The following is a 57,671-nucleotide window of genomic DNA, read 5'->3' on the forward strand; positions in this document are numbered from 1 at the left end:
GGGGCCTTCTTGCGGACGACCTTCCGCTTCTTCTTCGGATCGTCACCCGCCTTCTTGACCGCCTTCTCGTTCTCGATGACGTGCTCCGGGGCCTGGGCCACGACGAAGCCCGCCGTGTCGAAGCCCGCCCGGCCCGCCCGCCCGGCGATCTGGTGGAACTCCCGCGCCCGCAGCGTCCGCACCCGGGTGCCGTCGTACTTGGTGAGCGCCGTGAACAGCACCGTGCGGATCGGTACGTTGACGCCGACGCCCAGCGTGTCCGTACCGCAGATCACCTTCAGCAGACCCGCCTGCGCCAGCTTCTCCACCAGCCTGCGGTACTTGGGGAGCATGCCCGCGTGGTGCACACCGATCCCGTGGCGCACGTACCGCGAGAGGTTCTGGCCGAACTTGGTGGTGAAGCGGAAGTTGCCGATGAGATCGGCGATCTTCTCCTTCTCCTCCTTGGTGCACATGTTGATGCTCATCAGCGACTGCGCCCGCTCCACCGCGGCCGCCTGCGTGAAGTGCACGATGTACACCGGCGACTGCCGGGTATCCAGCAGCTCCGTGAGCGTCTCGGTGATCGGCGTCAGCCGGTACTCGTAGCTCAGCGGGACCGGACGGGTCGCCGAGCGGACCACGGAGGTCGGGCGGCCGGTGCGCCGCGTCAGGTCCTCCTCGAACATCCGGACGTCGCCGAGCGTCGCCGACATCAGGACGAACTGCGCCTGCGGCAGCTCCAGGATCGGGATCTGCCACGCCCAGCCCCGGTCCTGCTCCGCGTAGAAGTGGAACTCGTCCATCACGACCTGGCCGATGTCCGCGTACTTCCCGTCCCGCAGCGCGATCGAGGCCAGCACCTCGGCGGTGCAGCAGATCACCGGGGCGTCGGCGTTGACCGAGGCGTCCCCGGTGAGCATGCCGACGTTCTCCGTACCGAACAGCTTGCACAGGTCGAAGAACTTCTCCGAGACCAGCGCCTTGATCGGCGCGGTGTAGAAGGTGACCTTGTCCTGGGCCAGCGCCGTGAAGTGCGCACCCGCCGCGACCAGGCTCTTCCCGGACCCGGTGGGCGTGGAAAGGATCACGTTGGCCCCGGACACCACCTCGATCAGCGCCTCCTCCTGAGCGGGGTAGAGGGTGATCCCCTGCGTCTCGGTCCAGGACGAGAAAGCCTCGAAGAGAGCGTCGGGATCGTCGGTCGGGGGCAGCTGATCGATAAGGGTCACACCCCCATCTTGCCTGTCTTCCACCCCGATGAGGGAACCGGACGACGGCCCGAAGATCACGGACGATACGCTTCCCTCTCAACTCGGCCACACCGCAACGGCGATGGCCGGAATCCCGCGCCCGGCCACCACCGGGCGCACTCGGCGACACCTACGGGGGCTCGGCAGTCATGATGGGACCGGCACACTCTCTGTCAGGGGCGGCGGCCTGGCTGGGGGTGGGTGCCGCGGCGGCGGCCACCGGCCACACCATGCCGTGGCCCGTCCTCGTCGTCGGGGCGCTGATCAGCGCGGGCGCCGCGCTCGCCCCCGACCTCGACCACAAGTCGGCGACCATCTCCCGCGCCTTCGGGCCCCTCTCGCGCGGGGTGTGCGAGATCGTCGACAAGCTCTCGCACGCCGTCTACAAGGCCACCAGGCTGCGGGGCGACTCCAACCGCAACGGCGGCCACCGCACCCTCACCCACACCTGGGTCTGGGCCGTCCTGATCGGAGCGGGCGCCTCCGCCGTCGCGTACACCGGCGGGCGCTGGGGGGTCCTCGCGATCCTCTTCATCCACCTGGTCCTCGCCGTCGAGGGGCTGCTCTGGCGGGCCGCCCGCGTCTCCAGCGACGTCCTGGTGTGGCTGCTCGGCGCGACGAGCGCCTGGATCCTGGCCGGCATCCTCGACAAGGCGGGCAACGGCGCCGACTGGCTGTTCACCGACCCCGGTCAGGAATACCTCTGGCTCGGGCTGCCGATCGTGCTCGGCGCCCTCGTCCACGACATCGGCGACGCGCTGACCGTCTCGGGCTGCCCGATCCTGTGGCCGATCCCGCTGGGCCGCAAGCGCTGGTACCCGATCGGCCCGCCCAAGGCCATGCGCTTCAAGGCCGGCAGCTGGGTGGAGATCAAGGTGCTGATGCCGGTCTTCATGATCCTCGGGGGCGTGGGCGCCGCGGCGGCGATGAACGTCATCTGAGCCGCCCGGGGGGCCGGCGCACCGGCCCCCCGGGGACCCGTCAGCCGTGCCAGGAGCGCCAGAGTGCCGCGTACGCCCCGTCCGCCGCCACCAGCTCGTCGTGGCTGCCCAGCTCCGTGATCCGGCCCTGCTCGACCACGGCGATCACGTCCGCGTCGTGCGCGGTGTGCAGGCGGTGCGCGATCGCCACCACCGTGCGGCCCTCCAGCACCCGGGCGAGCGACCGTTCCAGGTTGCGGGCCGCCCGGGGGTCCAGCAGCGACGTCGCCTCGTCCAGGACCAGCGTGTGCGGATCGGCCAGCACCAGCCGGGCCAGCGCGATCTGCTGGGCCTGCGCCGGGGTGATCACCAGACCCCCCGAACCGACCTCCGCGTCGAGCCCCTGCTCCAGCGCCCGCGCCCAGCCGTCGGCGTCGACCGCGGCGAGCGACGCCCACAGCTCCGCGTCCTCGGCGTCCGTACGGGCCAGCCGCAGGTTGTCCCGCAGCGAGCCGACGAACACATGGTGCTCCTGGTTGACCAGTGCCACGTGCGACCGCACCCGCTCCGTCGCCATCCGCGACAGCTCGGCCCCGCCGAGCGTGATGTCACCGGTCCGGGGCGCGTAGATCCCCGCCAGCAGCCGCCCCAGCGTCGACTTGCCCGCGCCCGACGGGCCGACCAGCGCCAGCCGCGTACCCGGCGCGACGTCCAGCGACACCCGGTGCAGCACGTCGACCCCGTCCACGTACCCGAAGCGCACCTCGTCAGCGCGCACGTGCCGGCCGTCCGGGGTGACCGCGGCGTCGCCCGCCTCCGGCTCGATCTCCCGGACGCCCACCAGCCGCGCCAGCGACACCTGGGCCACCTGCAACTCGTCGTACCAGCGCAGGATCAGCCCGATCGGGTCCACCATCATCTGTGCGAGCAGCGCACCCGTGGTGAGCTGCCCGACCGTCATCCACCCCTCGATGACGAACCAGCCACCCAGCAGCAGGACCGTGCCGAGGATCGTCGCGTACGTGATGTTGACGACCGGGAACAGCACGGTCCGCAGGAACAGCGTGTACCGCTCCCACGCCGTCCACTGCTTGACGCGCAGGTCCGACAGCGCGACCCGGCGCGCCCCCAGCCGGTGCGCCTCCACGGTCCGCCCCGCGTCCACGGTCTCCGCCAGGGCCGCGGCGACCGCCGCGTAACCGGCGGCCTCCGAGCGGTACGCCGCCGGACCCCGGCGGAAGTACCAGCGGCAGCCGATGAGCAGCACCGGCAGCGCCACGACCACCGCGAGGGCCAGCGGGGGAGCGGTGACGGTGAGGGCCGCGACCAGCAGGCCCACCCACACCACGCCGATCGTCAGCTGCGGGACGGCCTCGCGCATGGCGTTGGCCAGCCGGTCGATGTCCGTGGTGATCCGGGAGAGCAGATCGCCCGTACCGGCCCGTTCCAGCACGCCCGGAGGCAGCCGCACCGAGCGGACGAGGAAGTCCTCGCGGAGGTCGGCGAGCATCTCCTCGCCCAGCATGGCGCTGCGCAGCCGCATGATCCGGGTGGCCACCGTCTGCACCACGAGCGCGCACGCGAACACCGCGGCGGTGCGCTCCAGATGCAGGTCGCGGACCCCGTCGGACAGGTCCTCCACGAGCCCGCCCAGCAGATACGGGCCCACGATGGAGGAGACCACCGCGAACGTGTTGAGCAGGGTCACCACGAGGAACGGCTTGCGGTGGCGCCGCATCAGTTCCAGGACGTAGGCCCGTACGGTCGCGGGCCGGCCGACCGGCAGGGTGGCGGCGGTCTCGGGGGCCGCCGGGTCGTAGGCGGGGGGTAGGTGGGCCGGTGGGGCGACGCCGGTCATTGCCTGTCCTTTCATGCCCGTTCCTCGATTTCCTGGGGTGCGGCGGCGGGCTCACCGTGCTCCGGGGCCGCCGCGGGTTCCACTTCGTCATCGGTCTCGCGGGTCACGACGGCGCGGTAGCGCTCCTCGGTGCGCAGCAGCTCGCGGTGCGTGCCGACCGCCACCACCGTGCCGCCGTGCACCAGCGCCACCCGGTCGGCCAGGTCGAGCAGCAGGGGCGACGAGGAGAACACGACGGTCGTACGGTCCGTGCGCAGGTCCTTGACGCCCGCCGCGACACGGGCCTCGGTGTGCGAGTCGACCGCCGAGGTGGGCTCGTCCAGGACGAGCGTGTCCGGGTCGGTGAGCAGCGACCGGGCCAGGGCCAGCCGCTGGCGCTGGCCGCCGGACAGGGACCGGCCGCGTTCGGTGATCCGGGTGTCCAGCGGCTCGCAGTCCCGCTCGGGGGACGCCTGCGCCAGCGCGGCCAGTACGTCGTCGCACTGCGCGGCGGACAGCGCGGCCGCGGCCTCCACCTTCCCGGACGACGGCACGTCCAGCAGTTCGCGCAGGGTGCCCGAGAGCAGCACGGGGTCCTTGTCCTGGACGAGTACGGCGGTCCGTGCCGCGCCCGGTTCCAGTTCGTCCAGCGGCACCCCGCCCAGCAGGACGGAGGGCGGCTCGGGGGCGTCGGTGTCCGGTGCCTCGGGCTGGGCGTGTCCGCCGAGCCGTTCCGCCAGCCGGCCCGCCTCGTCGGGGTCGCCGCAGACGACCGCGGTGAACCGGCCCTGCGGGGCCAGCAGCCCGGTGACCGGGTCGTACAGGTCGCCGGACGGGACGGTGTCGACGGTGGCGGGGCGGGTGTTCCGGCTCAGCGACAGCACGCGTACGGCGCGCTGCGCGGAGGGACGGGAGAAGGAGTACGCCATGGCGATCTCCTCGAAGCTCCGCAGCGGGAACAGGGCCAGGGTCACCGTGCTGTACACCATCACCAGCTGGCCCACCTCGATCCTGCCGTCGCGGACCAGCGAGGCCCCGTGGACGACCAGGGCGAGCAGCAGGAGGCCGGGCAGCAGGACCTGGACCGCCGAGATCAGCGACCACATCCGGGCGCTGTGCACGGCGGCCTCGCGGACCTCCTGCGAGGCGCGCCGGTAGCGGTCCAGGAACAGGTCCTCGCCGCCGATGCCGCGCAGCACGCGCAGCCCGGCCACGGTGTCCGAGGCGAGTTCGGTGGCCCGGCCCCCCTTCTCACGCTGCACATCCGCCCGCCGGGTGGCACGCGGCAGCAACGGCAGGACGGACAGGGCGAGGAACGGCATGGCGATCGCCACGAGAACGCCCAGCGACGGCAGGTAGAGGACGAGTCCCACGCTGATGACGACGAGGATCGTGGCGGCTGCCAGGAAGCGCGAGAGCGCCTCGACGAACCATCCAATTTTTTCGACGTCACCGGTGGACACCGCCACCACTTCGCCCGCCGCGACCCGGCGCGTCAGCAGCGAGCCCAGCTCGGCGGTCTTGCGGGACAGCAGCTGCTGGATCCGGGCGGCGGCGGTGATCCAGTTGGTGACGGCGGCCCGGTGGATCATGGCGTCGCCCACCGCGGTCAGCACGCCCAGCAGCGCGGTCAGCGCACCGGCCAGCGCGAGCCTGCCGCCGGACCGGTCCACGACCGCCTGGACGGCGAGTCCCACGGTCAGCGGGTATCCCGCGACCGAGCACTGGTGCACCAGCCCCCAGAACAAGGACTTGAGCTGCCCGCGGATCTGATTGCGGCCCAGCCACAGCAGCAGGCGGGGGCCTGAACGGACATCGGGATCGCCGGGGTCCGAGTACGGAAGATCGCGAATGTGCATGACATCCCAAAGGATTGGAAACCGGGCCCGCGAGGCACCGCGAAAGCGCGTCGGGGCAGCACTGAGTCGCCTGCGGGATGCGCAGGCGGGGGAACCGGACCGCGCAAGCCTTGCCTGTCGCCGGGATCGCGGCAAACGGTTTTACGGGGCGCGGGTAAAGATTCGGCACGCTTTCGCCGGGGCCGCCCGGGGTGGACAACGGCGTACATCGCCAGGTGCGAGCATGGACGGATGCGTATAGCCGGTGCGGTTCGGATGGTGGCCTCGGCGGCCGCCTGCGGTGTCCTGCTCACGACCCTGACGTCCTGCGGTGACGGAGGGGACACCAAGAAGGGCGCCGCCGCCGAGCGGTCGGCCGCCGGGAAGGGCAGTACGAAGGCCCCCGTCAAGGATCTGAAGCGCATCCCCGACGTGGGCGACCGGCTCCAGTCGCAGATCCCGGCCGCATCCCGCCAGGTCGTCGCCGTCTACGGCCAGGGCAAGGACTCGGCGGACTCCACCGTCGTGCTCTACACCAAGTCCGGCTCCACCTGGGACAAGACCGCCTCCTGGAAGGGCCACAACGGCAAGAAGGGCTGGACGCCCGACCACCACGAGAACGACAACCGCAGCCCGGTCGGCGTCTACACCCTCAGCGACGCGGCCGGTGTCCTGGCCGACCCGGGCGCCCGCCTCCCGTACACGCAGACCGCCTCGATCCAGGCCCCGCACTACTGGGCCAAGTCGCACTGGCACGACTTCGACTACGTCATCGCCATCGACTACAACCGCGTCAAGGGCACCCCGCCCAACGACCCGACGCGCCCGCAGGGCCAGACCAAGGGCGGCAGCATCTGGCTGCACATGGACCACGGCAGCGGCACCTCGGCGTGCGTGAGCGTGTCCAAGGAGGCCATGGAGAAGCTGCTGCGCACCCTGGACCCGAAGCAGCACCCGGTCGTCGTCATGGGCGACCGGGCCAGCCTCCGCGCCTGACACGGCCTAGGCGGGGCCCGGGCGGGTCGCCCACTCCAGCTCCATCAGGGCGGAGTGGTACGAGCGGCCCGTCGCCCGGTCCATGCCGATCTCGCACATCCGGTTGGCCGAGAGGTACGCCTCGTAGTCCCGGGACCGCACCTCGGCTGCCTCCTTGGCGGTCGCGGACGCCGTCAGCTCCTGGTGCAGCATCCCGCGGTCGCCCGCGAAACCGCAGCACGCGGCGTCGTCGGGGATCACCGCTTCGTCCGCGCAGGCGTCGGCGACCGCGCGGAGCCGGTCCACATCGTCCAGGTGTTCCATGGAACAGGTCGGGTGGAGCACGGCCGAACGGGCCTTACGCTCCACCGTCAGCTCCGGCAGCAGCTCGTCCGCCGCCCAGACCAGGGAGTCGACCACGGTCAGCTCGCGGTGCAGCGCCCGGTTGTCCTCGGTGAGATACGGGACCACCTCATGGGCGATCCCCAGCGTGCACGAGGAGGCGTCGACCACCAGCGGCAGCTTCCCCCCGGCCGTCCAGCCCCAGGCCGCTTCCACGATCCGGTTGGCCATCACGGCGTTGCCGGAGTCGTAGCCCTTGGAGTGCCAGATGGTGGCGCAGCAGGTGCCGTTGACGTCGTCCGGGATCCAGACGGGCTTTCCCGCCCGGGCCGACACGGCCACCACGGCCTGCGGCAGCGACGGGCCGCGATGGCTGTCCGGGCTGCCGAAGATGCGGTTGACGCAGGCCGGGTAGTAGACCGCGCTCGCCCCCGCCCTGGAGGTGCGCGGCAGCTTGCGGGGCGCGGCACCGGGGATCTCCGGAAGCCACTCGGGGACCAGATCGGGGCTCACCGCCCGGCGGGCGAGCCGGGTGACCCCTTGCAGCAGGCGGTTGTCGATCCGGCTCGCGGCGGCGACCGCGAGCCGCGCCGCCGTCTCCGCCGTACGGAAGTGCTTGGCGGCGAGCGCGGAGATCCGCTCCTCGCGCGGGGAGTGCCGCTGGTGGCGGAAGTTCTTCATCATGGCGCCCGTGTCGATGCCGACGGGGCAGGCCAGCTTGCAGGTGGAGTCTCCGGCGCAGGTGTCCACGGCGTCGTAGCCGTAGGCGTCGACCAGGCTCGTCTCGACGGGCGAACCCTCGGGCTGGCGCATCATCTCGCGGCGCAGCACGATCCGCTGACGCGGTGAGGTCGTCAGGTCGTGGCTGGGGCAGGTCGGTTCGCAGAAGCCGCACTCGATGCAGGGGTCGGCGATGGCCTCGACCTTCGGGATGGTCTTCAGCCCGCGCAGATGGGCCTTCGGGTCGCGGTCGAGGACGATCCGCGGTGCCAGGACCCCGTCGGGGTCGATGACCTGCTTCGTACGCCACATCAGTTCGGTGGCCTGCGGGCCCCATTCCAGTTCGAGGAAGGGGGCGATGTTGCGGCCCGTCGCGTGCTCCGCCTTGAGCGATCCGTCGAACCGCTCCACCGTCAGCCGGCAGAAGTCCGCCATGAAGGCGGCGTACCGGTCGACGTCGGACGGCCGGGCCGCGTCGAACGCCAGCAGGAAGTGCAGGTTGCCGTGCGCGGCGTGACCGGCGACGGCGGCGTCGAAGCCGTGCTCCGCCTGGAGCGCGAGCAGCGCCTCGCAGGCGTCGGCCAACCGGGACGGCGGGACCGCGAAGTCCTCGGTGATCAGCGTCGTACCCGCGGGGCGGGAGCCGCCGACCGCGGTGACGAACGCCTTGCGGGCCTTCCAGTAGCCGGAGATGGTGCGGGCCTCCCGGGTGAACTCGTTGGTCACCGAGGTGACGGGCCGGACCAGCTCCAGTCCGCGCACCACATCGGCCGCCGCCCGCTCGTACGCCTCCTGGCCCGCCTCGTCCGGGGCCCGGAACTCCACCAGCAGCGCGGCGGTCTCCTTCGGCAGCCCGGCCCAGTCGGCGGGGACCCCCTGCACGCTGACCGAGGCGCGCAGGGTGTTTCCGTCCATCAGCTCGACGGCGATGGCCCCTGCCTCGTTGAACAGCGGGACCGCGGCGGCCGCGGCGGTCAGCGAGGGGAAGAACAGCAGCGCCGTGGAGATCCGGCGGTCGAGCGGCAGGGTGTCGAAGACGACCTCGGAGATGAAGCCGAAGGTCCCCTCGGAGCCGACCATGAGGCCGCGCAGGATCTCCACCGGGGTCGAGCCGTCGAGGAAGGCGTCCAGCCGGTAGCCGTTGGTGTTCTTGATCTCGTACTTGGCGCGGATACGGGCCGTGAGCGCCGCGTCCGCCTCGATCTCCGCCTTCAGCGCCAGCAGCCCTTCGCACAGCTGCGGTTCGGCCCGGGCCAGATCCTCGTCGGCCGCCGGGCCGGCGGTGTCCACGACGGTGCCGCTCGGCAGCACGAAGGTGAGCGAGGAGACGGTCCGGTACGAATTGCGGGTGGTGCCCGCGGTCATCCCCGAGGCGTTGTTGGCGACGACGCCGCCGATCGTGCACGCGATGGCGCTGGCCGGGTCCGGGCCCAGCAGCCTGCCGTACCGGACGAGGGCCGCGTTGGCCCGGACGACCGTCGTCCCCGGGCGGATACGCGCGCGGGCGCCGTCGTCCAGGACCTCGACGCCCGCCCAGTTCCGCCGGACGTCGACCAGGATGTCCTCGCCCTGGGCCTGGCCGTTGAGGCTGGTGCCGGCGGCGCGGAAGACCACGTTGCGGCCCCTGCCGTGCGCGTACGACAGGATCGCCGAGATGTCGTCCAGGTCCTCGGGGACGACGACCACCTGGGGCACGAAGCGGTACGGGCTGGCGTCCGAGGCGTACTTCACCAGGTCGGAGACCTTCCAGAGCACCTTCTCCGCGCCGAGCAGGTCGGTGAGCTCGGTGCGCAGTGTCTCCGGAGTGCCCTGCGCCTGCGCGTCGGGGACGCGGTCGTGGGAGGGCGGGCGCACCGCCGCGGGGCGCAGCGTGTCGGGGTCCGGCTCCAGCAGCGGCATGGTGGTTCTCCTCGGCGGTTCGTCGGTCCGACGGCTCGGTGCCGCGTCCCGTGACCGGTCAGCAGCGACGCTCCGGCATTCCGTTGACCAGGGCGGTCAGCAGGCCGCCGAGCACCTCGCGCTGGTCGGCGGTCAATGGAGCCAGGATCTCCTCTGCGGCCGCCCGGCGCGCGTCGCGCAGCGAGCGGAGCGTGGCGATGCCCTCGTCCGTGATCTCGATCCGGACCACCCTACGACTGTCCGGATCGGGGACGCGACGCACCCTCCCGCCGGCCTCCAGGGCGTCCACCAGCGTCGTCACGGCGCGCGGGACCACGTCGAGGCGCTGCGCGAGATCCGCCATCCGGGGCGGTCCGTCGTAGTGGGCGACGGTGCGCAGCAGCCGGAACTGCGCGGGCGTGATGCCGATCGGCTCCAGCTGGCGGCCCTGGATGCGCTGGAGCCTGCGCGTCAGGCGCAGCAGCTGTTCGGCGAGCATGCCGTCGGGGTCGGGGGAGTCCATGGGAAGAACGATACAGGACGTCGTTCATTGTGAGTAGGGGTAACAATGAGCTATGCTCTCATTCGGCTCGACTGTCACGGTCGCGATCCCCGCGCCCGGGCTGCCCCGCCCACCCTTGCCACACGCCCGACGAAGGAGCTCATGAAACCCGACGAACCCACGTGGACACCTCCGCCCAAGGACGCGGCCCAGCCGCCCGCCGAGGTGCGCCGCATCCTCCGCCTCTTCCGCCCGTACCGCGGCCGCCTCGCGGTGGTCGGCCTGCTCGTCGGCGCCTCGTCGCTGGTGTCGGTCGCCTCGCCGTTCCTGCTGCGCGAGATCCTGGACACCGCCCTCCCGCAGGGGCGGACCGGGCTGCTCACTCTGCTCGCCCTCGGCATGATCCTCACCGCCGTGATGAACAGCGTCTTCGGCGTGCTCCAGACCCTCATCTCCACCACCGTCGGCCAGCGCGTCATGCACGACCTGCGCACCGCCGTCTACACCCAGCTGCAGCGGATGCCGCTCGCCTTCTTCACCCGGACCCGCACGGGTGAGGTCCAGTCCCGGATCGCCAACGACATCGGGGGCATGCAGGCCACCGTCACCTCGACGGCGACCTCGCTCGTCTCCAACCTCACCGCGGTCATCGCCACCGTCGTCGCCATGCTCGCGCTCGACTGGCGGCTCACCGTCGTCTCGCTGCTCCTGCTGCCCGTCTTCGTCTGGATCAGCCGCCGGGTCGGCCGCGAGCGCAAGAAGATCACCACCCAGCGCCAGAAGCAGATGGCCGCCATGGCCGCCACCGTCACCGAGTCGCTGTCCGTCAGCGGCATCCTGCTCGGCCGCACGATGGGCCGCTCCGACTCGCTCACCCAGGGCTTCACCGAGGAGTCCGAGCGGCTGGTCGACCTCGAAGTGCGCGCCAGCATGGCCGGACGGTGGCGGATGTCCACCATCGGCATCGTCATGGCCGCCATGCCGGCCGTCATCTACTGGGCCGCGGGCATGGCCCTCCAGTCCGGCGGGCCCGCCGTCTCGATCGGCACCCTGGTCGCCTTCGTCTCGCTCCAGCAGGGCCTCTTCCGCCCCGCCGTGAGTCTGCTCTCCACCGGGGTGCAGATGCAGACGTCCCTCGCCCTCTTCCAGCGGATCTTCGAATACCTCGACCTCACCGTGGACATCACGGAGCCGGAGAACCCGGTGCGCCTGGAGAAGGTGCGTGGCGAGGTCCGCTTCGAGAACGTCGACTTCAGCTACGACGAGAAGAGCGGCCCGACCCTCAGCGGCGTCGATGTCACCGTGCCCGCCGGAGCCGGACTGGCCGTCGTCGGCCCCACGGGGTCCGGAAAGTCCACCCTCAGCTACCTGGTGCCCCGGCTCTACGACGTGACCGGCGGCCGCGTCACCCTCGACGGGGTCGATGTGCGCGACCTCGACTTCGACACCCTCGCCCGCGCGGTCGGCGTCGTCTCGCAGGAGACGTACCTCTTCCACGCCTCGGTCGCCGAGAACCTGCGCTTCGCGAAGCCGGACGCCACCGACGAGGAGATCGAGGCGGCCGCCCGCGCCGCCCAGATCCACGACCACATCGCCTCGCTCCCCGACGGCTACGACACCCTCGTGGGGGAACGCGGCTACCGCTTCTCCGGCGGTGAGAAACAGCGCCTCGCCATCGCGCGGACGATCCTGCGCGACCCGCCGGTACTGATCCTGGACGAGGCGACGAGCGCGCTCGACACCCGTACCGAATGCGCCGTGCAGGAGGCCATCGACGCGCTCTCCACCGGACGCACCACGATCACCATCGCCCACCGGCTCTCCACCGTCCGCGACGCCGACCAGATCGTCGTCCTCGACGGCGGCCGCACGGCGGAACGCGGCACCCACGAGGAACTGCTCCGGCTCGACGGACGGTACGCGGCACTGGTCCGCCGGGACACGGAGATGGCCCCCGTGGCGGGCTGACCAGGAGGAGTGCCGCCGGGCATGGCGTCCCCGGGGCCGGGACCGGCGCGGGTTAGCGTGCCCGCATGGCGCACGAGACCCCGGATACCCCGCCCCCGGTCACCCCGCCCCACCGCCGCCCGCGCCTGACCCGGCGCGGCCGCCTGACGCTGTTCATCGGCTCCCTGCTCGTCCTCGTCGTGGCCGCAGCGGTGCTCATCCCCCTGCTCACACGAGCAACGAAGACCGAGGAGACGGCCCGCACCCTGGTGATCCCCGAGGGCCGCCGGGCGACCCAGGTCTACGAGGCCGTCGACCAGGCCCTCGGCGTACCCGCCGGCACGACCGCCGGCGCCGCGCCGACGTCGGACCTGCCGCTCCCGGCCGCGGCGAAGGGGAACCCCGAGGGCTACCTCTACCCGGCGACGTACCCGGTCACCTCCACGACCACCCCGAAGAGCCTGCTGCGCTACCTGACCGACACGGCGGGTCGGCACTTCGGCGCCGACCACATCACGGCGGGCGCCCGCCGCAATGACGTGACCGTGTACCAGACGGTGACCATCGCCAGCATCGTCCAGGCCGAGGCGGACACGGAGTCGGACATGGGCAAGGTCGCCCGCGTCATCCACAACCGCCTGGACCGGGGCATGCCGCTCCAGATGGACTCCACCCTCAACTACGCGTTGAACCGCAGCACCCTGGACACCACCACGGGCGACACCAAGCTCGACAGCCCCTACAACAGCTACGCCCACAAGGGCCTCCCGCCCACGCCCATCGGCAACCCGGGCGAACAGGCGATGACCGCCGCGATCACCCCCACCCGCGGCCCCTGGCTGTACTTCGTGACGGTGGCCCCGGGCGACACCCGCTTCACGGACGACTACGCGGAACAGCAACGGAACGTGGCGGAGTTCAACCGGAACCGGGGAGGGGGATGAGGACGCGGGCGCCCGGCCCTCAGACGAAGGCGGGAACCTCTACGGGCTCCGCAGGCGCCCCCGGCACCCCGTCCCGCAGCAGCGCGACGATCTCCCGCACGGCGGCGCGCCCGGCACGGTTGGCGCCGATCGTGCTGGCGGAGGGACCGTAGCCGACGAGGTGGACCCGCGGGTCGCGTACGGCTCGGGTGCCCTCGACCTGGATGCCGCCGCCGCGCTCCCGCAGCCGCAGCGGGGCGAGATGGTCGATGGCCGCGCGGAAGCCGGTGGCCCAGAGGATGACGTCGGCCTCGATGCGGCGGCCGTCGTCCCAGGCGACACCGGTGGGCGTGATCCGGTCGAACATGGGGAGCCGGTCCAGCACCCCGGACTCACGGGCGCGCCTGATGGCGTCGTTGACGGGCAGCCCGGTCACGCTCACCACGCTCTGCGGCGGCAGCCCGCGCCGGACCCGCTCCTCCACCATCGCGACGGCGGCCCGCCCCTGGTCCGCCCCGAACGGCCCCTCCCGGAAGACCGGCGGCCGGCGCGTCACCCAGTGGGTTTCCGCCGCCACCTCGGCGATCTCCATCAGATGCTGCGTACCGGAGGCGCCACCGCCGACGACGACCACCCGCTGTCCGGCGAACGCGTCCGGGCCCGGATAGCCCGCCGTGTGCAACTGCCGCCCCCGAAACGTCTCCTGTCCCGGGTAGCGCGGCCAGAACGGCCGGTCCCACGTCCCGGTCGCGTTGATCAGGGCGCGCGTCGCGTACGTACCCTCGGAGGTCTCGACCAGCAGCCGGCCGTCTTCACCCTCGCGCACGGCGCCGACGTCGACCGGCCGGTGCACGCGCAGCCCGAAGGTGCGCTCGTACCGGTCGAAGTAGGCGCCGATGACCTCGGACGAGGGCCGCTCCTCGTCCGCACCGGTCAGCTCCATCCCCGGCAGCGCGTGCATGCCGTGCACCTTGCCGTACGTCAGCGAAGGCCACCGGAACTGCCAGGCGCCGCCTGCTTCCGGCGCATGGTCGAGGACCACGAAGCCGCGATCCGGCTCCAGACCGCTGCGCCGCATGTGGTACGCGGCGGACAGCCCCGCCTGCCCGGCGCCGATCACCACGACGTCCACCGACCGCATCACCAAATCGTTCACGCTTCTACCAACTGCGACGGGCCCACGGAACTTCCCGCGCGCCGTCGCTCGGTGGATTCGGCCCCGGGCCACGGCAGGATGGGAACCATGTCCTCTCCCGCCTTCACCACCACGGTCCTGCACCTCACGACGGGCTCGACCGAGACCGTCACCGACCTGACACAGGAGTGCGAACGGTTCCTCGCCGAGGCCGCTTCCGGCCGCGACGGCCTGCTCAACCTCTTCGTCCCGCACGCCACCGCCGGCATCGCGGTCCTGGAGACCGGCGCGGGCAGCGACGACGACCTCCTCTCCGCCCTCCACGCCCTGCTCCCGGCCGACGACCGCTGGCAGCACCGCCACGGCCACCCCGGCCACGGCCGCGACCACGTGGTCCCGGCCCTGGTCCCCCCGCACGCCACCCTGCCGGTGATCGTGGGCCGACTGGAACTGGGCACGTGGCAGTCGGTGTGCCTGGTCGACACGAACGTAGACAACGCGGAGCGGCAGGTGCGGTTGAGCTTCCTGGGGTGACCGGGGCCTTCCGGCGCGGTGCGCGCAAGCACACCTTGGATGTGTTGTTCATATTTGGATGATGCGTCTAGCCTGAGGTGACGCCGAGTGTGGAGAAGCCGGGATCACCCATGCCAAACGAACAGCCTTCGAGCATCGCCGCCCCCGTCCTCATCGACCGGACCGGCAGGCGCTACCCCCTGGACGACCCGCGCCGGCGGGGCGACGACGGGAGTCCCCTTGCCGTCAGCGCGCTGCCGGGGCTGCGGCCGGAGCAGATCGACAGCGCCGAGCGGTCCCTCTGGCGCTACCGGGCCGTCCTTCCCGTTCCGGCCGACCGGCGGGTGAGCCTGGGAGAAGGCTGTACGCCGATGATCCCGGTCGACTGGGGCGGGCGGCGGGTCCACTTCAAGCTGGAATGGTTCAATCCGACGTCCAGTTTCAAGGACCGGGGCGTATCGGTGATGATCTCCCACCTCGTGGCGCTCGGGGTCGACCGGGTGCTGGAGGACAGCTCGGGGAACGGCGGTTCCGCGGTGGCCGCCTACGCCGCCGCTGCCGGGATCCGCGCCAAGATCATCGTCCCCGCCGCCACCTCGGCGGCCAAGATCCTCCAGGCCCGGGCGTACGGAGCCGAGATCGAGCTCGTGGCAGGCACCCGCGACGAGGTCGCGGAGGAGGCGATCCGGCAGTCGGAGCGGATTCCGTATGCCAGCCACAACTGGCACCCCATGTTCATCCAGGGCACCAAGACCGTCGCCTACGAGATGTGGGAGTCCCTGGGCTTCACCGCGCCCGACAACGTGGTCCTCGTGGCCGGGGCCGGCAGCAACGTCATCGGGTGCGACCTCGCGTTCGGCGAACTGCTCGCCGCCGGGCAGACCGACCGGCGACCGCGCCTCTTCGTCGGGCAGCCGGAGCACTGGGCGACCATCGCCGACACGTTCAACGGCATCGACCCGGGCTCGCGCGGCGCGCGGGTGCCGACGATCGCCGAGGGCGCGTCCATCGCCCGCCCGGTCCGGCTGCCCGAGGCGGTGGAGGCCATCCGCCGCTCCGGCGGAGCCGCGTACGCCGTTCCCGAGGCGGAGATCCACGCCGCCGTCCGCGCCCTGAGCGCACGCGGCCTGTACGCCGAGCCGACCAGCAGTGTCGCCGCGGCGACCCTCGACCACTTCATCGCGTCCGGTGAGATCGCCCCGGGCGAGACGACCGTCGTCGTGCTCACCGGTGCGGGTCTCAAGTCCGCCGAGACGATGGCCGCGGTCTTCGGCGGCCACGATGACGACGTCCGGGAAGCGGGCAGCACACGATGACCCGCCCCACCGACGGTCCGGACGACGAGCACCTCGTACGCGAGGCCGAGCGCATCGCCGTCGCCGTCGGGCGCATGTTCCCCGGGCTGTGCGAGGTCGTCCTCCACGATCTGCGCCGGCCCGACCACGCCATCCGCGTGATCGAGAACAACCTGTCCGGACGACAGGTCGGCGACCCCGCCACCGAACTGGGGTTGCGCCGCATCGCGGACCCCGACTACCCCGGCGTCATCCAGAACTACAGCAACCGTTTCCCGGACGGGCGCCCCGCCAAGAGCACATCGATCGGTATCAAGAACGCGGAGGGACGCTATGTCGCGGCCCTCTGTCTCAACCTGGACGTCAGTACGCTCTCGCCGATGGCCCTCACCCTGGCCAACCTCGTCGCCAGGGACGTCCGGCATCAGGGCGAGGCGCTGGAGACACCGCGCGACCGCGGCGGCCGCGAACTCCGGTCGGCCATCGATGAGTTCGCGGCGGAACGCTCCAGCACACCGCGCGGCCTCAACCGTGAGCGGAAGCGCGAGCTGGTCCGGCGGCTGCACCGCGACGGGTTCTTCGAGACCCGCGGCTCCGCCCAGCTCATCGCCGACCAGTTGGGCGTTTCGCGGGCAACCGTCTACAACTACACGAAGTAGCCGTGCCGACAAGCAAGGGGTCCATGATGAACGAACCGGCCAAGCCCGAGGTCGAGGTGCCTGAGGGAGCCGCGCCCACCGAGCTGACGACCCGGGACCTGGTGGTGGGGGAGGGGCCGGAGGCGCTGCCGGGCCGGGTGGTCCAGGTCCACTACGTCGGCGTCGCGTTCGCGTCCGGGAGGGAGTTCGACTCCTCCTGGGGGCAGGACCGGCCGTTCAAGTTCGCCGTGGGCGGCGGCAAGGCCATCAAGGGGCTGGACCGTGGCCTGCGGGGCATGAAGGCCGGCGGCCGGCGCGAGATCATCGTTCCCCCGCGTCTCGGCTACGGCAAACAGTCACCCTCCGCCTTCATCCCGCCGAACTCGACCCTGATCTTCGTCGTGGACCTGCTGACGGTGGTGGGCCCGGGCGGCTCGACGGGACCGGCCTGACCCCGGCGCCGCCTACCGGCCGCCCCGCCGCCGGCGCGCGCGCTCGAACTCGGCGTGGTCCGGGATCCACGGACCCAGCCCGTCGAGCGCGGCGCAGCCGCCCCGGACGAAGGCGCTCACCAGGCTCCGGTACCCGCTCATCCCGTCGACCAGGCTGTACTCGACCCGGTACTCCGGATCAGCGCCGCCCCGGCCCTTGCGCACGGTCGTGATCCGGGCGAGGGAGTCCGCGTAGAAGTGGGCCTGGATTCCCTCGCCCCGCTCCTCGTCCTCGATGGTGAAGACCTCGTTGTCCGACCCGACACGGTCCTCGACGAACTCCCAGAACTCCACGGCGGCGGTACGGGGACCGCCCGGGCGCCACTTCTTCTCGGCGCCCTTGTCGTCGGTGAACGACAGGGCCCCGCGGCTGCCGGCAGGCTCCTCGTAAGCGTCCAGGGGCGTGTTCCTGGCGCGGTCGGCGGCCTCCGAGCACATCAGGAAGCTCACGGTGCGCACCGCGTCGTCGGCGAGTTCCGGGTGTGCACGGCGTACGGCCGACTCGACCGTCGCCGCCATCCGTTCCCAGTCCCGCTTGTCCGTGCCGCGCTTGCCCCGTCGCGGATCGCGGTCGATCCGCAGACCGTCGCACGCGTGTTCCGCGGTGGCGATCACCCGCATGACCCCGGGCAGCAGCGCGGCGTCGACGGCGTCGGGCAGCCGCCTCGGGATCGTCGCGCCGTGCACGTACTGGCCCGTGTACTTCAGCACCGCCGCGTCGAGTGCGCCGAGTACGGTGCCGCGCTCGGCGCGACGGCGCTGTGCGTGGTACTCCTGGGCCCGTTTCGCGTCGGACGTCTCCGTCGCCGTGCGCATCGCCGCACAGACCCGGCCCCGTTCGAGCATGTCGATGCCGGCCCCGTGGGCGATGAGCCGGCCCTTGTCCCAGGGGATGCGCCGGAAGTACGCGTCGACGTCGTCGGGCGCGGCGAGAAGGACCGGGTCCAGGAGCGCGACGGCGGCGTCCTCATCGAGCGGGCCCCGCGTTCCGGCGGCCTCGCACAGCGGAAGGACCGCACTCCACAGCAGCAGGTGCCTGCCCAGATCCTCCCGGATCACCGCGAGGTGGTCTTCGCCGACCGGGAACGTGAACGTCCGGGGCTCATGGTTGGCATCCGCCCCGGCCCCGAGCATCAGCTTCAGCGCACCGTCCTCGCGGACCACGCTCGGGATCCAGCCACTTCCGCGCGTGAAAACGACCTCGCTCATGCCCCCAGTCTTCCTCACGGTCCGGGCTCTGGGACGAGGCGGCCCCGCCGTCAAGCAGGAAGGTGAGCAGCCTGAAGGCGAGGCTGATGCCGCCCGGCAGCTTCGCCGAGGTGAGCAGGTTGCCGCCCGGCACGCCCGGCGGGAAGTTGTCGAACGCCTCGCACGACGTGATCACGAGCCGCCCGATCCGCTCGTCCCTGCCCTCGGAGACCAGGGCCGGCGCACCGCCCCAGTCGCTCATCACCAGCGTGACGTCGCGCAGGCCGAGCCGGTCGAGGAACTCGGCGACCAGCCGGGCCACGCCCGCGACCGACAGGTCCGCGTCGGGGCGCATCGGCCGGCGGTGGCCCCCCAGCGGCAGCGTCGGCACCACACAGCGGACATCGGATCGCAGGGGCTCCACCACGTTCCGCCACAGGGAGCCGTCCATCGCGACACCGTGCAGCAGGACCACGACCGGCCCCTCACCGCCGGTGTCCAGATACTCGACCGTGCCGGCCGAAAGGTCCACCTCAGCCATGTCTCATCGCCTCCCCGTGCATGCGTCCATCACCTCCTTGGGGAATCTGTCACCGCCAGGGAGGTCGGGCGACATGTTCTGGCCACGCCGATCGGCCCCGCCGGGAACACCGGGTCCGGTCCGGACGGTTGCACCGACGGGGGCGCGGCGCGTCAGCCGCGCCCCCGTACCGCATGCTTGTTTCCGCTGGAGGACTGTGTGATGACTGACCGGCCGCTGACCCTCATGGCAGTGCACGCCCACCCCGACGACGAGGCCACCGGGACCGGGGGCGTGCTCGCCCGGTATGCCGCGGAAGGCATCCGCACGGTGCTGGTGACCTGTACCGACGGCGGTTGCGGCGACGGGCCGGGCGGCGTGAAGCCGGGTGATCCCGGGCACGACCCGGCGGCCGTCGCCGTGATGCGCCGCCGGGAGCTGGAGGCCAGTTGCGAGGTGCTGAAGATCAGCGATCTGGAGACGCTCGACTACGCCGACTCCGGGATGATGGGCTGGCCGGCCAACGACGCGCCCGGCTCCTTCTGGGGGACGCCCGTGGAGGAGGGCGCCGCCCGGCTCGCCGAGCTGATGCTCCACTACCGGCCCGATGTGGTCGTCACCTATGACGAGAACGGCTTCTACGGCCACCCCGACCACATCCAGGCCAACCGCATCACGATGGCCGCCCTGGAACTGACCGGGCTCACGCCGAAGGTCTACTGGACGACGGCACCGCGCTCGATGATGCAGCGCTTCGGGGAGATGATGCGCGAGTTCGGCGAGGACCTGCCGGAGCCCGACCCGGAGGAGACCGCCGCGATGGCGGAGATCGGCCTGCCCGACGACGAGATCACCACCTGGGTCGACACCACCGCGTTCAGCGGCCAGAAGTTCGACTCCCTGGCCGCGCACGCCAGCCAGGGCGAGAACATCTTCTTCCTCAAGATGGGCAAGGAGCGGTTCGGCGAGCTGATGGGCGTGGAACCCTTCGTACGCGTCAAGGACACCACCGACGCCCCCGTTCCCGAGAACGACCTCTTCGCCGGACTCCGCTGACCCCCGGGCCGCCCGGCCGCGTCCCTCCGGCTCAGACCCTGCCCGGGTGTGAGCCGGAGGGCGTACTCAGTGCTCGCAGAGGGAGAACTCCCGCTCGAACAGTTGCTCGTTGTGCTCGTCCACGAAGAACTTCCGCTCCCGCATGAGCTCTTCGCGGTACGCCTTCGCCTCCTCCAGGGTCATGGTCGAGGCCCCGGCCCAGGGCTGCTGCGGTGGCACGTCGGAGGTCGAGACGATCGTCTCCGACGGGTCCACCAGGAAGAACGCCAGGATCTTCCGGTGCCCGGCGCGGCTCGGGTCCGCGAGGCGGAACGAACCGACCTGGTGCTGAAGGACGTTGGGGAAGGCCAGACAGCGTCCGGCCGGGGTCGGCGCCGAGCCCAGCGCCTGGTTCAGCGGGCCGTCGTTCTCCAGGCCGTACACGTCACTCACGCCGTTGTTGTCGTTCTGCTCGTAGTCCGGGTCGTGGACCGCGGTACGGAAGCTCAGCCGGCTGTCCGTGATGTTCTCGCTGTCCCAGTAGTAGATGCCGGTCGACACGATCCGCTCGTTCAGCATCCCCTCGACGTGCCAGGACCCCCCGGCGTACTCGGGCTTCTCCGGCGTCAGGTGGATGGTCGCCAGCTTGGCGATGACCTGGAGCCGGCGACCGCGCAGGACGACCCGGCCGGACGCGTCGCACGGCTCGGGCGCGGTGAACTCCGGGGCGTCCGGGACGACCGGGCGACGGTCCTGGTACCAGTCGTCCACCGCCGCCTCGTACGCCTCCATCGCTTCCTCGTACGCTTCCGTGTCGCCGAAGTCGTCCTCGTCCGGGTGCTCCGGCTCCGAGTCGTACCAGCCGTACGGGTTGGCCTTGATCCGCGGGGGCCGCGGATGGCGCAGATCGGTGAGCACGTTCTCCAGCAGCGGGAGCATCCGGGTGAGCAGCTCCGGCAGGACGGCGGCCAGCTCCCGGTGGTCCTCGGGGTGGACGTTGTTCACGTACGAACGGAAGGCGGCCTCGCCGTCCGCGCTGACGTCGACATCCGTGGGCAGCCACTGGAACCGGTCCGAGAACTCGTACTTCGAGTAGGGGCTCGTCGGGTTCTCCCAGGCCCGCTCCGGGCCGCCGCTCACCTCCCGTACCAGGCAGAACAGCGAGGGATGCACCAGGTCCAGCACCTGGCCGTCCGATCCGGGATGCCAGTCCTTCTCCTCCTCGGGAACCTCCTCCAGCACCCGGACCGCCTCGCGCAGCCGGGACCGCAGCTCGGCGTCGATCAGCGTGTCCGACTGCCAGACCCCGTCGACGGCGGAGACCTCGATGCCGGTACGGGCGTCCCGCAGCTCCGCGTAGTGCGCGAGCTCGGCCAGCACATGGCGCACCTGCGCCTCGGTGAGTCCCTGGTCGATCGCCTCCCGCGTCCACCTGGCGGCTATGGCGGTGTCGTGCGTCTTCTCGAACCATCCCGGCTTCGCCCGAAGGTGCGCGCTGCACGCGATCATCTCCAGCTCACGCAGGGTGCGGGGCTGCGCGGACCCATCGGCGCGGGAGGCGTGGAACGGCAGCGGAAAGGCGGACAGGCCAGTCAACTCTCTTGGTCCTTCCAGGCGGTGAGTGATGGCCGGAAGACTACGGGAGCCCACTGACACCGCCCCGGGCACCAGTCAGGGCCGGCGCAGGGCGAGGAGGGTCGCGTCGTCGGTGCGGTGGGGGCCGTCCAGGCGGGCAACGAGCCGTTCGACGTAGTCCTGGAGCCCGGCGTGGCCGGGGCCCGCCGCGGACTCCCGGAAGCAGCTCTCGGCCGCGCCTAGGAAGCGGAGGGTGTCCTGGTCGGGGTCGGCCGGGCGGCGTTCGGTCAGCCCGTCCGAGTACATCAGGACGATGTCGCCGGTCTCCAGCTTCGTCTCGGTGGCGTTGTACGAAGTCCCCGGCAGCACGCCCAGGGTGAGCCCGGGCCCTCCGGCGGGCGCCGGCAGCTGCGCGGCGCGGTCGTCCCGCAGCAGCACCGGACGCGGATGCCCGGCGCAGGTCCAGCGGAGCAGGGTGCGCTCGGGGTGGTAGTGGGCGATGATCGCGGTGGCGGTGGACTCCCTGGCGTCCGCGCAGGCCACCTCGTTGAGCCACCGCGTCAGCAGCTCCACGGGCTCCGAGGTGTACGCGAGCCCCGCGAGCGCGTAACGGAGTTTGGCCATCAGGGTGACCGCCTCCAGTCCGTGGCCCCGGGCATCCCCCAGCGCGAGCAGCAGCCGTCCGTCGGGCAGCCCGCGGGCCTTGTACCAGTCGCCGCCGACCCCGGCCCCGGGCGCGTCGGGGCGGTAGACGGCCGCCGCCTCCAGGCCGTAGCTGTCCAGCTCGTCCTGGAAGTGCGGCAGCACCGCGTCACGCAGGACCCCGGCGATCTCCGCCACCGCGTCGGCACGCTCGTGCTCGCTGCGCGCGTCGCGCTCGGCCCGCCGTGTCGCCTCCCGCCTGCGCCGGTCCGTGGTGACGTCGGTCAGGACCGCCCGCAGGGCCCACACCAGGCCGCCGGGCACGATGCGCACGGGCTCGGCGACCATGCGGAAGACGCGCTCGCTGCCACGGAAGCGCAGCTCGCACTGGGTGACCCGCTTACGCAGGAGGACGTCGTACAACGCCTGGTACAGCGTGGTCAGGCAGTCCGGTGTGGTGGCGGCGGCCAGGTCGTACAGGCTGGGCACCGGGGCGTCGTCCGCCAGGCCCAGTACTTGTCGGAACCCCCGGGACGGCTGGATGCCGTCGTCGGCGAGATTCCACTCCGCCCAGCACGTGCGCACCAGCTGCTGGGCAGCGGCGGCCATGCTGAGCCGGCCGCCCGGCTCCCAGGTCAGCAGGAAGTGGTTGCCGCAGGGCGCGATCCGGATCTCCGCGCTGACCCGCACCGGCCCGGTGCGGGTGTGCACCAGCCATTCCACCGTGTCGCTCCACTGCGGCGCGCCCGTGCGGTGCGCGTCGGCCAGCATGCGCGGGATCGCCGTGGTGGCCAGCGAGGGAATGCGTTCGAACAGGGACACCGGCCCGGTCCACGGGGGCAGCGCCTCGTCGGTGAACCGGGCGGCCGTGTCGGCGCGGGCCGTGGCGTTGCGGGCGAGGAGGACGACGTCCCGGACCTCGCCGTCCTCGCCGAGCACAGGGCTCAGCAGCAGGGCCGCCACCGGGAGGGCGTCGAGCACCTCCTCACCGGAGGGCGGGGCACCCACGACGGACTCCGGGGTCCGGGTCACGGCGTCGGGCGCGGCGGGCCCGTAACGCTCGGCGTACTGGGTGACGCGCCTGCGCTGGGCGTCCAACAGGGCCCGGATCGACTGGAGTTCCAGACGCGTGCGTGTGCTGCCCGCGGGAGGGGGTTCGTCCACGGGCATGTCGGGCCTCTCGGTGCGGGGGTACGGGCGGCGCCGCAACAGCATCGGGGCGGGGGACCGGGCGCGCCACTCGGTGTACGCCGGGTGGCCGCCGCCCGGTCCGCCGAAGGAGCGACGCCCCCTGCCCTCAGGCGCCCGTCGCCTCCAGATAGGCGCGCCAGCCACCGTGCTCCGTGATGTCGGTGCCGCCCGCCGCCGCGTGCGGGTCGCACTGGAAGCCGAGGACCCAGCTGCCGTCATCGAGTTCGACGCGCCCCAGCGACAGGGGCGCCGGCAGCGCCGCGAGGAAGCGCCCGAGGGCGCCGGGCGCGAGGATCCAGCGCTCGCCCGCGATCGCGGCCCCGGCTGCCGGCGCCACGCGGACGAGGCCCGGCTTGGGCGGGGTCGTCCCGAGCGCCGTGAGCCGGTAGGACGCGGCGGTGGCCACCTCACCGGCGTACCGGGCCCCGGAATCGGTGAGCTGGTGGTTGAGCGGCTGCCCGGTCAGGTGGGCGCCGAACACGGCGAGACCGACGCCCCCGTCCGGCAGCGGGTGCGGTGCCTGTTCCCCGGTGAACACGGCGGCGATGTCGATGGCCGGCTGGTCCTCGAAGGCGCGGGTGATGACGCTGACCCCGAACGGGCTGCCGTCGGCCTCCCCGGCCGGGACCGCGACGGCCGCCATGTCCAGCAGGTTCACGAAGTTGGTGTACGTGCCCATTCGGGAGTTGATCGCCACCGGATCGGCCAGCACCTGGGCGATGTCCGGGTGCCCGGTGGTCGTCGGCAGCAGCAGCGCGTCGTAGTCCGACAGGAGGCCGTACGCGAACACCCGGTACCGGTCCAGCCGTTCCTGGTCGGCGGCCAGCGCATGGGCGGGCAGTCGGGCGGCGGCGCGAATGATCCTGGCGACCGTGCGGTCCACCGCCGACGGGTTGTCCACGATGAAGTCGCCGACCGCCGCGTAGCGTTCGGCGACCAGCGCCCCGTCGTACAGCAGCCGGGCCGCCTCCAGCAGCGGTGACACGTCCACCACGGCGGTCGTGGCGCCGGCGGCCTCCAGCTGCTTGACGGCCGCCGCGAACGCGGCGCGCCCCCCGGGCGACAGCGGGGCGAGGTCTTCGTCCCGGGGAACCGCGATCCGGGGCCGGGCCGGGGCGGCGAGACGGACGTCGTCGGGCCAGACCCGGCCACGCGGGTCGCCCTTGTCCGGTCCCATCATGACGCCCATGGCCGTCTGCGCCTCGGTGAGGGTGCGGGCGAACACCGTGACCGCGTCGTACGGGCGGGCGGCGGGCAGCACTCCGGTGGTGGGCGCCAGCCCCAGCGTGGGCTTGATGCCGACGATGCCGTTGAGGGCGGCGGGGACGCGACCGGAGCCCGCCGTGTCGGTGCCGAGCGCGATGTCCACGATGCCGAGGGCCACGGCGACCGCCGAACCGGAACTGGATCCGCCGGAGATCTTCTCGGGGTGCAGGGCGTTGCGCACGGGACCGTACGGGCTCCGCGTCCCGACCAGGCCGGTGGCGAACTGGTCCAGATTGGTCTTGCCCAGCAGGACCGCGCCCGCGTCCAGCAGCCGCCGCACGGCCGTCGCGGAGGAGTCCGGGTGGTACGCGAAGGACGGGCAGCCGGCCGTCGTGGGCAGGTCCGCCACGTCGATGTTGTCCTTCACCGCGAGCAGGACGCCCGCCAGGGGCAGCGGCTCCCCGGCGGCCAGCCGGGCGTCCAGGGCGGTGGCCTCCGCCAGGACCTCCTCCTCCGGACGAAGGAGGATCCACACCTCCGGCCGGTCGGTCTCGGCGATGCGGCGGTAGGCGGCGGTGACGCGTGCGGCACAGCTCTGGGTCACGCTGCTTCCTCTCGTGCGACGACGGCCAGCGGTGTGCCGGCGTCGATCTGCTGTCCGGGGGTGACGAGGACGTCGGTGACGACGCCGTGCGCGGGGGCGCGCACCACGACCTCCATCTTCATGGCTTCCAGGACCAGAAGGGCCTGTCCCGGCTCAACTCGGGTGCCCGGCCCCGCCTCCACCTTCCATACGGTGGAGCTCAGCGGGGCCTCGACCAGGCCCGAGCCGGACGGCAGGGTGAGCGGGGCGGCGCCCCCGGCGGCCGGCTCCGGTTCGGCGCGCGGGGCGAACTCGCCCGCCGCCTCCCACGCCCGCCGCTCGGTCTCGAAGGCGGCGGACTGGCGGTCGCGGAAGGCGGCGATGTCCTCCGCGTTCTTCCGCAGGAACGCCTCGTGCTCGGCGAGCGAGAAGACGCCCGGGCGGATGTCGAGCGCGGTACGCCCGGAGGCGAGGTCGCCCCGGAGGTCGAGGAGTTCGGCCGCACCGACCGGGTGCCAGACGATCCGGTCGAAGAACCGCAGCAGCCACGGCGTGCCGTCGGCGAAGGAGCGGGGAGGGCGCAGACCGCCCCACACCGGGACCGTCCGGCCGATGAGCTGATAGCCGCCGGGGCTCTCCATCCCGTAGATACAGAGGTACGAGCCGCCGATGCCCACACCGGCCTCCGCCGTCCAGGTGCGCGCCGGGTTGTACTTGGTGGTCACCAAGCGGTGGCGGGGGTCGAGCGGGGTGGCCGCCGGGGCGCCGAGATAGACGTCGCCGAGGCCGAGGACGAGATAGCGGGCGTCGAAGACCGTACGGCGTACGTCCGCCACGCCGTCCAGGCCGTTGATCCGGCGGATGAACTCGATGTTGGACGGATTCCAGGGGGCGTCCCCGCGCACCGAGGCGGCGTAGCGGTCGATGGCCTCGTCCACGGTCGGGTCGTCCCAGGACAGCGGAAGGTGCACCTCCCGGCTGGGCACCCGCAGATCGGCGGTGGCGGGCAACTGGCCCTCGGCCTCCCGGAGCAGACCGAGCAGGGTACGCAGCGGCAGCACGTCCGGATCGGTGTGCAGATGCAGCGAACGTACGCCCGGAGTGGCGTCGACCAGACCGCGTGGCGCGAGCGCCCGTATGTGCTCGGCGAGGGCGTGGACGCGCATCCGCAGGCCCAGGTCGAGGGTCATGGGCCCGTACTCGACGAGGATGTTGTCGTCGGCGCCCCGCCGGTAGGTGACCTCGGGGGCGGTGTCGTCGGCGGGGCGGCGGCCGAGCACGCCGTCGTCGCCGTCCGGGCCGCCGGGGACCGGGAGCGTGAGCAGCGCGGGGGTCCGGCGCAGGGCATCGGCGGTCCGCTCGGTGACCGGGACGAACTGGACGGTGTCGCCGGGCCGGAGCTGCCCGGTCTTCCAGCGCTCACCGCGCACCACGGTGACCGGGCAGGCGAAACCGCCCAGGCTCGGTCCGTCGGGGCCGAGGATGGCCGGGGTGTCGCCGGTGAGGTTGACCGCGCCGACGGAGTACGCGGTGTCGTGCACGTTGGACGGATGCAGTCCCGCCTCACCGCCGTCCGGACGGGCCCACTCGGGACGGGGCCCGACGAGACGCACACCGGTGCGCGCCGACTGCGCGGAGACCTTCCAGTGCGTCCCGTACACCGTCCCGATGCCCTCCCGCGTGAGGAAGTCCGGTGCGGCGTGCGGCCCTTCGCTGACCGCGATGCGCCAGTGCGCGGCGAAGTGCGGGCGCGAGGCGGCCGGGACCGGAGCGGGCGCCGGGGCATCGGTCCCGGGCCGGGCGGGCCGCAGCACGTCACCGGTGCGCAGGGCGCGCCCGGCGTGGCCGCCGAAGCCACCCAGGGTGAAGGTGGCCGCACTGCCCAGGTAGGCGGGGACGTCGAGACCGCCGCGCACCAGGACGTAGGTGCGCATCCCGGGGCCCTGGGCGGTGCCGACGTCGAGCAGCTGCCCGGCGGCGAGCTCGATCGGCTCCCACAGGGCGGCGGGGCGCCCGTCGACGGTGACCGTGGCGGGGGCGCCGGTGACGCAGACGGTGGCCGGGGCGGAGAAGCGCAGCGCGGGCCCCTCCAGCGTGCACTCCAGGCCGGGGGCGCCCTCCGGGTTGCCGACGGCCCGGTTGCCGAGGCGGAAGGAGAGGTCGTCCATCGGGCCGCCGGGCGGGATGCCGACCTCCCAGTAGCCGGTGCGCCCCGGCCAGTCCTGCACCGTGGTCTGGGCACCACCGCGTTCCACGTCGATCCGGGTGCGCGGATCGCGCAGACCGGCCAGGGTCGCCGTGGTGTGCCGGGCGTCGAGCACCACCGGTGCGCGGCAGGCGGCGCGCAGCAGCCCGAGGTTGGTCTCCACCCCGTCCACCACCGTCCCGTCCAGGGCCTCGGCCAGCCGGGCGAACGCCTCCGCACGGGTGTCACCGGTCGCGATGACCTTGGCGAGCATCGGGTCGTACGCGGAGGAGATGTGCTGCCCCGTCTCCGCCCAGCCGTCCACCCGTACGCCCTCGGGGAAGGCGACGCGGGTCAGCAGACCGGAGCTGGGCCGGTGGTCCCGGGCCGGGTCCTCGGCGTAGATCCGCGCCTCGACCGCGTGGCCCCGGGCGGGCGGCTCCGTCAGGAAGCCGCTCTCGCCGCGCGCCAGCCGCAGCATCCAGGCGACCAGATCGATGCCGTGGATCTCCTCGGTCACCGGATGCTCCACCTGGAGGCGGGTGTTGACCTCCAGGAAGTACGCCTCCTCGCGCACCGGGTCGTACACGAACTCCACCGTCCCGGCCGACCGGTAGTCCACCGAGGCGCACAACTCCCGGGCGGCGGTGTGGAGTACGGAGTGCAGATGCGGCGGCAGGTCCGGCGCCGGGGCCTCCTCCAGCACCTTCTGGTTGCGGCGCTGGAGGGAGCAGTCGCGGTCGCCGAGTACCACGACGGACCCGGCGCCGTCCCCGAAGACCTGCACCTCGACGTGGCGGGCGCGCTCCACGTAACGCTCCAGGAAGACCCCGCCGTCGGCGAAGCTGCCCCGGGCCAGCCGCGAGACCCGGGCGAAGGCGTCCCGCAGTTCCCCGGGCCCGGCACACGCCTGCATGCCGATGCCGCCTCCGCCGCCGGTCGCCTTGAGCATCACTGGGTAGCCGGTCCGCTCCGCCGCGCGCAGGGCCTCCTCCTCGTCGGCGAGGAGCCCGCTGCCGGGCAGCAGGGGAACGCCCGCCGCGAGCGCCGCGGCCCGTGCGGTGTGCTTGGCGCCGAACACCTCCAGCTGGGCGGGCGTGGGGCCGACGAACGCGAGGCCCGCCTTCTCCACGGAGGCGGCGAACGCCGTGTTCTCGGACAGGAAGCCGTAGCCGGGGTGCACCGCCCCGGCCCCGGTGGCGAGGGCGGCCTCCAGGACCGCGTCCGCCCGCAGATAGCTCTCGGCGGCGGGGGCGGGGCCGAGGCGCACGGCCTCGTCGGCGAGGCGGACGTGCGGGGCGGTGCGGTCGGCGTCGGAGTACACGGCCACCGTACGCAGGCCGAGGGCTTCGGCGCTGCGGATGACCCGGCAGGCGATCTCGCCGCGGTTGGCGATGAGCAGGGTGTCGAACATGACGGCAACTCCTGGGTACGGGGCCGGGGTTCAGGCGAGGCGCGGCTGTGCGGGCAGCACGTGGTCACCCACGCCGTCGGTGCTCAGGCAGAGCGAGCAGACGACCGCGTCATGGGTGGCGCAGGCGGCGAGGTCGGGGCGTTCGTACGACTGGTGGCAGACGTGGCAGTCGTAGGTCACCGCGCTCGGGTTGCCGTCCGCGTCGAGCATCGGCTCGTCCAGGCCGTCGTCGGTGCGGCGCAGGTAGTAGCGGCCCTTGGTGACGTACGCGACCAGGGGCGTCAGCACGAAGGCGATGACGGCGGCGGCGACGGGGGAGTACGGCTGGAGGGTGTCACCCAGGGCGTGGAAGTACATCGCGATCGACAGGCCGGAGGCGGCGGTGAAGGCCACCACGCCGACGGGGTTGACGGCGTACAGCATGCCCCGGCGGAACTCCGGCCGGAGCGGCGAGATGCGCAGGAGGTACTTGTTGACGCCTATGTCGGTGGCGACGGTGACGATCCAGGCGATGGCGCAGTTGGAGTAGAAGCCGAGGATGTCGTTGAGGAAGCTGAACATGTCGGCCTCCATCAGCGCGAGCGCGAAGCCGAGGTTGACCAGGACGAACACCAGCCGGCCGGGGTAGTGCTTCGTGACCCGGGTGAAGGAGTTGGTCCAGGCGAGCGAGCCGGAGTAGGCGTTGGTGACGTTGATCTTGATCTGGCTGATGACCACCAGGACCACGGCGAGCGGGACGACCAGCCAGGACGGCATCATCGCGTCGAAGGCGCCCCGGAACTGCTGGATCGGCTCGGGAGCGGCGTCGGCCCCGACCTTCGCGATGATGTAGACGGCGAGGAACACACCGATGGCCTGCTTGAGCGCGCCGAGCACCACCCATCCGGGGCCGGCCATGACCACGGCGGTCCACCAGGTGCGCTTGTTCGCCTCGGTCTTCGGCGGCATGAAGCGCAGGTAGTCGATCTGCTCGCCGATCTGCGCGATGAGCGAGAGGCACACCCCGGCACCGAGGAGCACGGACGCGGTGTCGATGCCGCCCCTGCCGTCGGTTCCGGCGTACGAGAGGAACCGGTCGACCGTGCCGGGGTCGGTGGCGACCAGATAGACCAGCGGGCCGACCATGAGCAGCAGCCAGACCGGCGTCGTCCACACCTGGAGCTTGCTGAGCGCCGACATTCCGTAGATCACCAGCGGAATGACCATCAGCGTCGAGACGAGATAGCCGAGCCAGAGCGGCAGTCCGAGGCCCAGTTTCAGGCCCTGCGCCATGATCGAGCCTTCGAGGGCGAAGAAGATGAAGGTGAAGCTGGCGAAGATGACACTCGTGAGGACCGAACCGTAGTAGCCGAAGCCGGAGCCGCGGGTGATCAGGTCCAGGTCCAGGTTGTACCGGGCGCCGTAGTAGGCGAGCGGGAAGCCGGTGACGAAGATGACGACGCCGGCGACCGCGATGGCCAGGAGCGCGTTGCCGGTGCCGTGGGCCAGGCCGATGCCCGCGCCGATCGAGAAGTCGGCCATGTAGGCGATGCCGCCCAGGGCGGTGGTGGCCACGACCGCGGGGGTCCAGCGGCGGTAACTGCGGGGCGCGAAGCGGAGGGTGTAGTCCTCCAGCGTTTCGCTCGCGGCCCGGCTCTCGGCGGCGGTCGGTGGTGTGGACGTCGCACGTGACTCGGTCGTACTCATGGGCAGCCCTTCGGGGAGCGGTGTACGGAGGGAAGGCCGTGCTGAGGACGGGGCGGACGTCGTCGGCCGCCGGGGTTTCAGAGGCGGTCGGCGTGCAGGGCCATCTGCGTCATGGCGCGCTGGGCCCGTTCGAGCACGACGGCCATGGAGTCGCCGACATGGGCGTGCAGGGCGCGGTGGCCGTCGGCGAGGCGTCCGTCGCGGACCGCCTCCATGATCGCGATGTGCTCGGTGATGGTCGTCCCGACCCGGTCCGGGGTGAGGAAGTCGTACATCCGGACCCGGCGGATGCGCTCGCCGACGGCCACGAGGGCATCCGTCAGGGCGGGGTTCCCGGAGGCGCGGGAGAGCTCGGCGTGGAAGCGCTCGTCCTGGACGACGAAGCGGGGATCGGGGTCCGGGGGCCGCTCGCGCATGGCGTACCAGCGGTCCAACTCGCCCTTGAGGACGGCCGGATCATGACGTACGGACGGGTCGTCGAGCGCCCGGGCGATGCCGCGCAGTTCCAGGGTGACCCGGAGTTCGTAGAGGTCGCGCAGCTGGGTCAGGTTGGGGATCGTGACGAAGAAGCCGCCGTCGCCGCGCTCGATCAGGCCGTCCGCGAGCAGGCGCGCCAGGGCCTCGCGCACCGGGGTCCGCGAAACGCGGAAGCGTGCGGCGAGCCGCGTCTCGGCCAGTCGCTCGCGCGGCCCGAACTCGCCGTCGAGCACGGCCGCGCGCAGCTGTCCGTACACCGTCTCGCGGAGCGAGGGCGCGGGCTCCGCGTCCCGCGCTGTGTCCGGGGGCGTATACAGCGTCGTATCCAGCGTCGCATCCATGGGCGGAGACGCTAGGAAGCGGTTGTTTCACCGGAGTCCACGGCGGCGTGAACGACTGGTTTCCGGTAGCTCACGCCGCTCCGAGGGCAGGGCAAAGCGCCCCGCACTCGGGCGCGGGGCGCTTCACCATGGGGGCGAGGGGTCAGCCCGTGGCGCAGGAGACCGTCGGCCAGGTCCAACTGCCGTTGGACTGGATGGTGACGCCGAAGTTGTTGCCGCTGCCGTTGGGCTTGGCGGTCAGCACCTGGGCGCTGGGATAACCGGCGCTGATGTTCCAGGTGGAGAGGACCTTCTCCGGGGACGGGACGTTCATCGTCACGGTCCAGTTGTCGGAGCCGGAGACCGCGACGTTGAGGTTGTAGCGGTCGCCCCAGCTCTGGCCCGCGGACAGGGTCGCCGTGCAGCCGCCGGTGTTCCCGCCGCCTCCGCCGCTGCTGCCGTCGGGGGCGACGGCGCGCCCGGTCTGCGGCGAGATCATGCCCGAGCACAGGCCCCGGGAGGCGAGCGACTGGGCGATGCGCGGGATGGCGGCCAGGGTGTTGGCGGGCCACTCGTGCATCAGGATGACCTGGCCGTCGGAGAGGCGCGACACGGCCTGGACGATCGCGTCGGTGCTCGCCCCGTTCCAGTCCTGCGAGTCGACGTCCCAGATCACCTCCGTGAGCCCGTACGTGGCCTCGACGGCCTTGAGCGTCGCGTTGGTCTCCCCGTACGGCGGCCGGAAGAGCTTCGGAGTGCCGCCGCCCGTGGCCGCGATGGCCTGCTGGGTCCGGGAGAGCTCCGAGTCGATCTGGGCCCGGCTCTGCTGGGTGAGGTGGGGGTGGGTGTAGCTGTGGTTGCCGACCCACATGCCCGCGTCGATCTGGGCCTTCACCCGCGCCGGGTACGAGGCGGCGAACTGGCCCTCGTTGAACATGGTGGCCCGCAGGCCGTTCTGCTTGAGCGCGTTGAGCAGGGCGGGGGTGTGGTCGTTGGACGGGCCGTCGTCAAAGGTCAGGCCCACGTAGCCGGTGCAGGCGGCGGCCTGGGCCGGGGCGGCGGCCGTGGCGGCCAGACCCAGGGGACTCGCCGCGGCGAGCACGAGCCCCGCCGCCAGGGCGGCCGGGCGGCGGTGGAAGCGGAGACGCATGAACTGTCCTCCAGGTGAGGGGAGTTCCGGCCGCACGGGCGGCACGGCCGGGCCTGAGCACGGAGTTTTTGGGCCTCGTGAGTGGCTGTCAATGGTTTCGGCAAGAGTTTCGAAAGCGTCGGGCCGGGGTGGCGTCCGGCCTGAGCGGCATCAACGCACGTCAGCGGGCATGGGGTGTCCTGCCTCGGGAGCTCGCGGAGGTGGACGAGGCTGATGATGCAATGCCGCGGGAGGTCGTGCGGCGAAACTTTCGGGATCTCAAAAGTCTCCGTGCACCGCCGTATTGACAGTGCGCCGTCAAGTCGCTGTCATACATGGGAGCGCTCCCACATACTTCCCCACGCCTGAGGAGGCGCACATGACCAGCCACCCCCGCCGCTTACCGCGCAGACCCTGGACGGCGGTCGGTTCCGTCGCGGCGCTGGCCCTGTCGTTGTTCGTCGCCATGCCCGCCGGGGGACCGGCCGCGGCGGCGGAGTCCGCACCCGGGTGCCAGATCGACTACACCGCCAACGAGTGGACCGGAGGCTTCACCGCCGACGTGCGCGTCACCAACGAGGGCCCGGCGCTCAGCGACTGGCGGCTGACCTGGACGTACGAAGGGGACCAGCAGGTCACCTCCGGCTGGAACGGCACCGTCACGCAGACCGGCCACGCCGTGACCGCCGTCGGCACGGCCTGGAACGGAGCGGTGGCCGAAGGCGGCACCGTCTCCTTCGGCGTGCAGGGGACCTCGCGGTCGGGCGGCCCGGCGCCCACCGACTTCGCCCTCAACGGAGTCTCGTGCGGCGGCGACGTCACCACGCCCCCGACCACGCCGCCTCCCACGACTCCGCCGCCCACCACGCCGCCCTCCGCCGAGTGCGGTGACGCGGTCGTCTGCGACGACTTCGAGGACCAGGCCGGTCCGGCTCCCGCCGGGAACTGGCAGTTCACCGCGCCCGACTGCCAGGGCACCGGCACGGCCGCCGTGGACACGGAGACCGCGCACAGCGGCACCCGGTCGCTGCGGCTGGACGGGAAGGCGGGGTACTGCAACCACGCCTTCGTGGCCTCCACCGCGGACCTGTCCACGGTGGGTCCCGTGCTGTACGCGCGCATGTGGGTGCGGCACACCACGGCGCTCCCGGCGGCGCACGTCGCCTTCGTGTCGATGCCCGACAGCTCCCAGGGCGGCAAGGCCCTGCGGATCGGCGGGCAGAACGGGGCGCTCCAGTGGAACCGGGAGGCCGACGACGCGACGCTCCCGGCGCAGAGCCCGACCGGGGTGGGGCTGAGCAGGCCCCTGCCGACGGGCAGCTGGCAGTGCCTGCGGTTCGCGGTCGACACCTCGGCCCCGGGGCTCGACACCTGGCTGGGCGACGAGCAGGTGCCCGGTCTGCACGCCGACGGCGTCCCCACGCGCGACGTGGACGACCAGTGGCTCTCGCGGACCACCCCGCCCCGGCCCACCGCCCTGCGGCTGGGCTGGGAGAGCTACGGGGTCGGCGACGACACCCTGTGGTTCGACGACGTGGCGGTCGGCTCCTCGCCGGTCGGCTGCTGACGGGCGGGCGCCCGGCGAGCGGGAGGCGGGCGGCCGCGACGGGCCGGTGCGGGCTTCGGAAGAAGCCGGTGCCGGCCCTTTCCCGTTCCCGGAGATGGATGCGAGAGGGAGGGTTGTATTCACGAGAAACCTATAGCATTCTGCAATTCAACCCAGATTCCTATATGAAGTCAGAGGGTGTGCGCGTGCCTGAGTATGTGGTCGCCGGAGCCGATCCGGTCGCCGTCGTGGGCCCCGGAGCCGTCGGCCTCGCGCTGGCGGGCCGGCTCGCCCTGCGGGGGCATCCCGTCACGCTGTGCGGGCGGCCCGGCTCGACGCCCGTCCGCGACATCGAGCTGACCGGCGACCGCAGCACCCGCACGGCCGGCGTCCACTGGCAGGACGACCCGGCGCGGGCGCGCCCGGCCCCCTGGGTCCTCGTGGCGACCAAGCTGCATCAGGCGGACGCGGCCCGCGCCTGGCTGGAACGGCTCGTCGGGAGCAGGACGGTGGTGGTCGTCGCGCAGAACGGGATCGACCACCGCGAGCAGGCGGCCCCGTACGCCGCACCGGAGCAAGTGGTCCCGGCGCTCGTCCACTTCAACGCGGAGCGCCTCGGCGGGAACCGGGTCTCGGTGCGCGGCGAGGGGGCTGGGCTCGTCATCGGTGACGACGAACCGGGGCGCAGGGCACGCCCGTTGCTCGACGGGACCGGGCTCGGCGTGGAGCAGGTCGCCGACTTCACCACCGCGGCCTGGCGCAAGCTCATGGCCAACGCCGTCGCCAACCCCGTCACCGCGCTCACCGCCCGCCGCGTCGAGGTCTTCGGTGACCCGGCCGTACGGGCCGTGGCGGCCGCGATGCTCGGCGAGGTCGCCGAGGTGGGCCGGGCCGAGGGGGCCCGGCTTCCCGAGGGCGTCGCCGCCGACGTCCTGGCCTGGATCGACGCCCGCCCGCCCGGGGCCGGCTCCTCGATGCTCGCCGACCGTCTCGCCGGCCGGCCCATGGAACACGACGGTCTCCTCGGGGCCGTCGTCCGCAGGGCGGCGGCGCGGGGGATCGCGGTGCCCATGTGCCGGACCGTCCTGGCGCTCGTCGCCGCACTCGACGGCGCACGCCCCTGACACGTCCCGCACGGCGGACACCCCGCACATCGCGACGACTTCAACCCATCCACGTACAAGGCTCGGAGCAGCAATGGCAAAAGTGATCAAGGCGGAGGCGTACCTCGTCGACATCGAAGTCGAGACCGTACGCACCGACGCGACTCAGGCGTTCCTCAAGCAGGAGACGCTCTTCGTGGAGGTGACGACGGACGAGGGCCTGACCGGCACCGGCTACGCGTACACCATCGGCACCGGAGGACGGGCCGTGCTCGCGATGCTGCGCGACCATCTGCTGCCCGCGCTCGCCGGCCACGACTCCCGGGAGATCGAGGGGGCCTGGCGGGCGATGTACGACAGCACGCGCGCCACGATGGTCGGCGCGCTCACCGCGCTCGGCCTCGCCGCCGTGGACCTCGCCCTGTGGGACCTGCGCTGCCTGCGGGCGGGCGAGCCGCTGTGGCGCGTGGCCGGCGGCGCCCGGCCGGTGGTGCCGGTGTACGACACCGAGCGCGGCTGGCTCCAGCTCGGTGAGGACGAACTGGTCGCCGGTGCCCGCGAGGCCCAGCGGCAGGGCTTCTCCGGCGTCAAGATCAAGGTCGGCAAGCCGAGCCCGGGCGAGGACGCCGCCCGGATCCGGGCCGTGCGCGAGGCGGTCGGCCCCGGCCTGGACATCATGGTCGACGCCAACCAGGCGTTCACCGGCGCCGAGGCCGTGCGCCGCGCCGCCCTGCTGGAGCCGTACGACATCGGCTGGCTGGAGGAGCCGCTGCCCGCCGACGACGTGGCGGGGCACGAACGGCTCGCCGCCTCGACGTCCGTCCCGGTGGCCGTCGGCGAGTCGATGTACTCGCTGGGCCACTTCCGCGAGTACCTGCAGCGCGGCGCGGCCGGAATCGTGCAGCCCGACGTGGCCCGGATCGGTGGCATCACGCCGTGGCTCAAGGTCGCCCACCTCGCGGAGGCGTTCAACGTCGAGGTCTGCCCGCACTTCCTGATGGAGATCCACGTCAGCCTCACCGCCGCCGTGCCCAACGCCCGCTATGTCGAGTACATCCCGCAGCTGCGCGCCGTCACGACGCACGGGCTGCGGATCGAGGGCGGCCTCGCCCACGCCCCGTCCGAGCCCGGCCTCGGCATCGCCTGGGACGCCGACGCGATCGACGACCGGCGCGTCGCCTGACCGCCTGACCGACCCGCCCCACCCGCACGTCACCGCCCCCGTCCCGCTGTCCCAGCACACCCGGAGGACGACGATGTCCACCCTCACCCCGGCCAAGCCCGACCGGGCCGTCGCCGCACACCGCCGACGCGTCCTGCTGGCCTCACTCGTCGGATCGGCCCTGGAGTGGTACGACTTCTATCTCTACGGCACCGCCGCGGCCCTGGTCTTCAACAAGATCATCTTTCCGTCGTTCGACGCCACGGCCTCGCTGCTCGCCTCGTTCGGCACGCTCGCCATCGGCTACTTCGTACGGCCGCTCGGCGGCGTCGTCTTCGGCCGCCTCGGCGACCTGTTCGGCCGCAAACGTGTCCTGGTCCTCACCCTGCTGGTGATGGGCGCCTCCACCGTCGGCATGGCGCTCGTGCCCACGTACGATCAGGCCGGTGTGCTCGCGCCCGTCCTGCTGGTCGTGCTGCGGGCGATCCAGGGGCTCGGCGCGGGTGCGGAGTACGGCGGGGCCGCCGTGCTCGCCGCGGAGTTCTCCGAGCCACGCAGGCGCGGCCTGTTCGGCGCGGCGCCCAGCATCGGCGTCTACATCGGCATCCTCATGGCCTCGGGTGTCTTCGCGCTGGTCACCCGGCTGCCCGAGGACCAGTTCCTGGCCTGGGGCTGGCGGATACCCTTCGCCGCGAGTGTGGTCGTGATCGGCGTGGCGCTCGTCATCCGGCTGCGGCTGACGGAGAGCCCCGCCTTCGAGGCGGCCCAGGAGCGCACCGAGGCGACGGAGGTCTCGCCGGTGCGGGACGTCGTACGCCACGAGTGGAAGGCCGGCCTGGTCGTCTTCGGCCTCCAGACCGCCCAGAACGTCGTGGCCTACCTGAACCTGACGTTCCTGGCCGCCTACCTCACCGACACGCTCAAGATGTCCAGCTCGACCGGTCCGCTGGCGGTCACCGTCGGCACCGCGGTGACCGCCGTGACCCTCGTCCTGTTCGGGCATCTCACCGACCGCGTCGGCCGCAAGCCGGTGGCCCTGGCGGGCATCGTCTTCTCCGCCGCCTTCGTCTTCCCGTACTTCTGGGTCATCGACCACACCCACAGCTCGCTCGCCGTCACCCTCGTGGTCGTGGCGAGCATGGGCATCGGGGTGGGCTGCATGTTCGCCCCGCAAGCCGCCTACTACAGCGAGCTGTTCACCGCCCGTTCCCGGTTCACCGGCCTCGCCCTGTACCGGGAGGCCGCCGGCGCGGTCACCGGCGGGCTCACCCCGCTCATCGCCATCGGCCTCGTCGCCGCGGCGGGGGACCGTTCCTGGGGCGTCGCGCTCTTCGTCATCGCCGCGTGCCTGATCGGAGGCGTCGCGGTGGCGCTCGGCCCCGAGACCCGGGGGCGCGACCTCGCCGCCACCACCGTCGCCGAACTGCGCGCATCGACCGGCACCTACCGCTGAACCGGCCCTCGCACCCACACCCGCACATTCTCAGGAAGGCACCATGCGTATCGCCCGCCTCGGCCCCCAGGGCCAGGAGATCCCCGTCGTCCTCGACGGCGACCGCGTCCTCGATCTGCGCGGAGTGACCCCGGACATCACGCCGGGTTTCCTGGAGCACGGCCTGCCCGCGCTCGACGTGACCGCGCTGCCCGAACTCCCGGACGCCCGCGGGCTGCGCCACGGCCCGCCCCTCACCCGGCCCACCGCCGTCGTCTGCGTGGGCATGAACTACGCCAGGCACGCGGCCGAGTCCGGCGCCGAACCGCCCACCGAACCCGTGGTGTTCCTCAAACACCCCAACACCGTGGTCGGCCCGGACGACCCGGTCACCATCCCGCGCGGCAGCACCATGACGGACTGGGAGGCCGAGCTCGGCGTGGTCGTCGGGCGGCGTACGAGCTACCTCGAATCGCCCGCCGACGCCGCGTCCCACATCGCCGGGTACGTCCTCGTCAACGACGTCTCCGAGCGCGAACTGCAACTGCACACCTCGGGCGGCCAGTGGTCCAAGGGCAAGTGCGCGCCGACGTTCACCCCCGTCGGGCCCTGGCTGGTCACCGGCGACGCGCTCGACCCGGCGGCGGTGCGGCTGCGCAGCCGCGTCAACGGGGCGGCGAGGCAGGACTCCAGCACCGCCGACATGATCTTCTCGGTGCCCGAAATCCTGTACCGCCTCAGCCGGTTCATGACTCTGGAGCCCGGCGACCTCGTCCTGACCGGCACTCCCGAGGGCGTCGCCCTCTCCGGCCGCTTCCCCTACCTGGCCGCGGGTGACGTCGTGGAACTGGAGGCCGAAGGGCTCGGCAGGCAGCGCCAGACCATGGCGGCGGAGGGCTCCCGATGACAGAGGAGACACAGGAGATGAACCCGATGACCGCACCCGAGTTCGCCGGCCTCGTCGCGGTCGTGACCGGCGGCGCGTCCGGAATCGGCCTGGCCACCGCCCGGGAACTGCACGCGCGCGGCGCGCGGGTGGCCGTGCTCGACCGGGCCGCGGCGGACGAGCCGTTCCTGCACGTGCGCTGCGACGTGACGGACGACGACGCCGTCCGCGCGGCCCTCGACGAGGTCACCGCCCGCCTCGGCGGCGTGAACGTCCTGGTCAACAACGCCGGGATGGGAGCACAGGGCACCGTCGAGGACAACACCCCCGAGGAGTGGCACCGGGTGCTCGACGTCAACGTCGTCGGCATCGCCCGGGTCACGGCGGCGGCCCTCCCCGCACTCCGCGAGGCAGCCGCGGACGGGCAGGGCCACGCGGCGGTCGTCAACATGTGCTCGATCGCGGCCACGGCCGGACTGCCGCAGCGGGCCCTGTACTCGGCCAGTAAGGGCGCCGTCCTGGCCCTGACCCGGGCCATGGCCGCCGACCACCTGCGCGAGGGCATCCGCGTCACCTGCGTGAACCCCGGCACGGCGGACACCCCCTGGGTCGCGCGCCTCCTGGACGCGGCGGACGACCCGGACGCGGAGCGCGCAGCCCTGGCCGCCCGCCAGCCGAGCGGCCGCCTGGTCAGCGCCGCCGAAGTCGCCCACGCCGTCGCCTACCTGGCGAGCCCCCGGTCGGGCGCCACCACCGGCACGGATCTCGCGGTGGACGGCGGCATGCAGGGACTGCGGCTGCGCCCGCAGTGACGAACCGGGCGGGCCCTGCCGGTCAAGGCCGGGCCCGCCCCTGCTTCTCGTCCTGCCGGGGCGTGCCGGTGCGGTGCCGTACGCGACTGGAGCGCAGGTGCGTCGTCATCGCCTCGGCGGCCTGCTCCGGGTTGCGCCGGGCCACCGCGTCCACGATCCGCTCGTGTTCCTCGATCGTCGTGCCGGCCGCGCCCGGAGCACTGGTCAGGCGGAACAGATGCAGATGGGAGTGGAGGCGGTTCACCGCGTCGGCGAGCAGCGGGCGGCCCGCCGACGCGGCCAGCGTGTCGTGGAACTCCTGGTCAAGCAGGGCGAACCGGTGGTAGACCGCGTAGCTCTCGCCGGTCTCGGGGTGGCTGCGCATCCGCTCCACGATGTCCCGGAGCCGCTGGAGGTCCGCCCCGTCGGCGTTCTCCGCCGCGAGCGAGGCCGCCTTCGGCTCCAGGAGCAGCCGCATCTCGAACAGATCGCGCAGACCGTCCGGGTCGAGCAGATCGGTCGCCCGGTATCCGGCGTTCGGCCGCTTCACCACGAGGCCGTCCGATTCGAGCCGCGCCAGCGCCTCGCGCACGGGGGTGGCCGACACGTCGAGCCGGCGGGCCAGCGCGTCGATCCCCACCCGGGCACCCGGGGCGATGCCGTGGTCCATCACCATCGCCTTGATGTCCTCGTAGACCCGCTCGGCCAGCACATCCTGTCGAATCGCGTTCCCCATGGCGTCAATCATAGAGAATGTGCAGGTCGCGAGCGACGTCCGCCGAGGTGATCACCCCCGCGACGCCCGAGGGTCCCGCCCGTCACCCCGCGCCCAGGTGATCGCCCAGCGTGCCGATCGCGGCGGCGGCCTCCACGACGTGCGGGACGGCCCGGTCGGCGAGGTCGGGGTCGGAGGTGACCACGTTGATCGCGGCCCGGACCGGCCAGCCCGGCAGGGGGGCCGCGATGCCGTGGGCGCCGATGTTGACCTCGCTGTGGGTGATGACGTAGCCGGTCTCGCGGATCGCCTGGACGCGGGGCGGTTCGGTGGTGCGCGGGGGACCGGAGGCCAGGGCGGCCAGTCCGCCGGAGCCGTGGTCCAGGGGGTCGCGGCTGCCCTTGCGGTACCAGAACAGGGGGCCGTCCGTCGGCGGTTCGGCCACCACCGTGGTGACGGCGGCCGTGCCGACGGCCTCGACCAGGCTCGCGGTGGCGTCCAGGCGGCGGGCGAGGCGGTGCAGGACGGGCTCGGCGACGCTCCGCAGGCTGGGGCCGGTGCCGCCGAGGAGCCCGGTCACGGCCGGGCCCACGGTGTAGCGGCCGCTGTCGTCGCGCGCGGCGAACCCCGTCCGGTGGAGCGAGACGAGCAGGCGGTGCGCGATGGAGCGGTGGAACCCCGTCGCGGCCGACACCTGGCTGGTAGTCAGCCCCTCCGGGTGGCGGCTCAGTTCGACCAGGAGGGCGAGTCCGCGTTCCAGGGTCTGCGAGCCGCCGCTCTCGGAGTCGTTCGGCGGTGTCATTCCACCTCTTCGGGGAGCGGCCGGATGGTGGGGAGGATCCTGCCACGGACCTCGCCCAGGCCGATGCGCCCCCGCGCCCCCGGCGCCGAGTAGCGCAGGACGACCTCGTCGCCGTCCTGGAGGAACGTGCGCTCCTCGCCGCCCGCGGTCCAGGTCTCCTTGCCGCCCCAGGACAGTTCGAGGAAGGAGCCGCGCTGGTGCTTCCCGGGGCCCGAGATGGTGCCCGACGCGTAGAAGTCGCCGACGCGCAGGGAGGCGCCGTTCACGGTGAGGTGGGCCAGCATCTGCGCGGGCGACCAGTACATGGACGCGTACGGCGGGCGTGCCACCACCGTGCCGTTGACCTCGACCTCCACGTCGATGTCGTAGCCCGACGGGCCTTCCTCGCGCAGGTACGGCAGTACGGCGGGCTCCTGGCCGGGCAGCTCGGTGCGGGCGTGCTCCAGCGCGGCGAGCGGGGTGACCCAGGCACTGATGCTGGTGGCGAAGGACTTGCCGAGGTTGGGGCCCAGCGGGACGTACTCCCACGCCTGGATGTCGCGCGAGGACCAGTCGTTGACGCCGGTCACGCCGAACACGGTCTCGGCGAACTCGGAGGTGGCGACGCGCTGCCCGAGCGGGACGGTGCGCCCGACGACGAAGCCGAGTTCGGCCTCGATGTCCAGGCGCAGCGACGGGCCGAAGGAGGGCGCGGGGTCGGCGGGGGCCTTGCGCTGTCCGGCGGGGCGGTGCACGGGGGTGCCCGAGACGATGATGGAGCCCGCGCGGCCGTGGTACGCGACCGGCAGATGGCGCCAGTTGGGCATCAGGGCGTCCCCGTCGGGCCGGAAGATCCGCCCGACGTTCGTCGCGTGGTCCACGGACGCGTAGTAGTCGACGTAGTCCCCGACCTCGAACGGCAGACGCAGCGTGACATCGGCCAGCGGCACCAGGCGGACGCGGTCGCGGTACGCGGTGTCGGTGAGCAGCCCGGTCGCCCAGGCCCGGACCTCCGCCCACACCGCCGCGCCCGCGGCCATCAGCGGGTTGAGCGCGGGCGCGTCGAGCAGCGGCGCCCAGTCGGGGCGAAGACCGGTGGCGGCGGCGCCCAGGTCCAGGACGTGGTCGCCGATGCGGACGCCGACGCGCGGGGCGGTGTCCGCGGTCGAGAAGACGGCGTACGGGAGGTTGTCGACGTCGTACGCGCTGCCGGACGCGGCCTCGGCCCAGCTGACGGGGTGGGTGGTCATACGTGGGGCCCTTCGGTGACGGGTGGTCGGATGGTGGCGGGGCCGAGCAGGCCCAGGCCGGTCAGGTCTTCCAGCGGTTCGAGCACGCTGCACGACCCGTACGAGACGAACGCCTCCCGCGCGGCGGCGGCCTCGGCGGCCGGGAGCGCGGACACGGCACGGGCCAGCGCCTCCGGGTCGCGCTCGGCGAGGGCCGCGCGGACACCGGACGCGGAGGCTCCGGCGCGGGCCCGGGCCGTCGCCAGGAGCACGTTGAGGTAGCCGTGGTGCTCGAAACCGGTGGCGGCGGCGGTGTGCCGGACCGCGTGGTGCAGCCCGGCCGTGCACTTGAAGGCGGCCCCGGCGGCGACGGCCCCGTGGATCCACGCCGCCACCTCCTCCTCGGCCGGGAACGCCGCCGCCTCGGTCCCGCCGGTGCGGAACTTCAGCCGGAAGCCGTGGCGTACGACCAGTACGAGAGCCTGCTCCCACTCCGGCGTACCGGGACGCGGCACCTCCACGTACACCGTCCCGGGGAAGCCGAGTGCGGCCAGTTCCTCGATCTGGGGCCCGAGCGGCAGGGCGGGGTCCGGCTTGAACTCGACGGCCGACGGTACGAGCCGGTCGGTTCCCGCGAAGGCGGCCGGGCCCGCCGGGAGCGCGGCGGGCCCGGCCACCACGCTCACCCGCAGGCCGCCGGGGAAGAGCCGGGGTCCGGCCAGTCCGGCCAGTTCGGCGAGCCGGTCGGCGCCGATCACGAACGGACCGACGAGCTCGGCGTGGCCGGACGCGAGGTGTCCGGCGTGCTCGGCCACGGCGCGCGGCAGCGGAGCCAGGCCGGGCGGGAAGACCGCGGCGTCGTCCACGAGATGACGGAAGGCGAGAGGGAAGGACACGCGCGACACCCTAGCCGAGGCGACTCGTAATGCGGACGGAACGTGTTCCGATATCGAGCACAGGGCTTATGGGCGCGCGGCGGGATCTTCAAGAATGCGCAATGGTCTAGGCCAACTCATTGACGTGAATGCGTCATCCTCCGATTCTTGGCGGCACCTTCTCCCGACAGGAGCCTCCATGAGACGTCTTCGCGCTCTGCTCTCCGGCGTGGCCACCGCCGCCCTGGCCACCGCAGGACTCGCGGCCTTCGCCGCACAGCAGGCATCGGGTGCGTCCGCCGACGCCACCGCGCTCTCCAACCGGTGGTACGCCGCCGCGCCCTATCTGATGCCGCACGACAACAATCCGCCGGACGCGGGCGCGATCATGGACGCCTCCGGCCTCAAGGCGTTCCAGCTCGCCTTCATCCTGGCCCCCAACGGGGGCGGTTGCAGCCCCACTTGGGACGGTACGTCGCCGGTCTCCTCGGACACCGCGGTCGCCTCCGTCATCAGCGCGATCCGCGCCAAGGGCGGCGACGTGTCGGTGTCCATCGGCGGTTACGGCGGGACGAAGCTCGGCCAGACCTGTTCCGACGCGGCCTCCACCGCCGCCGCGTACCAGCAGGTCATCACCAAGTACCAGCTGAAGGCGATCGACTTCGACCTGGAGGAACCGGAGTACGAGAACACGGCCGCCATCGCCCGCGAGATCGGCGCCGCCAAGATCCTCCAGCAGAACAACCCCGGCCTCTACGTCTCCGTCACCACGGCGGGCACCGCCGACGGAACCGGCTGGTTCGGCAAGCAGATGCTCAACGAGGCCAAGGCGCAGGGCCTCACGCCGAACAACTTCTCCATCATGCCGTTCGACGGCGGCTTCAACGGGGCCGCCGCCCAGACCAGCGCCCTGACGAACTTCAACGCGATCCTGCGCACCACCTTCGGCTGGGACGAGGCCACCGCGTACGCCCACGAGGGCTTCTCCGGCATGAACGGCCGCAGCGACACCGGCGAGTACTTCACCCAGGCCGACTTCCAGACCGTCCTGGACTTCGCCACCGGCCACCACATGGACCGCTTCACCTTCTGGTCCCTCAACCGCGACCGCCAGTGCACCCCGCCCGACAACAACGGCAAGACCTCCGGCACCTGCAGCAGCGTGCCGCAGGCGGACTGGGACTTCGCGAAGTTCTCGGTGAAGTTCGCGGGCGTCACCCCGCCCACCACCACCCCGCCGACCACGCCGCCCCCGACCGGCAGCTGCACCGCCGCCGCGTGGAGCGCCGGCGCCGTCTACAACGGCGGTGACACGGTCTCGTACGGGGGACACAGCTGGAAGGCCAAGTGGTGGACCCAGAACGAGACGCCCGGCTCCACCGGTGAATGGGGCGTCTGGCAGGACCTCGGCTCCTGCTGACCCGGTGAGGCGCTGACCTGATGGGCCGCCCCGGTCCCGGCCGGGGCGGCCCGTACCACGCACCCGCCTGCACGTGTCACCCGCGTTGCCCCGTCCCACCACCCTGCGACTAGTTTGTGTCCAGCACAGACGGGGACCGTGACGGCAGAGGTGCACGGGGACGAGAGGTCGGGAAGAGTGTCGCTGCGCGCAGGCGATCCAGCCGAGATCGGCGGTTATCCGCTGGAGGCGCGGCTCGGATCAGGTGGCATGGGCACGGTCTTCCTGGCCCGTACGAGCTCCGGCAGGCCCGTCGCGATCAAGCTGATCCACCAGCAGTTCGCCGGAGACAGCGAATTCCGCATCCGCTTCCGGCAGGAGGTCGCGGCGGCGCGCCGGGTCAGCGGCGCCTTCACCGCCGCCGTGGTGGACGCCGCGCCCGAGGCCGAACAGCCCTGGATGGCGACCACCTACATCGAGGGCCCCACCCTCGCCGAGCGCATCGCCGCCGAGGGCCCGCTGAACGGGTCCGGACTGCGCAACCTGGCCATCGGGCTCGCCGAGGCGCTGCGCGACATCCACCGCGTCGGGGTCGTCCACCGCGACCTGAAGCCGTCGAACGTCGTGCTGTCCCCCGAAGGGCCGCGCGTCATCGACTTCGGCATCTCGCGCGCCGCCGACCAGCAGACCCTGACGATGACCGGACGCGTCATCGGGACCCCGCCCTTCATGTCGCCGGAACAGCTCCAGGCGCCGCGCGGCGTCGGACCGCGCTCCGACGTCTTCTCGCTGGCGACCCTCCTGGTGTACGCGGCCACGGGCCACAGCCCCTTCGACGCGGACAGCCCCTACCTCACGGCCTACCAGGTGGTGCACGAGGAACCTTCGCTGGACGCCGTGCCGGGGGCGCTGCGCACCGTCGTGGAACCGTGCCTGGTCAAGGAGCCCGAGGGCCGTCCCTCCGCCGACGAGCTCCTGGAGCTGCTACGGGACCTGCCCGCCGACCCCGGCGCCGCGGCGGCGGCCGGGCGCACCCCCGGTCGCACCCGGGACGTGGCCACCCAGCACCACCTGGCCACGCGCGACACCGCGGCGCCGAGCGCCCCCGCCCCGGAGGAGACCGGCTCCCCCGCCGGACGCGGGCTGCGCGGCCGCTGGCGGCCCGTGCTCGCGGCGGCGGTCGCCGTGGCCGCGATCGGCGGGGGAGTGGCCGCCCTCCGGGCGGGCGGCTTCGGCGAGGAGCCGGACGACGGCAAGGCCCGCACGGTCGCCGCGCCCGCCGGGACCCTGCCCGACGGCTTCACGCCCTGGCGGGTGACCGTGCCCGGCGGGCGGGAGGACATCCCCGACGAGCTGCGGTGCGTCGCGCGCGGCGAGGCGGCGTTCTGCGGGGGCGGCGGCGTCGTCGCCACCCGGATCGACCTGCGGGACGGCTCGCGCGCCTGGACGGCGAAGAGCCCGGGCGTCCCCGTCCAGGGCATGCACCTGGTGGGCGCCACCGACGACACCGTGATCGGTTACCGGTTCGCCGCCCAGAACGACCCCGAGGCGCGGGGCGACGAGGTGGTGGCCGTCGACGCCGACAGCGGCAAGGAGCTGTGGTCCACGGTCTCCGGCGCCCAGTCGACGGCCGTCACGGGCCGGACCCAGGACGCCGTGGTGACCGGCTCCACCGTGATCACCGTCGACGCCTCGGACGACGCCTTCGAGGCCCGGGACGCGCACAGCGGCGAGCTGATCTGGACGGCACCCTTTCCCGGAGGCTCCCGGTGCGCCCCCGTCCTGGCGGGCGACGCGCTGCTGGCCATGTGCGTGACGGACGCGGAGATCCAGGCCCTGTCCGTACGGCGCCCGGTCGTCCACACGCTGGACCCGGCCAAGGGGAGCTGGGGCCGGGCCATCGCGCTGGACGGGCCCGGCGTTCCCGTGGGCGCGGCCGGCGGCCGGCTCGTCCTGCTCCGGGAGCACACCGAGGGAACGGCGCTCACCGGCTACGACGCGGTGACCCGGGTCGACCCGGTCTCCGGCAAGGTCACGAGCACCCCGCTGGACACCACGTACGGGGGCACGCCCGGCATGGCGGGCTCCACCGTGTACCTGAGCGGGCAGACCGGCCGCGTCACCGCGTTCGACCCCGCCACCGGCCGGAAGAAGTGGTCCCGGCAGACCAGTGTGGAGGGCGCGTCGGGCCCCGTGGCCGGGGACGGCGCCCTGCTCTTCAGCTCCGCCACCGGCCGGGTGGTCGCCCTCTCCCCGTCCGACGGCACGGTGCTGTGGGCGACGGACCCGAGGGCCGACGGGCTCACCGGCCAGGAGGGCGAGAGCCCCCGCGTGACCGTCGCCGGACGCGTGGTGATCGTGGCGGCCGCCCGGAACACCGTCTTCGCCTTCGACGCCGGACGGCCGCCGAAGTCGGGCTGACCAGGGCCCCGTCTACAGTGGCCCGCATGAACCGCTGGACCGCACTGACCGGAGACACCTCGGGCGAGGACTACGCCGCGCGCTTCGCGGCCCTGGCCCGCAGCGGCAAGGACATGCACGGCGAGGCGCGGTTCTGCGCCGCCCTGCTGCCCGCCGGGGCGCGGGTGCTGGACGCGGGCTGCGGCACCGGCCGGGTCGCGATCCGGCTCGCGGAGCTCGGGTACGACTGCACCGGGGTGGACGTCGACGCCTCGATGCTGGCCGTCGCGCGCGAGCAGGCGCCCGGGCTGCCCTGGCACCGGGCCGACCTGGCCGCGTTCGACCCGGACGCGCTCTCCATCGAACCGGGGTTCGACCTTGTCGTCGCCGCCGGCAATGTGATGGCGCTGGTCGCCCCCGGCACCGAGGCCACCGTCGTCGCCCGCCTCGCCGGAGCGCTGCGCCCGGGCGGTCTGCTGGTCGCCGGGTTCGGCCTGGACGCGGCCCACCTCCCCGTACCGCCCGGCCTCACCCTCGCCCAGTACGACGCCCACTGCGCCGCCGCCGGGCTCGCCCCCGTCGACCGCTTCGCCACCTGGGACGCCGCCCCGTACGACGACGGCGGCTACGCGGTCAGCGTGCACCGGCGGGGGCACAGTTAGCCGAACGACTGTTCGATCATCGCGCACGGGGCCTTCATGACCCGCACCCGCGCCAGGCCAGTCGTCGGCGTTGATCCATTCCATCGCGTGTTCGTATTGACTTGGACTAGGTCCATCGTAGGATCGGTTCCGGCCGAAGCCAGGGCAGGACGCCCTCCGGGCGAGACCGGTCAGGCCAGCCCCCCACATTCTCAGAGCACGAGATCCGCCCCGTCCGGAAGGAATTCCATGACTGAGAACCACGACGCGATCGTCACCGACCCCAAGTCGGAGGAGGCCGGCGGCTGCCCCGTCGCGCACGGTCGCGCGCCGCACCCCACCCAGGGCGGCGGCAACCGCCAGTGGTGGCCGGAGCGGCTCAACGTGCGGATTCTCGCCAAGAACCCCGCCGTGGCCAACCCGCTCGGCGAGGACTTCGACTACGCCGCGGCCTTCAACGCCCTGGACCTGCCCGCCGTCAAGCGGGACATCGCCGAGGTGCTGACGACCTCGCAGGACTGGTGGCCCGCCGACTTCGGCAATTACGGCCCCTTCATGGTCCGGATGGCCTGGCACAGCGCCGGCACGTACCGCATCAGCGACGGCCGCGGCGGCGCCGGCTCCGGCCAGCAGCGCTTCGCCCCCCTCAACAGCTGGCCGGACAACGCGAGCCTCGACAAGGCGCGGCGCCTGCTGTGGCCGGTCAAGAAGAAGTACGGCAAGAACATCTCCTGGGCCGACCTCCTCGTCCTCACCGGGAACGTCGCCCTGGAGACCATGGGCTTCGAGACCTTCGGCTTCGGCGGCGGCCGCGCGGACGTCTGGGAGCCCGACGAGGACGTGTACTGGGGCCCCGAGACCACCTGGCTCGGCGACGAGCGCTACACCGGCGACCGCGAGCTGGAGAACCCGCTCGGCGCCGTGCAGATGGGCCTCATCTACGTCAACCCGGAGGGACCCAACGGCACCCCGGACCCGATCGCCGCGGCCCGCGACATCCGCGAGACCTTCCGCCGCATGGCGATGAACGACGAGGAGACCGTCGCCCTGATCGCCGGCGGCCACACCTTCGGCAAGACGCACGGAGCCGGTCCCGCCGACGCGGTCGGCCCCGACCCCGAGGCGGCCCCGATGGAGCGCCTGGGCCTCGGCTGGGAGAGCTCGTACGGCACCGGCAAGGGCGGCGACGCCATCACCAGCGGCCTCGAAGGCATCTGGACGGACACCCCCACCGCCTGGGACAACAGCTTCTTCAACATCCTCTTCGGGTACGAGTGGGAGCTGTTCAAGAGCCCCGCGGGCGCCCACCAGTGGCGGCCGAAGGACGGCGGCGGCGCGGGCACCGTGCCCGACGCGCACGACGCGTCGAAGAGCCACGCCCCGACCATGCTCACCACCGACCTCTCGCTGCGCTTCGACCCGTCGTACGAGCAGATCTCGCGGCGCTTCCACGAGAACCCGCGGGAGTTCGCGGACGCCTTCGCCCGCGCCTGGTACAAGCTGACCCACCGCGACATGGGCCCCGTCGTCCGCTACCTCGGCCCCGAGGTCCCGCAGGAGACGCTGATCTGGCAGGACCCGCTGCCCGAGCGCACCCACGAGCTGATCGACGCCGCCGACATCGCGGCGCTCAAGGAGAAGGTCCTCGCCTCCGGCCTTCCCGTCTCCGAGCTGGTCTCCACCGCCTGGGCCTCCGCCTCGTCCTTCCGGGGCAGCGACAAGCGCGGCGGCGCCAACGGCGCGCGCATCCGCCTCGAACCGCAGAGCGGCTGGGAGGTCAACGACCCGGACCGCCTCGCGGGCGTCCTGCGCACCCTCCAGTCCGTCCAGGAGTCCTTCAACGCGGAGCAGCGGGGCGGCAAGCAGGTCTCGCTGGCCGACCTGATCGTCCTCGCGGGCGCCGCAGGCGTCGAGAAGGCGGCCAAGGACGCCGGTACGGACATCGAGGTCCCGTTCACCCCGGGCCGGGTCGACGCCTCGCAGGACCAGACCGACGTCGAGTCCTTCGTGGAGCTGGAGCCCGTGGCCGACGGCTTCCGCAACTACCTCGGCAAGGGCAGCCGGCTCCCCGCCGAGTACCTGCTGCTCGACCGGGCGAACCTGCTCAACCTGAGCGCGCCCGAGATGACGGTCCTCGTCGGCGGTCTGCGCGTCCTGGGCGCCAACCACCAGCAGACCGCGCACGGTGTGCTCACCGACACGCCCGGCACGCTGACCAACGACTTCTTCGTCAACCTGCTCGACATGGGCACGACGTGGAAGTCGACGGCCGACGACCAGAGCGCCTTCGAGGGCCGCGACGCCGTCACCGGTGAGGTCCGCTGGACCGGCACCCGCGCCGACCTGGTCTTCGGCTCGAACTCCGAACTGCGCGCCGTCGCCGAGGTCTACGCGAGCGACGACGCCAAGGAGAAGTTCGTGCGCGACTTCGTCGCCGCCTGGGACAAGGTCATGAACCTGGACCGGTTCGACCTCGTCTGACGACGCCGCAAGGGCCGGTCCCCCGCGCGGGGGGACCGGCCCTTGCCGTTGCGCGGATCCGGTCAGGCGGTGGCCACCGCGAAGACGTGGATGATCCCGCCGTCCGTGGTGCCCGGCAGCGTCACGGACGCGAGCCGCTTCCCGGCCTGGAGCGCGATCGGCGCGGTCGTGAAGATCTCGGTGCCCACCGGGTCCTTTCCGCCGCCCTGCACATCGCGGTACTCGGTGTGCACCGCCACCGTGTTCCCGTACGACGGCTGCTGCGAGCCGCCGCCCAGGGTCCAGTCGCTGAAGCCGATCTCGGCCTGCTGCGTGGTGCCGTCGGTGTACGTGAGCGTCACCGTGCCCGACGCCTTGCCCTCGGCCGCGCTCCCGAGGAACGCCAGCTTCGTGTCACCCTCGCCGGAGGCGATGTTCAGCACCTGGGGGCCCGTACCGACCACCTCGATGTTGTCCGGGTCGCCGGCCTTCACCTTCGGCCAGGTGAAGTCGAAGCCGCCCGAGGAGACCGTGCCGCCCGGCGCCGCACCGGACGCCGCCAGCGCCTGGGCCGAATAACTCCAGCCCTCACCGTCGAAGTTGGCCTGCGGATTCTCGTCGTCCGCCGAGATCCCGGTGCTGTTGCGGTTCCACAGCAGCCCGTTCTTCTCCGCGACCGTCACCGCCGCCGAGGTCTTCGGCAGCTCCGTGCCCGCCGACGACGTCAGCGTCACCGGGACCGTGTAGTAGCCCTCGGCGGTGTCCTTCCCCGCCGACACGGTGAGCTTCGCCTGTGCGGCGCCGCTCGCCGGGACCGTGAAGTCGCCCTCCGACGGGGTCGCGGTGACCCCGTCCGGCGCCTCCGCCTTCCAGTGCACCGTGGTGGCCTTCGTCTCCAGGCTCTGCACCTTGACCACGGTCTGCGCGCCCCCGGCGCCCGGCTCGACCTTCAGCTGGTCCGGGGAAGCGCCCGTGAAGTACTTCAGCCCGCCACCGGGGAAGGACGGCGGGGCGTCGGCCGGTGCGCTGCCCCAGGCGGTGTCGGGCGTCGTGCCGAGCGTGAAGTCCAGCCGCCCGCCGTGCTCCACCAGCGAGTCACCGACCCACGGCTTCGTGGACGTGCGGCCGTTCACCTTCAGCCCGTGGATGTACGTGTGGTCCGCCGAAGCGGCCGGGGCCTCGATGGTGATCTTCCTGCCGTGCCCGGTGTGCACCACCGCGTGCGGGAACAGCGGCGCGGTGAGCGTCAGATCGGCGCGGCTCGGGTTCTGCGGGTACATGCCGAGCGCCGAGAAGACGTACCAGGACGACATGGTCCCCGCGTCGTCGTTGCCCGGAATCCCGCCGGGACCGTCGGTCCACAGCTGGTCCAGCTCCGCGCGGACCGTCTCCTGCGTCTTGTACGGGGTGCCGAAGTAGTTGTACAGGTACGGCGCGTTGATGTCGGGCTCGTTCGTCGGGTCGTAGCGCGTGTCGTCCTTCGCCGAGAAGTCGAACTTCCCCTCCGGCGTACGGAAGAACGCGTCCAGGCGCTCCGCGGCGCGCTCGTTGCCGCCCATCGCACCGGCGAGACCGGCCACGTCCGAGTAGACCATCCAGGTGTACCGGGCGCTGGTGCCCTCCACGAACCCGGCGCCGGTGCCGGGCGTGAAGGTGCCCGCCCAGCTGCCGTCGGACTTCCGGTCGCGTATGTACCCGCCGTGCTCGGTCGCGTTGGCGTCGAAGACGTTCGTCCAGTTGCCCGACCGGTCCAGGAACTTCTTCGCGTCGGCCTTGTCGCCCAGCCGCCGGGACAGCTCCGACAGGCCGTAGTCGGCCGCCGCGTCCTCCAGCGTCTCGGCCGCCCCGCCCCAGCAGTGGCAGTTGTCCGCCGGTACGTATCCGAGCTCCAGGTACTTGTCCAGCGCGGGGCGCTGGCCCACGCACTCGACGTTGCAGCCGGAGCTGTCGGAGTCGTTCGCGGTCGGCACGGTCGCCGCCGTGACCAGGGACTTCAGCGCGCCCTTGACGTCGAAGTCACGGCCGCCGAAGGCATAGATACCGGCCAGCGCCGCGTCGGACGGGTCGCCCGACATCACGCTCGTCTTGCCGTTCTCCAGCAGCCAGCGGTCCCACTCGCCGTCCCGCTGGTTCGCGTAGTTGAACAGGGACTGCGCGTAGTCGCTGCCCGCCCTCGGGTTGAGCAGCGCCATCAGCTGCACCTGCGCCCGGTACTGGTCCCAGCCGGAGAAGGTGCCGTACTGCGCCTTCTGGCCCTTGGCGAGGCGGTGCGGCTTGCGGTCGGCGCCGAGGTAGCGGCCGTCCACGTCGCTGGTGAGGGTCGGCTCCAGCATGGAGTGGTAGAGCGCGGTGTAGAACGCGGTGCGCTGGGTTTCGGTGCCGCCGCCGATCTCGACGGCCTTCAGCGCCTTGTTCCAGTTCGCGGCGGCCTGCCGCTTCACCGTGTCGAAGCTCTTGCCGGGGCCGTTCTCCCTACGGAGGTTGGCCTCGGCGTTGGCGGCGCTGACGTACGAGACGGCCACCTTGGCGCGCGCCTCGGTGGTGCCGTCCGCGAAGGTGACGTACCCGCCGGAGCCCTTGCCCTCCACGGCGTTGCCGGACGAGCTGTAGCCCGTACCGCCGGAGGCGGAGGTGGAGCCGGGGGTGAGGGTGCCGTCCTTCCAGGTGCCGGTCTTCGCGAAGGGCTTGTCGAAGTGGGCGGTGAAGTACAGCGTGTAGAGGTCCTTGCGGTTGTTCGCGCTCTGCGGCCCGCAGAAGTTGCCGGCCGTGACCGACCCGGTCACCGTCCGCGCGGCCTTGTCGATCCGCACGGTGGCGTCGGTGCTGCCGGACTCCGAGTTGGAGGTGCGGAAGAGCAGGCTGGCCGGCTTGTCCGCCGGGAAGCCGAACTCCCCGGACCCCGTCCTGGCGGTCGTGGTCAGCGCCGCCGAAGCGCCACCGGCCAGGCCGACCTTGTAGTACCCGGGGGTGGCCGTCTCGTCGTCGTGCGAGAAGTCGCTCGCGTACTTCGCGTCGGTGGTGTCCGAGGTGGGGGAGGAGTCCACCTCACCCACGTACGGCATGATCGGGATGTCGCCGTTCGCGCCCGAGCAGCCCACACCGTTGAGGTGGGTCAGGCTGAAGCCGCGGATCTTCTTCGCGTCGTACTGGTAGCCGCCGGGGGCCGGCGTCGAGACCTGCTTGCCCCTCGAATTCTGCGGGCTCCACGCCAGCATGCCGAACGGCTGCACGGCGCCGGGGTAGGTGTTGCCCGCGTTGGACGTGCCGATGAGGGGATCGACGTACGACACCGGGTTCTTGACGGTGTTCCGGGCCGGTGCGGCCGAAGCCGGGGCGGCGGCGGCCGCGAGCCCCGCGACGGCCATGGCGGCGGCCGTGACGGAGCCCACGGCCCGGATCGCGGTGTGCGTACGACGTGTGTGCGTCTGTGGCACCGTTCCTGCCCTTCTGATGTGACGGACGGTCAACGCGGCGGGAGCCCGGCGCCGTGACCGCGGAGGAACGGCGAGGCCCCGACAACGTTGTCAGCGACGTGAGGATGCTCCTCCTGCCGGTCCGGGGTGTCAAGGCTCCCCGGAATCCATCCGTCCGGCCGGGCTGTCCTCGTACAACAGCCCGGCCCGCGGACCAGGTTGACCTGGCCCGTCAGCGCAGGGACGCCGGAAGTGCCTCCCGGTGCAGGATGCCCAGCCGTTGCGTGGCCCGGGTCAGCGCCACGTACAGGTCACTCGTCCCGAACCGGCCGGGCTCCACCACCAGGACGTGGTCGAATTCGAGGCCCTTGGCCTGCCGGGGCCCCAGCAGCACCACCGCGCGGGTCAGATCCGGCTCGCCGCCGGGCACGACCCCGTCCAGGGGTGCCGCGATCTCCTCGTGCAGCTCGCGCGGCGCGATCACCGCGAGGCGCCCCTCGCCGGGCGTCAGCTCCTGGACCGCCCGCGCCACCGCGCCCGCCAGATCCGCCCCGGTCTCCCGCACCCACGGCACCTCGCCCGTGGAGCGCACCGAGCCCGGCGGCTCGAACGACGGGTCCTCGGCCCGCAGCACCTTCGCCGCGACCTCCATCACCTCGGCGGGCGTACGGTAGTTGACCGCCAGCCGCACATGCGTGTACCGGTCGCCCACGTACGGCTCCAGGATCTCCTGCCAGGAGCCGACCCCGGCCTCCTCCGAGGTCTGCGCCGGGTCGCCCACCAGCGTCATCGACCGGGTCGGCGACCGCCGCATCAGCAGCCGCCACGCCATCGGCGACAGCTCCTGCGCCTCGTCCACGATGATGTGCCCGAACGCCCACGTCCGGTCGGCGGCGGCCCGCTCGGCCGCGCTGCGGTGGTCGGCCTCCTCCTGGCGCTCGGCCATCCGCTCCGCGTCGATGATGTCGTGCGCGGCGAGCAGCTCCGACTCCTCGTCCTCGAACTCGAAGGACTCCGAGCCCCTGGACAGCTCCAGGACGCCCTGGGCGTACGCGATCCGCTCCTGGCGCTCCGCCTCGGCCGCCGCCCGTTCGGCGCTGTCGTCCGCCCCGAGCAGTTCGGCGGCCTCGTCCAGCAGCGGCACGTCGGCCGGTGTCCACGTGCCCTCGCCGGGTGCCCGCCGGACGGCCTCGGCGTCCGCGTCCGGCAGGTGGACCGGCTCGGCCAGGTAGTCGGCGAGGAAGCCCTCGGGGGTGAGCGCCGGCCACAGCTCCTCGACCGCGGCGTGCACCTCCCGGCTGACCGCGACCGCCTTGCCGAGCTGGGCGATGTCGTCCGGGCCCAGGAAGTTGGGCCCGCCGTACGGGTCGGCGCCGATGCGCTCGGTGAGCTGGGCGGTCAGCGCGTCGATGATCCGGAACGCGAAGTGCGGCCGGGCCAGGTTGTGCGGCAGCCGGGTGTCCCGGGCCGCCTGCCGGGCCTCGTAGGCGATCTCCCAGTCCAGGACCAGGTCGCCGTCGTCGTGCGGGACGATCAGCGGGGCGCCGGGCTCGGGCAGCAGCTGCCGGTCCCGCACCGCGAGCTCCAGCGCCTCGGCCATGGCCGCGCCGCCCTTCACGGCCGCCGCCCGGGGCGTGTCCGTGCCCCGGGCGTGGACGCCGGGGAACAGCTCGGCCTGGGTGGCGAGCAGAACGCCGGTCTCACCGAGCGAGGGCAGCACCTCGCCGATATAGCTGAGGAAGGCCGGGTTCGGGCCCACGATGAGCACCGCGCGCTTGGCCAGCAGCTCCCGCTGCTCGTACAGCAGGAACGCCGCCCGGTGCAGGGCGACGGCCGTCTTGCCGGTGCCGGGTCCGCCCTCGACGACCAGGACGCCCCGGTGCGGCGCGCGGATGATGCGGTCCTGCTCCGCCTGGATGGTCCGCACGATGTCCGCCATGCGTCCGGTCCGCGCCGAGTTCACCGCGGCGAGCAGGACCGTGTCGCCGCTCGGGTCCTCGAAACCGGTGCGCTCCCGGTCCCCGATGTCCAGGAATTCGTCGTGCAGCTCGGTGACCGTGCGGCCCTCGGTCGTGAGGTGGCGGCGCCTGCGCAGCCCCATCGGGGTGTGATGGGTGGCGAGATAGAAGGGGCGGGCGACCGGGGCGCGCCAGTCGATCAGCAAAGGCGTGTGCTCGGTGTCGTTCTCGCGGATTCCGATACGGCCGATATGGTGCGCGACGCCGTCCGTGAGATCGATACGCCCGAAACAGAGTGAGCCGTCCACCGCGTTCAGCGCGGCGAGCAGACCGGAGCGCTCGGCGATCAGGACATCGCGTTCGAGTCGGGCCTGCTGGCCGGTGCCGACCGGCGTCAGGGCGTCCTGGACCTGCTCGGCGGCGTCACCGCGCAGCACGTCGACACGGTGGTGGAGCCGGTCGATGTATTCCTGTTCCTTCTGCAATTCGGCGATTTCCCGAGTTGACAAAACAGCTCCCTGACGGATATGGTGATTCTTGTTGGCCCCCAGTGAGGGGCCTTTTTCTGTGGGCGCACAGAACCACTCAATATACCTGGGAAAATCCCCGGTCCGCAATTTCGGGCCGGGGCTTTCTTTTTGCCCGGGGAGCCCATGGGCCGTGCCTAGGCCAGGACCTCGCGCAGCCGCGCGGCGTACGCCCGGGGGTGGGTGGTGTTGCCGTTGTGCCCGCCGGGGAACGGGACGACCTCCCGACCCACCAGGCCGGCCAGTCGCTGTGCGCACTGCCCGACGAAGACGTCCGGTGCCGTGGTGGCCCCGCCGGCGGGCACGATCCGCACCGGGGACCTCCGCAGCGCCTCCCGGTCGAGTCCGGCTTCGATGACGGCCGTGAAGTCGTGTGCGAGGAAGAACTCGAAGTTGGCGGCCCGGCCCGGGGTGAGGGGCATGGGCGTCAGGTCCGGCTCGGTCTCCTGGCGGGCCGGGTCGATGCCGAGGACCCGGGCGATCTCCGGGAAGGCGGCCCGCAATCCGCCCTCCCGGTAGACCTCCTGGAGGTGGGCGAGCTCCGCCGCGTGTCCGGCGCGCGGCCCGGCGGGCAGGAGGGAGGGGGAGACGGGGTCGTGCGCCACGAGGGTCCGCAGCTGCCCGGGGTGGGCCACCGCGAGGTGGAGCCCGATCGCGGCGCCCATGCTGCATCCGAGCATCAGGGCGGGCTCGTCGGTGAGCCGGTCCAGTAGCCGGTGCACGTCGTCGGCGTGCTCCTCCATGGTCACGCCCCGCGCCGGCCCGGCGAGAGTGCTGCGGGACAGGCCGCGGCGGTCGTACGTGACCACGGTGTACCGGTCGGCGAGGCGGTCCACCAGGTCGGTGCTCCGGCCGGCGTCCCCCTCGCCGCTCTGGGCGATGAGCAGCAGCGGGCCGGTGCCCCGGACCTCGTAGTACAGGGTGGCGCCGTCGGTGTCGAGGAACATCGGGGTCTCCTGGGTGGTGAGGTGTCCGGCGCGGGGAGCGTCGGCGGGTAATCCCCACCGTACTCCATCTATTTAGATGCATCAATAGAGATGCATCGCATGGTGATGGGTTGCCGGTAGAGTCGCGGCTCATGAGCGCATCGATGACCCCCGTTCAGCTCTTCCTGCTCGGCCGGACCCTGATGAAGATCGGCGAGGAGGCGCTGCCGGAGCCGGTGTCCCCGGCCGGACCCGCGCAGCGCGGGGGCACCCGGGCGGCCCTGGTCGTGCTGAGCGACGTCCTCGGGCACCAGGACACCTCCGTGAGCGAGATCGCCGCCCGCACCGGCCTGCCGCAGAGCCAGGTGTCGGGCGCCGTGGCCCGGCTCAAGGAGACCGGATCGCTCGTGTCCGCGCCCGATCCGGCGGACGGCAGGCGCCAGTTGATCCGTACGGCCTCCGAGGTGTCGGAGCGGGTGACCGAGGTGCGGGCCGCCCGGATCGACGGCGCGCTCGCCGCCGCGCTGGGCACGGACGACCCGGAGACGCTGCGCACGGTCGGCGAGGCGCTGGACGTGCTCGCCCGGCACCTCACACCGGAGGCGGCGGGGCGCCTCCGGCCGTGAGGGTGCGCGGGCTCAGATGTCCTTCAGCAGCGCGTCCGTCGTCGTCACGACCGCGCAGCGGCCCGCCGCCCAGCGCAGCGCCATGTCGTGCTCCTCGCGAGAGAAGTCCGCGACCGCGTCGGCCACCACGAACGCCTGGATATCGCGCATCCACGCGTCGGCGGCGCTCATCAGCACACCGATGTGCGCGTACACCCCGGTGATCACCAGCTGGTCGCGGCCGTCGTCGCGGATGAGGGATTCCAGCTCGGTGCGGACGAACGCGCTGTACTTCCACTTGGTGAGCACCGTGTCGCCCGGCGCGGGCGCCACCTCGACCGGCGAGGCGAGGGCCTCCGGGTCGTCGGTCATCCCCGGCCCCCAGAAGTCCAGCTGGAGACCGCGCTCCTCGGCGCTCTGACCGCCGCGCTGCGCCGAGTGCACCACCGGGATGCCGGCGCGGCGGGCGGCCTCGATCACGCGGG

At 72.5% G+C, this 57,671-nt stretch carries 43 protein-coding genes (2 of these 43 running past the window's edge); 20 read left to right on the top strand and 23 right to left on the bottom strand.

Features of this window, described 5'->3' with window-relative positions; translation table 11 throughout:
• Positions 1-1,211 carry the beginning of a DEAD/DEAH box helicase gene (locus OG867_RS28780; RefSeq protein WP_406289733.1) on the bottom strand. Its footprint begins 1,303 nt before the window's first position, so only the first 1,211 of its 2,514 coding nucleotides appear in the window; its start codon is at positions 1,209-1,211; the stop codon falls past the left edge of the window.
• 170 nt (positions 1,212-1,381) lie between these two features.
• Between OG867_RS28780 and OG867_RS28785 the strand changes: the two genes are divergently transcribed.
• Positions 1,382-2,173 (top strand): metal-dependent hydrolase, encoded by a 792-nt coding sequence (locus tag OG867_RS28785; protein WP_406289735.1) that lies wholly within the window; start codon positions 1,382-1,384, stop codon positions 2,171-2,173.
• A 40-nt stretch (positions 2,174-2,213) separates the two neighbouring features.
• Here OG867_RS28785 and OG867_RS28790 read toward each other — a convergent pair whose 3' ends face one another.
• On the bottom strand, positions 2,214-4,010 hold the full coding sequence (locus tag OG867_RS28790; protein WP_328904250.1) for an ABC transporter ATP-binding protein: 1,797 nt from the start codon (positions 4,008-4,010) through the stop codon (positions 2,214-2,216).
• A gap of 11 nt (positions 4,011-4,021) precedes the next feature.
• Positions 4,022-5,848 (bottom strand): ABC transporter transmembrane domain-containing protein, encoded by a 1,827-nt coding sequence (locus OG867_RS28795; protein ID WP_406289738.1) that lies wholly within the window; start codon positions 5,846-5,848, stop codon positions 4,022-4,024.
• A gap of 255 nt (positions 5,849-6,103) precedes the next feature.
• Between OG867_RS28795 and OG867_RS28800 the strand changes: the two genes are divergently transcribed.
• Positions 6,104-6,823, top strand: coding sequence for a L,D-transpeptidase family protein (locus OG867_RS28800; RefSeq protein WP_328904249.1), 720 nt, complete (start codon positions 6,104-6,106; stop codon positions 6,821-6,823).
• 6 nt (positions 6,824-6,829) lie between these two features.
• Here the strand turns inward: OG867_RS28800 and OG867_RS28805 are convergent, their stop codons facing one another.
• Together OG867_RS28805 and OG867_RS28810 are read right to left on the bottom strand one after the other, a co-directional pair.
• Positions 6,830-9,763, bottom strand: a complete 2,934-nt coding sequence (locus tag OG867_RS28805; RefSeq protein ID WP_406289740.1) for an FAD-binding and (Fe-S)-binding domain-containing protein — start codon at positions 9,761-9,763, stop codon at positions 6,830-6,832.
• Positions 9,764-9,821: 58 nt separating this feature from the next.
• Positions 9,822-10,265: a MarR family transcriptional regulator gene (locus OG867_RS28810; RefSeq protein WP_328899035.1), complete on the bottom strand. Its 444-nt coding sequence runs from the start codon at positions 10,263-10,265 to the stop codon at positions 9,822-9,824.
• 141 nt (positions 10,266-10,406) lie between these two features.
• On the opposite strand from OG867_RS28810, the gene OG867_RS28815 reads away from it, so the two are divergent.
• Positions 10,407-12,212: an ABC transporter ATP-binding protein gene (locus OG867_RS28815; protein WP_406289742.1), complete on the top strand. Its 1,806-nt coding sequence runs from the start codon at positions 10,407-10,409 to the stop codon at positions 12,210-12,212.
• A gap of 65 nt (positions 12,213-12,277) precedes the next feature.
• A complete protein-coding gene (mltG, locus tag OG867_RS28820; RefSeq protein ID WP_328899033.1) occupies positions 12,278-13,135 on the top strand; it encodes an endolytic transglycosylase MltG in 858 nt (285 codons plus the stop codon).
• A gap of 19 nt (positions 13,136-13,154) precedes the next feature.
• Here mltG and OG867_RS28825 read toward each other — a convergent pair whose 3' ends face one another.
• Positions 13,155-14,255, bottom strand: coding sequence for an NAD(P)-binding domain-containing protein (locus tag OG867_RS28825; protein ID WP_406291207.1), 1,101 nt, complete (start codon positions 14,253-14,255; stop codon positions 13,155-13,157).
• Positions 14,256-14,357: 102 nt separating this feature from the next.
• Between OG867_RS28825 and OG867_RS28830 the strand changes: the two genes are divergently transcribed.
• The 4 genes from OG867_RS28830 to OG867_RS28845 all read left to right on the top strand — a co-directional run bounded on the left by OG867_RS28830 (position 14,358) and on the right by OG867_RS28845 (position 17,147).
• Entirely contained in the window at positions 14,358-14,783 is a 426-nt protein-coding gene (locus tag OG867_RS28830; protein WP_406289746.1) for a secondary thiamine-phosphate synthase enzyme YjbQ, read from the top strand.
• A gap of 110 nt (positions 14,784-14,893) precedes the next feature.
• Positions 14,894-16,078: a pyridoxal-phosphate dependent enzyme gene (locus OG867_RS28835; protein ID WP_406289748.1), complete on the top strand. Its 1,185-nt coding sequence runs from the start codon at positions 14,894-14,896 to the stop codon at positions 16,076-16,078.
• Positions 16,075-16,716 (top strand): PAS domain-containing protein, encoded by a 642-nt coding sequence (locus OG867_RS28840; RefSeq protein WP_328899030.1) that lies wholly within the window; start codon positions 16,075-16,077, stop codon positions 16,714-16,716. The genes OG867_RS28835 and OG867_RS28840 overlap by 4 nt, the downstream gene beginning before the upstream one ends.
• Before the next feature lie 23 nt (positions 16,717-16,739).
• Positions 16,740-17,147, top strand: coding sequence for an FKBP-type peptidyl-prolyl cis-trans isomerase (locus OG867_RS28845; protein WP_328899029.1), 408 nt, complete (start codon positions 16,740-16,742; stop codon positions 17,145-17,147).
• 12 nt (positions 17,148-17,159) lie between these two features.
• Here the strand turns inward: OG867_RS28845 and OG867_RS28850 are convergent, their stop codons facing one another.
• Together OG867_RS28850 and OG867_RS28855 are read right to left on the bottom strand one after the other, a co-directional pair.
• Entirely contained in the window at positions 17,160-18,395 is a 1,236-nt protein-coding gene (locus OG867_RS28850) for a DUF6357 family protein (protein ID WP_406289752.1), read from the bottom strand.
• Positions 18,289-18,915, bottom strand: coding sequence for an alpha/beta fold hydrolase (locus OG867_RS28855; RefSeq protein WP_406289755.1), 627 nt, complete (start codon positions 18,913-18,915; stop codon positions 18,289-18,291). The genes OG867_RS28850 and OG867_RS28855 overlap by 107 nt, the downstream gene beginning before the upstream one ends.
• A gap of 201 nt (positions 18,916-19,116) precedes the next feature.
• Between OG867_RS28855 and OG867_RS28860 the strand changes: the two genes are divergently transcribed.
• A complete protein-coding gene (locus OG867_RS28860) occupies positions 19,117-19,950 on the top strand; it encodes a PIG-L family deacetylase (protein ID WP_328899026.1) in 834 nt (277 codons plus the stop codon).
• Between the two features lie 66 nt (positions 19,951-20,016).
• Here OG867_RS28860 and OG867_RS28865 read toward each other — a convergent pair whose 3' ends face one another.
• The 7 genes from OG867_RS28865 to OG867_RS28895 form a co-directional block, all read right to left on the bottom strand.
• Complete coding sequence (locus OG867_RS28865) at positions 20,017-21,525, bottom strand: DUF4246 domain-containing protein (protein ID WP_406289759.1); 1,509 nt, start codon at positions 21,523-21,525, stop codon at positions 20,017-20,019.
• 75 nt (positions 21,526-21,600) lie between these two features.
• A complete protein-coding gene (locus OG867_RS28870; RefSeq protein WP_406289762.1) occupies positions 21,601-23,316 on the bottom strand; it encodes a PP2C family protein-serine/threonine phosphatase in 1,716 nt (571 codons plus the stop codon).
• A gap of 127 nt (positions 23,317-23,443) precedes the next feature.
• Positions 23,444-25,147 carry an allophanate hydrolase gene (atzF, locus tag OG867_RS28875; protein ID WP_406289765.1) on the bottom strand — a complete coding sequence of 568 codons (1,704 nt, stop codon included), beginning with the start codon at positions 25,145-25,147 and terminating at the stop codon, positions 23,444-23,446.
• Positions 25,144-28,725, bottom strand: coding sequence for an urea carboxylase (gene uca / locus OG867_RS28880; protein ID WP_406289769.1), 3,582 nt, complete (start codon positions 28,723-28,725; stop codon positions 25,144-25,146). Before uca ends, atzF begins: the two co-directional genes overlap by 4 nt.
• A gap of 30 nt (positions 28,726-28,755) precedes the next feature.
• A complete protein-coding gene (locus tag OG867_RS28885; protein ID WP_406289772.1) occupies positions 28,756-30,411 on the bottom strand; it encodes a purine-cytosine permease family protein in 1,656 nt (551 codons plus the stop codon).
• 77 nt (positions 30,412-30,488) lie between these two features.
• Positions 30,489-31,229: a GntR family transcriptional regulator gene (locus OG867_RS28890; RefSeq protein ID WP_406289774.1), complete on the bottom strand. Its 741-nt coding sequence runs from the start codon at positions 31,227-31,229 to the stop codon at positions 30,489-30,491.
• 142 nt (positions 31,230-31,371) lie between these two features.
• Positions 31,372-32,358 (bottom strand): polysaccharide deacetylase family protein, encoded by a 987-nt coding sequence (locus OG867_RS28895; protein WP_406289776.1) that lies wholly within the window; start codon positions 32,356-32,358, stop codon positions 31,372-31,374.
• A gap of 358 nt (positions 32,359-32,716) precedes the next feature.
• Between OG867_RS28895 and OG867_RS28900 the strand changes: the two genes are divergently transcribed.
• The 6 genes from OG867_RS28900 to OG867_RS28925 all read left to right on the top strand — a co-directional run bounded on the left by OG867_RS28900 (position 32,717) and on the right by OG867_RS28925 (position 39,278).
• The gene (locus tag OG867_RS28900) at positions 32,717-33,904 is read left to right on the top strand and encodes a cellulose-binding domain-containing protein (protein WP_406289779.1); all 1,188 of its coding nucleotides are present in this window, start codon (positions 32,717-32,719) and stop codon (positions 33,902-33,904) included.
• Positions 33,905-34,089: 185 nt separating this feature from the next.
• Positions 34,090-35,007 (top strand): 2-dehydropantoate 2-reductase, encoded by a 918-nt coding sequence (locus OG867_RS28905; RefSeq protein ID WP_406289781.1) that lies wholly within the window; start codon positions 34,090-34,092, stop codon positions 35,005-35,007.
• A 73-nt stretch (positions 35,008-35,080) separates the two neighbouring features.
• The gene (locus OG867_RS28910) at positions 35,081-36,169 is read left to right on the top strand and encodes a mandelate racemase/muconate lactonizing enzyme family protein (protein ID WP_406289784.1); all 1,089 of its coding nucleotides are present in this window, start codon (positions 35,081-35,083) and stop codon (positions 36,167-36,169) included.
• A 73-nt stretch (positions 36,170-36,242) separates the two neighbouring features.
• Entirely contained in the window at positions 36,243-37,601 is a 1,359-nt protein-coding gene (locus tag OG867_RS28915; protein ID WP_406289786.1) for an MFS transporter, read from the top strand.
• A 43-nt stretch (positions 37,602-37,644) separates the two neighbouring features.
• On the top strand, positions 37,645-38,487 hold the full coding sequence (locus OG867_RS28920; protein WP_406289789.1) for a fumarylacetoacetate hydrolase family protein: 843 nt from the start codon (positions 37,645-37,647) through the stop codon (positions 38,485-38,487).
• Positions 38,484-39,278, top strand: a complete 795-nt coding sequence (locus tag OG867_RS28925; RefSeq protein ID WP_406289791.1) for an SDR family NAD(P)-dependent oxidoreductase — start codon at positions 38,484-38,486, stop codon at positions 39,276-39,278. The genes OG867_RS28920 and OG867_RS28925 overlap by 4 nt, the downstream gene beginning before the upstream one ends.
• 22 nt (positions 39,279-39,300) lie before the next feature.
• Here the strand turns inward: OG867_RS28925 and OG867_RS28930 are convergent, their stop codons facing one another.
• The 4 genes from OG867_RS28930 to OG867_RS28945 all read right to left on the bottom strand — a co-directional run bounded on the left by OG867_RS28930 (position 39,301) and on the right by OG867_RS28945 (position 42,878).
• Positions 39,301-39,993, bottom strand: a complete 693-nt coding sequence (locus OG867_RS28930) for a GntR family transcriptional regulator (protein ID WP_406289793.1) — start codon at positions 39,991-39,993, stop codon at positions 39,301-39,303.
• An 82-nt stretch (positions 39,994-40,075) separates the two neighbouring features.
• A complete protein-coding gene (locus tag OG867_RS28935) occupies positions 40,076-40,774 on the bottom strand; it encodes a helix-turn-helix domain-containing protein (RefSeq protein ID WP_328899012.1) in 699 nt (232 codons plus the stop codon).
• Positions 40,771-42,003: a fumarylacetoacetase gene (fahA, locus tag OG867_RS28940; protein WP_328899011.1), complete on the bottom strand. Its 1,233-nt coding sequence runs from the start codon at positions 42,001-42,003 to the stop codon at positions 40,771-40,773. Before fahA ends, OG867_RS28935 begins: the two co-directional genes overlap by 4 nt.
• Positions 42,000-42,878, bottom strand: coding sequence for a hypothetical protein (locus OG867_RS28945; protein ID WP_406289797.1), 879 nt, complete (start codon positions 42,876-42,878; stop codon positions 42,000-42,002). The genes fahA and OG867_RS28945 overlap by 4 nt, the downstream gene beginning before the upstream one ends.
• 178 nt (positions 42,879-43,056) lie before the next feature.
• Here OG867_RS28945 and OG867_RS28950 point away from each other — a divergent pair, with 178 nt between their 5' ends.
• From OG867_RS28950 to katG, 4 genes are all read left to right on the top strand, one after another.
• Positions 43,057-44,277, top strand: coding sequence for a chitinase (locus tag OG867_RS28950; protein WP_406289800.1), 1,221 nt, complete (start codon positions 43,057-43,059; stop codon positions 44,275-44,277).
• Positions 44,278-44,454: 177 nt separating this feature from the next.
• Entirely contained in the window at positions 44,455-46,677 is a 2,223-nt protein-coding gene (locus OG867_RS28955) for a protein kinase domain-containing protein (RefSeq protein ID WP_406289802.1), read from the top strand.
• 26 nt (positions 46,678-46,703) lie between these two features.
• The gene (locus OG867_RS28960; protein WP_406289804.1) at positions 46,704-47,318 is read left to right on the top strand and encodes a class I SAM-dependent methyltransferase; all 615 of its coding nucleotides are present in this window, start codon (positions 46,704-46,706) and stop codon (positions 47,316-47,318) included.
• 228 nt (positions 47,319-47,546) lie between these two features.
• Positions 47,547-49,778, top strand: coding sequence for a catalase/peroxidase HPI (gene katG / locus OG867_RS28965; RefSeq protein WP_406289807.1), 2,232 nt, complete (start codon positions 47,547-47,549; stop codon positions 49,776-49,778).
• A 62-nt stretch (positions 49,779-49,840) separates the two neighbouring features.
• Here the strand turns inward: katG and OG867_RS28970 are convergent, their stop codons facing one another.
• The 3 genes from OG867_RS28970 to OG867_RS28980 form a co-directional block, all read right to left on the bottom strand.
• Positions 49,841-53,122, bottom strand: a complete 3,282-nt coding sequence (locus OG867_RS28970; protein ID WP_406291209.1) for a GH92 family glycosyl hydrolase — start codon at positions 53,120-53,122, stop codon at positions 49,841-49,843.
• Between the two features lie 280 nt (positions 53,123-53,402).
• Positions 53,403-55,613 (bottom strand): HelD family protein, encoded by a 2,211-nt coding sequence (locus tag OG867_RS28975; RefSeq protein ID WP_406291211.1) that lies wholly within the window; start codon positions 55,611-55,613, stop codon positions 53,403-53,405.
• A gap of 179 nt (positions 55,614-55,792) precedes the next feature.
• Entirely contained in the window at positions 55,793-56,602 is an 810-nt protein-coding gene (locus OG867_RS28980; RefSeq protein ID WP_328899005.1) for an alpha/beta hydrolase, read from the bottom strand.
• Positions 56,603-56,745: 143 nt separating this feature from the next.
• Between OG867_RS28980 and OG867_RS28985 the strand changes: the two genes are divergently transcribed.
• The gene (locus OG867_RS28985; protein WP_328904244.1) at positions 56,746-57,207 is read left to right on the top strand and encodes a helix-turn-helix domain-containing protein; all 462 of its coding nucleotides are present in this window, start codon (positions 56,746-56,748) and stop codon (positions 57,205-57,207) included.
• A 12-nt stretch (positions 57,208-57,219) separates the two neighbouring features.
• Here the strand turns inward: OG867_RS28985 and OG867_RS28990 are convergent, their stop codons facing one another.
• A protein-coding gene (locus OG867_RS28990) for an isochorismatase family protein (protein ID WP_328899004.1) crosses the window boundary here: on the bottom strand, positions 57,220-57,671 show its 3' portion. It continues 181 nt past the right edge of the window; only the last 452 of its 633 coding nucleotides appear in the window; the start codon falls outside the window, past its right edge; its stop codon occupies positions 57,220-57,222.

Origin of the sequence: Streptomyces sp. NBC_00209 (assembly GCF_045206345.1) — a bacterium.
Taxonomy (GTDB): Bacteria; Actinomycetota; Actinomycetes; order Streptomycetales; family Streptomycetaceae; genus Streptomyces.

Excerpts from the sequence above, each read along its gene's own strand:
- OG867_RS28860 (WP_328899026.1), top strand. The coding sequence starts at position 19,117 with ATGACTGACCGGCCGCTGACCCTCATGGCAGTGCACGCCCACCCCGAC.
- mltG (WP_328899033.1), top strand. The coding sequence starts at position 12,278 with ATGGCGCACGAGACCCCGGATACCCCGCCCCCGGTCACCCCGCCCCAC.
- OG867_RS28900 (WP_406289779.1), top strand. The coding sequence starts at position 32,717 with ATGACCAGCCACCCCCGCCGCTTACCGCGCAGACCCTGGACGGCGGTC.
- OG867_RS28950 (WP_406289800.1), top strand. The coding sequence starts at position 43,057 with ATGAGACGTCTTCGCGCTCTGCTCTCCGGCGTGGCCACCGCCGCCCTG.
- OG867_RS28800 (WP_328904249.1), top strand. The coding sequence starts at position 6,104 with ATGGTGGCCTCGGCGGCCGCCTGCGGTGTCCTGCTCACGACCCTGACG.
- OG867_RS28835 (WP_406289748.1), top strand. The coding sequence starts at position 14,894 with ATGCCAAACGAACAGCCTTCGAGCATCGCCGCCCCCGTCCTCATCGAC.
- OG867_RS28830 (WP_406289746.1), top strand. The coding sequence starts at position 14,358 with ATGTCCTCTCCCGCCTTCACCACCACGGTCCTGCACCTCACGACGGGC.
- OG867_RS28985 (WP_328904244.1), top strand. The coding sequence starts at position 56,746 with ATGACCCCCGTTCAGCTCTTCCTGCTCGGCCGGACCCTGATGAAGATC.
- OG867_RS28785 (WP_406289735.1), top strand. The coding sequence starts at position 1,382 with ATGATGGGACCGGCACACTCTCTGTCAGGGGCGGCGGCCTGGCTGGGG.
- OG867_RS28920 (WP_406289789.1), top strand. The coding sequence starts at position 37,645 with ATGCGTATCGCCCGCCTCGGCCCCCAGGGCCAGGAGATCCCCGTCGTC.
- katG (WP_406289807.1), top strand. The coding sequence starts at position 47,547 with ATGACTGAGAACCACGACGCGATCGTCACCGACCCCAAGTCGGAGGAG.
- fahA (WP_328899011.1), bottom strand. The coding sequence starts at position 42,003 with ATGACCACCCACCCCGTCAGCTGGGCCGAGGCCGCGTCCGGCAGCGCG.
- OG867_RS28790 (WP_328904250.1), bottom strand. The coding sequence starts at position 4,010 with ATGACCGGCGTCGCCCCACCGGCCCACCTACCCCCCGCCTACGACCCG.
- OG867_RS28840 (WP_328899030.1), top strand. The coding sequence starts at position 16,075 with ATGACCCGCCCCACCGACGGTCCGGACGACGAGCACCTCGTACGCGAG.
- OG867_RS28855 (WP_406289755.1), bottom strand. The coding sequence starts at position 18,915 with ATGGCTGAGGTGGACCTTTCGGCCGGCACGGTCGAGTATCTGGACACC.
- uca (WP_406289769.1), bottom strand. The coding sequence starts at position 28,725 with ATGTTCGACACCCTGCTCATCGCCAACCGCGGCGAGATCGCCTGCCGG.
- OG867_RS28925 (WP_406289791.1), top strand. The coding sequence starts at position 38,484 with ATGACAGAGGAGACACAGGAGATGAACCCGATGACCGCACCCGAGTTC.
- OG867_RS28970 (WP_406291209.1), bottom strand. The coding sequence starts at position 53,122 with ATGGCCGTCGCGGGGCTCGCGGCCGCCGCCGCCCCGGCTTCGGCCGCA.
- OG867_RS28870 (WP_406289762.1), bottom strand. The coding sequence starts at position 23,316 with ATGCCCGTGGACGAACCCCCTCCCGCGGGCAGCACACGCACGCGTCTG.
- OG867_RS28815 (WP_406289742.1), top strand. The coding sequence starts at position 10,407 with ATGAAACCCGACGAACCCACGTGGACACCTCCGCCCAAGGACGCGGCC.
- OG867_RS28885 (WP_406289772.1), bottom strand. The coding sequence starts at position 30,411 with ATGAGTACGACCGAGTCACGTGCGACGTCCACACCACCGACCGCCGCC.
- OG867_RS28805 (WP_406289740.1), bottom strand. The coding sequence starts at position 9,763 with ATGCCGCTGCTGGAGCCGGACCCCGACACGCTGCGCCCCGCGGCGGTG.
- OG867_RS28825 (WP_406291207.1), bottom strand. The coding sequence starts at position 14,255 with ATGCGGTCGGTGGACGTCGTGGTGATCGGCGCCGGGCAGGCGGGGCTG.
- OG867_RS28980 (WP_328899005.1), bottom strand. The coding sequence starts at position 56,602 with ATGTTCCTCGACACCGACGGCGCCACCCTGTACTACGAGGTCCGGGGC.
- OG867_RS28850 (WP_406289752.1), bottom strand. The coding sequence starts at position 18,395 with ATGAGCGAGGTCGTTTTCACGCGCGGAAGTGGCTGGATCCCGAGCGTG.
- OG867_RS28915 (WP_406289786.1), top strand. The coding sequence starts at position 36,243 with ATGTCCACCCTCACCCCGGCCAAGCCCGACCGGGCCGTCGCCGCACAC.
- OG867_RS28935 (WP_328899012.1), bottom strand. The coding sequence starts at position 40,774 with ATGACACCGCCGAACGACTCCGAGAGCGGCGGCTCGCAGACCCTGGAA.
- OG867_RS28895 (WP_406289776.1), bottom strand. The coding sequence starts at position 32,358 with ATGCGTCTCCGCTTCCACCGCCGCCCGGCCGCCCTGGCGGCGGGGCTC.
- OG867_RS28960 (WP_406289804.1), top strand. The coding sequence starts at position 46,704 with ATGAACCGCTGGACCGCACTGACCGGAGACACCTCGGGCGAGGACTAC.
- OG867_RS28795 (WP_406289738.1), bottom strand. The coding sequence starts at position 5,848 with ATGCACATTCGCGATCTTCCGTACTCGGACCCCGGCGATCCCGATGTC.
- OG867_RS28910 (WP_406289784.1), top strand. The coding sequence starts at position 35,081 with ATGGCAAAAGTGATCAAGGCGGAGGCGTACCTCGTCGACATCGAAGTC.
- OG867_RS28930 (WP_406289793.1), bottom strand. The coding sequence starts at position 39,993 with ATGGGGAACGCGATTCGACAGGATGTGCTGGCCGAGCGGGTCTACGAG.
- OG867_RS28845 (WP_328899029.1), top strand. The coding sequence starts at position 16,740 with ATGATGAACGAACCGGCCAAGCCCGAGGTCGAGGTGCCTGAGGGAGCC.
- OG867_RS28810 (WP_328899035.1), bottom strand. The coding sequence starts at position 10,265 with ATGGACTCCCCCGACCCCGACGGCATGCTCGCCGAACAGCTGCTGCGC.
- OG867_RS28890 (WP_406289774.1), bottom strand. The coding sequence starts at position 31,229 with ATGGATGCGACGCTGGATACGACGCTGTATACGCCCCCGGACACAGCG.